Below are 52,697 nucleotides of genomic sequence, written 5' to 3' on the forward strand. Positions count from 1 at the left end.
ATGGATGATGAAACTTTATTACGCCAAAGACCGTATCAGCTCGTTTATTCAGGTGAATTAATAGCAGAACAACCATTGACTCCGGAAAAAATAAAACAAGTAGAAAATGGGAATATGCAACAAATTTTTGATTTAACAAATATCATTCGAAGTCGTCATAAATTACCATTACTAACATGGGATCAGGAAACAGCAGATGTTGCTGTTGGTCACAGTAAAGATATGAAAGACAATAATTATTTTTCTCATGACTCACCTACATTAGGTACGCTAGGAGATCGTTTGCAGCGCGGGAAAGTAGGATTTCAACTTGCTGGTGAGAACATAGCGGCGCAACATAGTGATGGAATTGCGGCAGTGCAAGGGTGGTTAAATAGTGAGGGGCATAGAAAGAATTTATTAAATGAACAATTTACAGGATTAGGTGTTGGTGTATACGATAAATTTTATACACAAAACTTTATTCGAAAATAAAGCGAAACTGTAAGCGGTGGGGTGTTACATCACCAAATTAGTTACTTCGTATTCACTGAATTGTAGGTGGGAATCTGACCGTATGCAAATAGGAGAAAAAAAGGTGCATGAATCGTCTAAAAATAGGCGAACCATGCGCCTTTTTTTTCTTACTATATAGTAGATATACATGGAGAGGTGAGGATTATGCCAACAACAAAAGGACCGTTACATCCATCGGTTCAACAGTTTAAAGAATTTGTAAACCATCACCCTAAAATGGTTCATGAGGTTAGAAGTGGTCACAAAACATGGCAACAATTTTATGAAGAATGGTACTTACTTGGTGAAGAGGACCCAATATGGGCAACGTATAGACCGGATGGAGCGCCTGCGTTTTCTTCGGTAAAAGAAAATAAAAAAGAAAAAGATAATCGAACTGAAGAGGAAAAAACTGCTGATGTGATGGGGCAAATGCTTTCTTTTTTTAAAAAGTTGGACGTGGAACAAATGCAGAACCATTTAGCTAATGTGACGAGTGCAATTGGGAGCGTGCAACAAGTTATTCAGCAATTTCAAGGTAACCGTACGCAGCAAGAGCAAAGTACTTCAGAAAATAACCCGTTTTTCTTTCAAAAGGATTAGGGGGAAAGATGATGAGAGCAGAAATTATGGAGTTTATAAAGGCTGATGAGGATTTATCTCGCTATATTAGAGAACAACCATACTGGTATAGAAAATTAACACGAAATCCTGAAGAAAAAGAGGCTTTTGAGTTAGCGGCGATGCAACATTTCAAAAAAACAATACCAGATAAAGTGGAAAAGTTTCAAAATCAATTGGCCGTTGCTTCGATTATGATTGATATGTTTCAGTATATGAAGCAACAAAATGCAACCTAATTGGAAGTGAAAAATATGTCCGTCATGCAGAACTTTTGTTACAATAGAGATTGATTATTTAAAAAGGAGTTGCAGCATGACGGAAATTTGTTTAGTACGACATGGACAAACTGATTGGAATTTTCAAGAAATTATTCAGGGACGAGAAGATATTCCGCTTAATGAAGTTGGTAAGAAGCAAGCGAGTCAAAGTGCAGCTGCTTTACAAAAAGAAACGTGGGATATCATTATAAGTAGCCCGTTAATTAGAGCGCAAGAAACGGCTAATGAAATTGCAAAGGCAGCTGGATTACAATCGATTTTATTAGATGAGCGATTTGTTGAACGGAATTTTGGGGAAGCTTCAGGGAAGCCGGTTGCGGCTGTTAGAGAGTTGATTGCTGAAGGTAAAGTAGAAGGTATGGAGCGAGATGAAGAGATTGTAGCTCGTTGCTTTGCTGCTTTAGAAGATGTTGCGACAACTCATTTTGGCAAACGTATTATTATTGTTGCTCACTCACACGCGATAAAAGCGATTTTACATGCCATTGAACCAGATGAAATTACATTTAAGACACCATTAAAAAATGCGTGCATTAGTTATGTGAAACAAAATAGTGGAAAATGGGATGTTCTTAAATATAATATAGCGGAACATATTAATGTATAAGTGTGTACGGATATAGTGTAAAAATAGTTTCATTATATCTTTCTTTTGAGTAAGTCACTTCAATTAGTAGTTCTAATCTAAATGTGGTATGATGGATACTCGGAGGTGTCTCTCATGATTGTAGCGACGCTAGAAAGCGTATTAATATTAGATAAGGCAGAGCAGCTTGCAAAAGCGATTATCTGTTCAGATATAGCAGAAGATTATCGTAAGTATTATAGAGAATTACATGAAGATATGGAACTTCAGAAGCTAATTCAGCAATTTACAGCGATGAAAGAACGGTATGAGGAAGTACAGCGTTTTGGAAAATACCATCCTGACTATACTACCGTTTCGATGAAAATGAGAGAATTAAAGCGTTCTGTGGACTTACATGATAAGGTTGCAGCTTTTAAAAGAGCAGAAACTGCTTTGCAGAAGTTATTAGACGAAGTTAGTGTAGCAATCGGTTCGGAAGTGTCTGCTTCCATTAAAGTGCCAACAGGAAATCCATTCTTTGATGCTGGTGGCTGTGGTGGAGGTTGTGGTACTGGCGGAGGTTGTGGTTGTAAAAAAACGGGGTGATGTACCCCGTTTTTTAGAAGTTGGAAGAAAACGTATACAGAGTTTGTCCTGTAATGTTATAAATTTCTGATCGGTTTTCATAGAATATAAAATATATGTTTTTAAAAGGAGAAGATGGAGAAGATTATGTTCGGGCAACGACAAAGTATGATTGTTTATTTACATTCATTGAAACATGCCAAGATTTTAAGGAAATATGGTAACATACATTACATATCAAAACGATTAAAATATGCTGTAGTATATTGTGATATGGAACAAATTGAGCATATGATGCATAAGTTGAACAAACTTCCTTTTGTGAAAAAGATAGAACAGTCGTATCGCCCGTATTTAAAAACGGAATTTGAAAATTCCCGTCCTGATCGAGCAAAAGAATACGATTATAGCTAATAGAAAAAATCCCCTGCTAAATTTAGCGGGGGATTTTTCACTTGAAATAACGTGTTATTTCATCGGAGGAATGAAATTGTTCATTCGTAAAATACCAATTAAATGATTAAAAAATAGTTCTTTTTCTGGGAAAGTTGTAGATGGTTTTACAGTAAAGGTAGCCACTTTTTTCCCAAGTTGTTCTGCCGTTTCTTCAAATAAAATGACACGTTTACTTTTTTTATTTTCAAATACAGGAATGCCTTCACGACATATGTATAATGGTTGGAAATCACCAGTAGTAGTTGGTTTTAATATTACAACAAGCGAACACACTTTTTTATCGTTTTTTATCGTTTCAAATTGTAACATATGTGCTATACGTTCTTGATTTGTTTTGGCAATTTCAAGTAATTCATATAAATCAGAGTAGCCTTCTCCAAGTTCTATAAAGCGTTGAATCATATCTTTTCCTCCTCTTTCTTTTACTGTACCATTTCACTTTTTAAATGAAAAGCACACAAAGAAAAAAAACCCTGCATAGCAGGGCCCTTCTTATACTAGCATGTACTAGTAAGAAGGCAAAGGGAGAGGAGAAACCGGAGGAAGAACTTATGGGGAAACGTAAGTCTTCTCCGCGGTTGGCAACAACATCGAAGGTGATGTTGTTATAATTATTTATGTCCAATCTAAATGAAGATATACATAATGAAATTAAATTTTATGTTGGGCTTTTTATTTTTCTTTTTTTTATTTTGTGATAGGATAAAAAAGATAAAGTGGAACTAATATACATATTGGGTTCATATTAGTGAATGATGAGATGAATATATATAAATAACGAGAGGTTATTTAAGGCCGAGTTTTCCTATAGTTAGGTGAATGTGGTTTGTTAGCGGTTACCGAAGTGGAAATGGCTTTCAATAATCCCTCGATAGATTGAAATAAAGGTAGTGACAACAGATGAGAGTAGTTTCAGGAAAATGTAAAGGACACCCACTTAAAGCGGTTCCTGGTAATACAACACGTCCAACGACAGATAAAGTAAAAGAATCTATTTTTAATATGATAGGTCCTTATTTTGATGGTGGTATCGCCCTTGATTTATTTGGTGGTAGCGGTGGTCTTGGAATTGAAGCTTTGAGCAGAGGGATCGATAAAGCAATTTTTGTTGATCGGGATAGTAAAGCGATAAAAGTAATTCATCAAAATTTAGAAAGTTGTAGAATACAGGAACAAGCTGAAGTATATCGAAATGATGCGGAACGTGCAGTAAAGGCGTTAATAAAACGTGAAATGTCATTCGATCTTATATTAATAGATCCTCCATATAAAGAGCAAAAAATTGTATCTTTAATTAGTGTAATGGATCAACATGGATTGCTGCATAGTGATGGATTAATTATGGCAGAGCATGGTAATGATGTGGTTTTACCTAATTCAATAGGTAGGCTTGTAAAAGTACGAGCTGAGAATTATGGGATTACTGCAATATCGATTTATAAGTATGAAGGTGAGGGGACAGAATGACAAGTATAGCTATTTCTTCAGGAAGTTTTGATCCAATTACCCTTGGGCATCTGGATATTATTAAAAGGGGAGCAAAAGTATTTGATGAAGTGTACGTAGTCGTTTTAAACAATTCATCAAAAAAACCATTCTTCTCAGTTGAAGAGCGATTAGAACTAATTCGAGAAGCGACAAAAGATATCCCGAATGTAAAAGTAGATTCGCATAGTGGGCTATTAGTAGAGTATGCAAAGATGCGTAATGCAAATGCAATATTACGTGGTTTACGAGCAGTTTCTGATTTTGAATATGAGATGCAAATTACTTCTATGAATCGAAAATTAGATGAAAATATTGAAACATTTTTTATTATGACAAACAACCAATATTCATTTTTAAGTTCGAGTATTGTGAAAGAAGTTGCGAGGTATGGAGGAAGTGTAGTAGATCTTGTACCTCCTATTGTAGAGCGTGCTTTAAAAGAAAAGTTTCAAACCCCGTTAAAGTGAACGGGGTTTTTCTTTATACGTGCGCAAAAATAATAAAATTACATATAAGTATAGACAAAATAATGTGAAAATTGGTCCGTAATGTATAAAAGATGTCCAAATTTCATGTAGTATAGAAGGGTGCTTGGATAAAAATACAGGAATATCTTGTGGCATAGGTGAGAAAGAACTCACTTTCTCATAAAACGGTGTCCAAAATACAAATGTAAAAATAGGGGCAAGGATACTTTGAATAATTCGTGCGAAAAAATAGGGTTTAAATCTGATATCTGTTTCAGCTAATATGCTAGCAATTTGTGCCTGAATAGAAAGACCGCTAAATGCTAAAATGAAGCTTGTTACCATAGCTTGTTGTAAGAGCGGTGTTTCATTTATTTGACTAATCATTTGGCTTCCGAGTGTCATTTCGAAAATACCTGATAATATAGGTATACTAAAATCTGTACTTAGTTGGAAGAATGATAAAATATATTGCATAATAAAAGAAAGAGCTGCTGTAATGTGGAATACAGTAATCATTTTATTTAACACAGAGAATAAAATAATAAATCCACCAATCATAAGTAATGTTTGAATAGAAGAAACAATAGCATCCCCAAGTAATTTACCAATTGGTCTTTTTTCTTGTAAGCGCGTCTCGTGGAGAATTAAAAAAGGGTTTTGAAAACGACGTTTTTTTGTAGTGTGTGTATTATTTTTGTAAGCGGTATTATCGCCGTGAAAACGCATAATTAATCCGACAGCAAAGTTACTGAAATAATGGGCAGCGGCTAATATAATTCCTAATTTCGGATTATTAAAAAAACCGATAGAAACAGCACCGAAAATAAAAAGTGGATTAGAAGAATTTGTGAAAGAAACGAGGCGCTCCGCTTCAATCTGAGTTAAAAGATTGCTTTTTCGTAGTCTAGCGCTTAATTTGGCGCCTGCAGGGAAACCAGAAGCCATTCCCATCGCCCAAACAAATCCGCCTATCCCTGGAACGCGAAAAAGTGGGCGCATGAGTGGTTCTAATATAACGCCAATAAATTTTACAACACCGATACTAATTAGAAGTTCCGCAATGATGAAAAACGGTAGTAGTGAAGGGAATACAACTTCCCACCATATATTTAACCCGCGAATAGAAGCTTGCAAAGCGGCTTGGGGGTGGAGTACAAGAGAAAAGGTTAAAAATAGCGTTGATATGGTAAGGAAAGCGGTTTTCCATTTTTCATACATGTAAGTAAATCCCCCTTTGTCCCAAAAAACGTTCATTTCAGTATACGTGGATACGTAGTGAATTTAGACCATAAGTATGAAAAAGGAATGAAAAAAATTAAAGGGTGAGAAAAATGAAAGAACCAAAGATTGGTTTAGCACTTGGGTCTGGAGGAGCGAAAGGGTTTGCTCATATTGGTGTAATAAAGGTTTTAAGGGAAGCGGGTATCCCTATTCACATGATTGCAGGAAGTAGTATGGGGGCGTTAATAGGTACGTTTTATGCGGCGAGTAGTAACGTTGAAAGATTGTATAAATTGGCATCTGTTTTTAAGCGGAAGTATTATTTAGATTTCACGGTACCGAAAATGGGATTTATTGCTGGAAAACGTGTCAAAGATATGATTAAAATGTTTACATATAATAAAAATTTAGAAGAGTTAGATATCCCGACGGCTGTTGTGGCTACTGACATATTGAAGGGGGAAAAAGTGGTTTTTACAAGTGGGCCAGTTGCAGATGCGGTGAGGGCTAGCATATCTGTTCCTGGAGTGTTTGTACCAGAAAAAATAGATGGACGATTATTAGTGGATGGTGGAGTCATTGATCGCATCCCAGTATCGGTTGTGAAAGAGTTAGGGGCCGATATTGTTATCGCTGTTGATGTATCTCCAATTAAGGTGAATGGCGATGTTACGTCCATTTATGACGTAATCATGCAAAGTATTGAAATTATGCAGCATGAGCTTGTAATGAATCGGCAAATTGCATCGGATTTAATGATGCGACCAGCTGTAGAGCAATTTAGTTCACGTGCTTTTACAAACATTGAAGATATTATTCGAGTTGGAGAAGTAGAAGCAGAAAAACATGTTTCAAATATTTATTTATTAATTGAGCAGTGGAAGGAGAAACATAATGTTTAAGCGTTTTCGGTTTATATATGCAATCTTAATAGGGGTTATATTGGCGATGTTACTTGTTTACGTACGTTTACCGTATTATGTAACAAAACCAGGAATGGCTGCCAAATTAGAGCCTTACGTTCAAGTTGAGGGTGGAACGAAAGAATCTGGTGATTTTATGCTTGTTACGGTTTCAATGGGACCAGCAAATGTGGTGAATTTAATAGCGGCACAGTTTAATAAATATACACATATTTCGAAAGCGGAAGAAATATTGCAAAAAGGTGAGAGTGATGAAGAATATCAATTTCGCCAAAATTATGCGATGAAAGATTCACAAAATGCAGCAATTTATAATGCATATAAACGTGCAAATCGCTCAGTATCTTTTGAAAATAAAGGTGTATTAGTTGCTGGTGTGGCAAAAGGAATGCCGTCAGAAGGAAAGCTTAAGCTTGGTGATGTTATTATAGCTGTTGATGGAAAGACATTTGAAAAGACGGAGCAATTTATTGAATATATGACTGGAAAAAAAGAAAGCGATGCTGTAAGTATTGAGTACATGAGAAATGGAAAACAATTGAAAGAGAATTTAAATGTAAAGACGATTCCTAATGGGAATGGACGTGTCGGTATAGGTGTTTCTATCGTTACGGAAAGAGAATTAGTGGTCGATCCGAAAGTGAAAATTAATTCTCATGAAATTGGTGGACCATCTGCAGGTTTAATGTTCACATTAGAAATATATAATCAACTTGTGGAAGAAGACTTAACCAAAGGACATGAAATAGCTGGAACAGGTACAATTAATGAAAAAGGAGAAGTGGGCCCGATTGGTGGTATAAATCAAAAAGTGGTGGCTGCTAGCGATGCCGGGGCTGAAGTGTTCTTTGCGCCAAATGAAAAAGGTGCGGAGAAATCGAACTATAAAGATGCACTTGAGACTGCAAAGGATATTAAAACAAAAATGAAAATTGTACCAGTAGATACGCTGGATGATGCGTTAACATATTTAGAAAAGATGGATAAGGAAAAACCTCTCTGAAATAGAGAGGTTTTTTTATAGGAATTTTGTAGATGTTTCATCATAGCGAATAGGATGGTGTGTTATATCCTGTTTTAATAGTTGCGTGCGTAACGGTTCGTGCATGATGGAGAAATATACAGAGTTTGCTTTTTTCTCTATATCTAAAGCGGCATGGTCAAATGTTTTTGTATGAGTAAGGATTGGAAGTTCGATTTTTTTCTTGTTTTTTGAAAGATAAGTTTGTCCTTTTTGTGACATGCCTAGCAGGCGAATATATGGTGCGTGTTGTTCTATATTTGCGCTACGTATTTCCTCTTTTGTTGTGTTTGTTAAAATGTGTGTACAAGCTCTTTGTAATCTAGTCCATGTATAACGTTTTGTTTTTAATGCTTCCATGAATGAATAGAAGGAGGAACTGTTTTGTATTTTTGATAAAATACGATGCTCTAAACCTTCTTCTATTTCATATATATGTCGTAAGTCCCCTGGAGACATCGTCATGAGTTTATATTTGAAAAATGAAAAGTATTGTTCCCAATTATGTAATATCCCGTAGTTTTGTTTGTAATTTGCTAAAAGCGAAGTGGTTGCCTGTGGGAGAAAAGGTTCAATTGCTGTAAATGATCCTTCTTCGCTAAAGAGTTGTTTTCGGATGCTTGTCGCGCTTGCAATATGTTGGTCACTAAATGTTTCATCATGATAATGAGCGGCAAATCTTTTTATAGTTTGAGCTTGTATAGAGCTATTTTGTGACAGGATTGCTTTCATATATTGGAAGCCTAAAATATTATTTGGTTGTGACATATCTATGTTTTTTTCGGATGTTAAAATGTGTGAGAAAGCATCCGATGTTGCTTTTGCATAACTATTACCAGCGCCCATGAATTGTTTTACAAGGCAGTTAAAAGTCTCTTCTTCGTTTTTTTGTACGGAGATGGTATTATAAAAATTTTCGATTTGTCCATCCTCACTACCGAAACAAATTTCAGAAACACGTAGAGCATTTAAAATGGAAATAGCACCATTTGCGAAGGTTTCAGCCTTTTGTGTTGCAAAGACGTATGGAAGCTCTACAACAAGGTCTACGCCGTTTGCTAAGGCCATTTTAGTGCGATACCATTTGGAAATGAGTGAGGGCTCACCACGCTGTAAAAAAGGACCACTCATAACGGCAATTATTATATCGGATTGTGTTAACTTTTTTGTCTGTTGCACATGATAAAGATGACCGTTATGAAAAGGGTTATATTCAACAACAATACCACCAACTTTTATGGTAATCTCTCCTTTCGATGTAGCATCTTTTTGAAAAACGTGATACTCTATATATTATTTACTATGATGACTTCATTATAGTGTAAAGAAAAAACTTACACTATAAATGCATTATACCACTTGTTATACGGGTTTTAATCCTCTTCATTTTCAACAATGACCACATTTTGACCACTTCGACCACTTTTTAATACATTTCCTAGCATTTCAGTTACTTCAATTTGACGCTCTTCATAAACATCAGTATAAATATTTAAAGTTGTAGAAACATTTGTATGACCAAGCAATTTTGAAACAACCTTTGCATTTGCGCCAGAATCGATTAAAATAGTTGTAAACGTTCTTCGGATATCGTGGAATCTAATATACGGTACGTCAATTGCTTCGCACAAAGCTTTCATTTGGTAGCGTATCGTATATGGATGCACGATTTTTTTATTTCTTGTGCAAATTAATAAGTCGAAAGAATTCTCCTTCTTATGACTTTGATACTCTAACAATTCTCCCATTAATTCTTCTGTCATCGGGATTATACGATTAGATGCTTCAGTTTTTGTCTCACCTAATTCATACTTTCCATCAACAAGCGTTAATGTTCTTTGTACATGAATAGTCTTGTTTTTGAAATTAATATCATCCCACTGTAAAGCTAATACTTCTCCGATCCGCATGCCTGTATGCAACGCTAAAACAAACGCAATATAATAGCTTCCTTGTATTTTTGCATACTCCATAAACTTCATGGCTTGTTCAACTGTCCAGCTAGCTTGCGACTTCTTTTTAACTTTAGGCCGTTTAGCTTTCTTAGCAGGATTAGAGTTAATCATTTCTAGTTCTACGCCTTTATCGAGGATTTGTTTTAACATAACATCAACAGATGAAATGTATTTCGTAGTTAGACCCTCTTTAAGTAGCTTCTGGTGAAAATTATGAACAGTCAATGGTTTTATATCTGATAATCTCTTTTCACCAAATTCAGGCATAACACGTGAGCGTAGAATGCGTTTGTATTGATACAATGTTGATGGTCTACATGATGATTCTTTCTCTTGCATCCAGATTTCTACGAGCTGAGAAAAGCGAATATCACTATTCTCGTAATCCCCATTTGCTAAATCATTTGTTACTCTTGCCACTTCTTCTTGAGCAGCTTTCTTTGTTTTAAAGCCACCTTTAGTGACTTGTTTCCGTTTACCTGTGATAGGGTCTTTGCCGACATCCATGGTAAAAGACCACTTCTCACCACGTTTACGAAAGTATGCCATGATTTTTCACCTCGTCATAATCGTTTTCTAGATACAAGCTGTGATATATGGTAGTGGTATAAGAAATGATAGCATGCAAGCCTAATTTCTGTAAAAGGAAATTTACAGATATAGAAGATGCAAGATATAATTATTATAAGAAGATATAGCGGTATTTGTAATGACACAATGAGTTTAATTAATTCGAGTTAAGTATTTAAACAAGGAGGGGCTTACATGGGAGCTATATGGACTAAAAGAAGCCAGTTGATAGGGAACACGGGTGAAATAGTGGGGTATAAATCAGGATTAGGTTTAACACGTGAGGAATTCGAAGATATAATACCTGAGCAATTTCACAACATTTGGTTTGGAGAAGGTCAAGAAACAATAAGAATTAGAGCAGAATCATATGAAAGCTTGATTAATCATTTACTATATAAGGTTGGAAACATTGAAACTCCAAGTAGTATGCCTGCTACTATTGCACTTTTCAAGAAGTATGAGAATAACCCAGAGTCTTTAGAAATGTATATGGTTTTATATCCATTGTTTATAGAATCTTTAAACAAAGCAATTGCTGTAGCGAAAGTATCGAAGAATAAGACAATTGACCCTAGGCCGTTTGTAGAATTAGCTAGAAAGAAATATGGATTAGCAGGAATAGAAATGGCGGTGGAAATGTTTGAAAGTACAAATTTAGAGTTACATAAAAGTCCATGGGGACTGTTTAGGCAAGTTAATTGGAAAAATACTGCACAGCTAAGAGAATTATTCGAAAGTGAATCTTTAGAAACTTTATACGGGAAATTTATTGACCAGCGATATATTGACTATTTAAGTCATAATTTTGATTCAATTGGTGAAATAAATTGGAGGAAATTTGAAGCTTTGACATGTGAGTTCTTTGAGAAGCAGGGGTATTACGTTGAAATAGGTGAAGGAAGAGATGATGACGGAATAGATGCAAGAGTTTGGTTAAAGGAAAATGATATGTCAGGACCTCCAACTATCCTGATTCAATGTAAGAGACATAAAGCGAAGATTGAAAAAATGGTAGTGAAATCTCTTTGGGCAGATATTGAACATTATGGTGCTGAATCTGGTCTTATTGTAACAACAAGTTCTCTTTCACCTGGTGCTGAAATGACATGTTCAGCTAGAAATTATCCAATTACTCAGGCTAATCGGGAAACATTAAAAGATTGGATTAATGTAATGAGAACTCCATATAAAGGTATTTTTTTAGCAGAATAGTTTCATGTTTTTTTAGAGTTATATTTTATAAATGAAAGGAGGGGAAAATATGGAGGAATTCACAAAGGACCCTGGTGGTCACAGAGTAGCTGATCCTGGCGTAGGTTGGCATAACGAACCAGGCGGTGGCGGTTGGAAATATGACGAAGATCCAGGAACAGGGTGGAAACCAATTTATGATCCGGGGACAGGTGTATAAAAGAAAGGGGAGAGTGAGATTATGAAAAGCTACATAAAAGACCCAGGAGGTTCAAAGGTAATTTCTGATCCAGGAGGAGCAGGTGGAAGTCCATTAGTACTTGATCCAGGTAATGGGGGCGCAGGATTAAAAATAGAACCAGGTGGACATAGAATGAACGAGCCAGGTGGTGGAGGTTTAAAAAATAATACTGATCCAGGAGGATGGTAATTATGTTATTACACTCTAAAGAATCACAGAAACCTGGTACAGGATGGAAGTTATACGATCCGGGGACAGGAGTGGGTATTTTCGATCCAGGTGGTGGATGGCGAAAAGAACCGGGAGGTTTAAGAAAATGAAAAGAGATAACTTTGATCCAGGCGGTTTAGGTGGAAGTCAATTGAAGTATGACCCAAATCCGTGTGGAGGGGATTGGAAAGATCCAGGTGGCGGAATGGGTATGTATGATCCTGGGGCAGGGGGAGGATACATAAAAGATCCAGGCACAGGAATATAAAAAAAGAGAGCTAAGTGCTCTCTTTTTTTGTTGATAAAAATTTGTTAATTTTTACCGTTGCGATTGGAAATGTTTTCTACTACAATCGACTCATAACAGCTCGTTATGAGTTTTAAGGAACTTTGCATATAATACGAGTTGTTTACAGAATTGCTCTCGTTGAGATTCATCCAGGCCTGCGAAAACCGTTTGAATTTCATCGAGAGCATTTGCTATGTTCTTTTCGTGTAGTGTACTCGTTCTACCCATTAACGCATCAACAGAAACACCTAAATATGTTGCAATGCGATCGAGAGTGTCAAGGTCAGGTTGATTATAGTTAATTTCTAAATTGCCAACTTGACTACGACTTAACTGGACTTTTTCACCGAACTCTGATTGAGTAAGGGAACGACTTGCTCTAAACTTTTTTAAATTTTCTCCAAATGTATTCATAGTTTTAGTATAAATACATGAGAATTTTTAGACTATACATGTCACGAAATTTGTCTTTATAATAGTAAATATCACTTAAATTGACATTCGAATGAAAAACATATAGAACAAACGTTCTTTTGGTGGTAAAATATTCTTAATGAAAAATAGAATTTTTTAAAAAAACTTTCTCAACATGATTTGACCATAATCAGAACGAACATTCTAAATCTTATGATAAACTGAATTTAGCGAAAGAAGGAATAAAAAAAGACCCACGGTGTTATAGATGTGAGGCCACACAGCTATAACATTTAACCCTAGCCTAGATAGGGAAAGTTTCCATGAGTCAGTACATAGTATAGCATACTTCATAAGTGTAAAGAAAATTATGATTCATTTTCCTATTGAGAAAAAAGGGATATGTTTTGGGTTCTGATTTGGGAGGGAATTTTAGAATGAAGAGCTTTATCAAGAACTTACAGGAGCATATCAATTATCTTAAGTTGGATGTTGGTACATTAGCTAAAAAAGCAGAGATTGATAGAACTAATCTTAATAGGATTTTAAATGGGAAAATTAAAGAAATGAAGTTGGAGTCATTCTTATTAATTGCTCCCGACTTGTATCCAAATTGGAAGGAACGTAGAAAGAAAATTAGAGAATTTATATTGCTTTGCCAGAGTGATTTAAACATAAAAAAGGCACTGTCTTACTGCCAAACAGTCGGTGAGTATCAATTAATGAAAAAATTAATTAAAAAACATATTAGCAGCGATAAAAAAGGGAAAATAAACAAATATCTACATTTGTATGATTTATACAATCAAAGAAATTTGAACAAATTAGAAGGAGAAGAATTGCAAAGGAAATTAGATGAATTACCATACTCTAAAAATGTAGACTATCAAATAATAGTAGACATGTTACATGGGTTTGCGCTGTATGATAGTAGTAATTTCATGGCTATGGTCCCGTATTCTAAAAAGATCGATCAAAACTTACCATTAGTAGAGAATGCATTTATAAAAAAACATTTGGATTTGCAACATGATGATCGTAAGTCTCATATTAATTTGTTTAGTAATAAAACAAAAGAATGCAGGGACATTTGTAATAGTATAATAAAATCCGCTCCAGAAGATTCAGTTATAAAGGCTAAAGCGTTGAGTTGCTTAGGGGAGTCTTTTATACTTGAAAATCCTTTTCAAGCGGAAACGTACTTTTTAGAAAGCCTAAAATTAATAAAAAGCTTAGGTATTACTACTTATAGTAAAATGTATCGTGCAGTTCATAGCACATTAGCTTTTTTGCGAATTGAGTATGGAATAAATGTAGATAAAATAGATTGGGATTTTGTAGGAGAAGCGGAAAAAGCTTTCTTTGATGCTAAATTCGGTTCAGGAGTTAAAGCTAGAGCGTATTTTGAAGACTTGAAAAAACAAGGAAAAACTTTGTCCGCATTTAAATTATATTATTTATTTTTTGTAGATAGAAATGATATAATGGTTCTCAAAGAGGCTTTAGAAAAATTCGCTAATAATGGGAATGTATTCTATTCAAATTTGGTAACACGTCTTTTAATTAAAGAGGGAGTGAAGTAGGTTGAAAAAAGTTATTCTTACAATGATATGTGTTTTAGGACTACTAGGAGTAGTTGAACAAAACAAAGATACTTCACAAGCACATTCAAGTAAAGTAGAAACTACATATCTAATGGTTGATCCAGGAACTCATTAGAAATTTATAAATTATTTTTCAAGACGCTACTACTAAGTAGCGTCTTGAGTGCTTTTTAAGGGGTATGCATTTTTGAAAAACGTTACAAAAATGCACAGTTTGTTAAAAAAATCACATAGTTATTGGGATGGGGGAGTTCGTATTGTTAATAAGTGGCGAAGAAAAAATAAAATCCATGATTAAATATTTATTAAGGGATAAAGTCTCAGAAAATGACACTCTTCATGCATTGAAAGAAATACATAAACAAGGGTTCATTACTGATAATGAATTAAGTGAAGTCATGCAGCAAATGGAACCAAAAAAAGGACTAGCCTCATGCTAATCCTTTTTTTCTTGTTTTAACATTCTTTGGATAGCTACTTCTAAAAGCGCTTTGACGCTTTCGATTTCCTCAGGAGAAAGCTTTCTTCCATCCCAATGCAATTCATCACTTTCAAATATTTCTTTTATATTATTGCTACTTTTAATGGAATTATCGCTTTTCCCGAATAAGTAATCAATGGGAACATTGAAGAAATCAGCTAATTTTTCAATGTTCTCGCGTGAGGGGATTTTTGTCCCTTTTTCATATTTGGAAATAGTTTGCTTGCTCACACCAATATTTTCGCCTATTTTTTCTTGTGTTAGTTTTCGTTCTTTTCTTAACTCGAATATTCTCTCCCCTATGATATTCATCTATAACATCCTTTCGCGCTACTTGTAAAAAAGTATCTAGTTTAAATGTAACAATGAGTAGCCCTAATGGCAACGTAAAAATAAAAAATAAATTTTCGAAAATAAAAAGTTGCCTTTGGGGCTACTTTTGGTTATACTAAGTTTAGAAGTTGAAGGTGGTGACTTAAAATGCTAAATACACAACGAATTAAATCTCTAAGACAAAAAAATGGTTATTCTTTAGAATACGTTTCAAAGGCTTTAGGTCTGAAATTCAAACGTTCTTATCATAACGTTGAAAAAGGAGAATCAGGATTATCAGTAGAGAAACTAAAAAAACTTTCGGAACTTTATGGTGTATCAATTAGTGATCTAATAAAGTGAGAGAGATTTTTTTTACAATCTCAGTCGCCCTAAGGACTACAATTAAGGGCGACATTATAAGATAGTGTATCCATATTTAGACTTAAAAAAATGATTGGAGTGAAAAAACATGTACCAAATTAAACAACTACCATTTTCACTGAAAGCGGAGGATGTACAGGAATTCTTAAATATTTCTCGATCAGCCGCATACGCACTTATGAAGAGAAAGGACTTCCCAACAATTGTAATTGGAAAAAGCAAACGCGTTAAAGCGGAAGACTTTCTTAAATGGGTAGAAGCACAAAAGGTGGGAACAAATGCTAGTTAAAATAGAATTTCAGGTTTTTAACAAAATTACCGTTTGATAAATAAGGAGGTGATTTAGTGGAAGATACAACATCATTAGTCATATTTGCAATGTTAATCGCATGCGGTTCATGGTTACTTTACATCACTTATGAGCCAATAAAACAATGGGCTTGGAGTGACGTAGAACAAAATAAAAAGACCCATGGCAGTGGGTCCTTTAAGAAAAAACACTTGTTATAAGTATATCACGGAAAGTAGGGAAATAGTACATGCGTTTAACTAAATATCAAGTGCTATTACCTAATAAATTCTGGAACTTAGCAGAGAGCAAGGACGAATTAAAGGAAATGATTGAACAGTATTTCAAAGTTGGTTATCCGCATTATGAAATTCAACGAATAATCAGAAGTGGACAAGCATATGTGGCAGTTTGTATTAGGAGGTAAATATTTATGGCAAACGTAGTAACTGAAATTGGTGGATTAAATTTCAAAGGTAATGTAGTGGATCATGAATGGTTTAATTACATCACTTTTAGTAATGGTAAGCCTCACATTGTAGCAATTATGGTATTGAGTGAAATCGTCTATTGGTATCGTCCTACAGTTATTCGAGATGAATATACTGGCAAGGTTACTTATAAGAAAAAATTCAAATCAGATAAGTTACAAAAGAGTTATCAGCAATTAGCAGAAACATTTGGATTTTCAAAACTACAAGTTAAACGAGCTTGTGACTTATTAGTGGATATGAACTTAATCGTAATCGAATTTAGAACAATTATTGTAAATGAAATCACTTTAAATAATGTAATGTTCGTTGAGCCTAAAGTAAGTGAAATAAAAAGCATATCAAGTATGTATCAACAAGTCGAAGAAGACCCTGTTGACTTTGAAGTAAAGAGGGTAGTTACTTCAAAATCAGGTACCTCTTCACATGAAAGTAATGAAGCTCCTGACTTTAAAGTAAAGACAAATACAGAGATTACTACAAAGAATACTACAGAGAATGTAAGTAGTAGTAGCATCTTCTCTTTCTACGAAAATAATTTCGGTATTTTAAATTCATTCATAGCCGAAAGTATTTCGCAATGGGTAAACGATACAAGCGAAGAACTTGTACAAGCGGCTATGGAGCGTGCTTTGAAACAGCAGAAGAAATGGAATTATGCTGAGGGCATTTTAAAACAGTGGGTAAATAAAAACATTCGTACTTTAGCTGATGTGAATGCAGCAGAAATAGAGTTTAAAAACAAAGGTAAAAAAGGAGAGAAAAACAATGCAAGCGTTAGGAAAAACAGTAGCTTCATCGAAAAATACGATTTTGAGTAAATTTGCTCAAAGTTATGTGTTGTCTCCTAATAGATGTACAAATGTTTTCTTGGTCGGGAAAGACAAAATTAAAGACGTTTGTAATAAACGCTTACTTATAGATACAAAAACAAATGAAGAGTTTTGTCCACAATGTAGATCGGTAGAGCAAGAGGACCAGCAACTTGCAAAAGAAACACTGGCTATTAAGAAGAAAAACGAAATTATTCATTTATACGATTCGTTTTCAGATAACAGCCTTATTAATCCTAAATTGAAAAAAGCAACATTTGATAGTTACACACCACCTACACAGGAACTAGCAAATGCAAAAGAAGTAATGATGGATTTCGCTAGAAATTTTGATCCTAACAAATCAGAAAGCATTGTAATAACAGGTGACTATAGAGTCGGGAAGAGTCATTTATGTGTAGCGGCTACAAAAGAAATTATGAGAAAAGGCTACAGCGCAATGTTTATAGAAATGAACGCACTCTTTACAAAAATAACATCTACTTGGAATAAAAATAGCGAGTTAACAGAGGACAAGCTAATGTCTATTCTAGCAAATGTAGATGTACTTATATTAGATGACTTTGGAGCTGAGTTCACGGAAAAAGATGCTGAGGGAGTTACTTGGAAGAAAACGAAAACAAAAGACATTCTCGAGCGTAGGCTAGGCAGAACAAACTTATTTACAACAAACTTTGGAGTTATGGAGTTAGCTGGCATGTACGGAGAGCGTGAGTTTAGTCGGATTATGGAAGATACACAAGTTTTGAAAATGAAAGGTGAGAACTACAGTTTGCGTAACTTCAAAAAGGAGGAATAAGCATGTGTGTATTATGTCATGATACAGGAATTGTTCGTAAAGAAACTTATCCAGGTGTGATTGAAACAAAAGGTTGTAATTGTGAAGTGGCAATACAGCAGCAAGAAGACAACGATAAGCGTTGGAAAGCATGGTTAATCAAATTTGAATCAATGAAACAAGAGTTGCAACGGAATCAACAACAAAAAGTAAGTTAATAAGGGGGAGCGAAATATGAAAAATACAGGCGTTACAAGAAAAGTGGACGAGCTAGGGCGTGTAGTAATTCCGGTTGAGTTACGCAGGACTTTAGGGATTGCTGAAGGTACAGCATTAGGCTTTCATGTTGAAGGGGAAAACATTGTTTTAAGAAAACACGAAAAGTCATGTTTTGTAACTGGCAAAGTTTCTGAATCAAACATTGAATTGCTGGATGGAAGAATGTTTCTAAGTAAAGAAGGAGCAACTGAATTACTGGACATTCTTGAAAAGAGTGAAATGGCACATGGCTAAACAACTAAATATTTTCGATGTAGAGCCAGCAATTTGTGAGTTTGATGTAATGAAAGCCAATGTTAAGAAAGGAACTGGACGCAATACATATGCTGATGTACGCGTCCAGGTTCCAAAGAATGCAAAGTGTACAGATGAGTTACCACGCACAACTAAACAAGATGATCGCTATGACATCTTTGAACAATATGTAATGGCAATATGGAGATTTCAAAGAGCTGTAGATAAATTTTTTAGTTGGGATACAGCTGAAGAATTGTGTAAGGCAGCAAGGGATAAAAAAGAAATAATTCCGGTACGGGTTTACTTAGGGAGTGGATTTAAACCTGATGTTGTCGAGTACATGCGGTAGTAAAAGGGAGAGGGATATATGAAAAAAATAGAAATTGATGTTAGCAGCAACAAACTTTTAATAGTGAAGGACGGAAATGTTACAGCAGTCAATCCACCAATGAGCGGATTCGGTGAGCAAGTTGCGGTTTGGGTAAACGGTAAAGTTGATCGTGTGGATACTAAGTTTACTGAAAAGATAAAATAATCATTTTTAGAAAGTAGGTTCGCTTATGAGTGTAGCAAGAAATCATGAAGCGATGAAGGAATCACGTTTAAAAATATACATCGCTTTAGAAGAAGCTAACTTCATTTGGGATGAAAGAGATGTAGTACGGTTTCGTGAAATGTGGAGTCAAGGTATGAGCTTACCGAAGATGGCAAAAGCGTTAAGGAGACACCAAGCGGAAGTTGCGCTTCTTGTAATAGATCAAGCGGATAAGTATTTAATTGAAAATCGTCCGATAGGATTAGGAATTTGCTAAATAGGAAGGGGAAATCAAAATGAAAGAAATGAAAAACGGTGTTTTGGAAGTAACTAAATTAATCAGTAAATCAAAGGAAGGACAAGCCTTAATGAACAACAATCAAATTTGTGAATTAGATCAATATCAAGAAGCGGCATTACGTACATGGAATACAAATCAGGATTTTGGTGGACGTGTTTTAAATGCAGCATTAGGACTTTCAGGAGAATCTGGTGAGGTTGCTGATATTGTAAAAAAAGCTATTTTCCATGGCCATGGATTTGATCCGGCTCATTGTTTAGGAGAGGAAAACGGGAATACCCATAAATTAGCTTTAGAGTTGGGGGACATCTTGTACTATCTCTCCATTATGGCCCACGAAATGGGGTATACCTTAGAAGATATTGCTCAAATGAATATCGCAAAATTAGCTAAAAGGTATCCGGATGGTTTTAGTCGAGAAGCAAGTCAAGCACGTGTAGATGTAAAGTAAGACCAAATTTGAATTTTATTAAATAAGGAGAGATGGGAAATGGGAAAAGTAGAAATCACAGTAGAAGAAAGAATTAAAAGGAAAATATCTTATGATTTTATCTTGCCAGAGAATGTATCTGAAAATCAGATGAATATCATAATTGCCCGTGTAGAAAGTCGTTCGGATTGTGCAGATGATGTTGTACATTTGTTGCAAAAAGAAATACCTGGTTTAAAAGTAAGAAAAATAGATGAAACAGATTTGAATTTTGATGATGCTGAAATAATTAGTTATGACATAAAAGATAACTAAACAAAAGCGTTATTTTAATTAAAAGAGCACCTAACATTAAGTTAACTGCTCTGGGATTTCAATTCGTATTCAGAAATGTCTTCAACCGAATAGTGCTCACTAAAATTTACAACAGCATAAACTTTTTGTAGTTCGTTATCAGTGACATGTCCGTATAGGAAGATTTCATGCGTTCTATATTCTTCTGATGGACTAATTTTATCAATTACAATTTCAAGATTTTTTTCTTTTTTAAAGTAACCGATAGTTACTAGTTCAGCTGTTCTTTGAACTTCTGGCCATTCTTTACCGTATTCTTTGGGAATGGATTGAGACGATACCAAATGTAAAAATATCATTGGGATAGTGAGAAAAGCTATACTCAAAATTCCGTAGCGTAATAATTTTCTTTCCATCAAGTGGCACCTTTCATTGATGTTTTGTTTAGTCATTCTGTATGTTAAGCCAAGATTAACCAATTAACTATCTATTTAGGTGACAGTAATATTACAAATTTGTAAGGTTTATAAGGAAAATAGAACAATGAAATTTAATAAAATAGTTATTTTATAACCCAAAATAAAAGAACCCGTTTGTTTATAAACGGATTCTTCCCTTAAGGTGTGCAAGGAATACAAGGTAACTGGCCTAGGGAAACCTGTAGAATTCCTTGTGATTGTAATGTATGCAAAGGAATCAATAAGGTTAATGAGTTTTAAACAAAATCCTTATCTAATAAAAAAATCGCGTACAAAAAATGTACACGATTATATAGAAACTATGTCTTGCGTGCTCATTGCATTCTATGTCTATTGTATGTAAAACGTGATACATCTAAATAAATTAAAAGAGCACTTATAGAAGTGCTCTCTGACCAAGACTCTTATTGTAAAAGAGTACATGATAATATATGTGTTTTTTCTCAGGGTGTGAGTTGTTTAAACAAAATCTTTATTTTGGAAAAGGAGCTAAAAATCATGAAAGAACAAATTAAAAAGAATTTTACTTATCATCCGCCTAAAGAGGGACAAACAGAGAAGTTTGTGGATATTAGAAATGAAGCTTTGCATTTCGCAAATTTGATTGACGGATCATGCCCGAACAGTCGTGAAAAGTCGTTAGCTTTAACAAAACTTGAAGAAGCTGTTTTTTGGGCCAATGCAAGCATTGCAAGGAATTAATTAAAACAAAATCGTTATTTGAAAAAATACCAGCTTAAATACTGCGTACATATATTTAAGCTGGAACAAAGAAATAAAGTTATTGTTTGTGTTTTTCCTCTTTATCAAGGAAAAATACAACGAATATTGCTAGGAGAATAGGCAGCCAAACTTCGTGTGGCATATTAAAACCTCCTTAAAATACGAATCTACTATATTTTACCATATACAAGAGTTTCAATGTAAGGCAATTAAAAAGATGAGTTTATAACCAAAACGCTATTTGGTATCTAAATTGTATATGTAGAAAGGAGCAACTAATTAAAGTGCTCCTCTGGAGGTTGAATATAAATGCCTTTTCATTAACTATTATTATGTTTATTTTATCAAATGGTGAAAAACTTCATTTTGTATTAATTCGGAACATAAAAAGAGCACTTAGTAAAGTGCTCTCGTGACGAGACCCATTTTATAATGACTATTTTATATAGAAAGGAACTCAGAATATTATATGTGAGTCCAGTTAATTGAGTGCTTTTTACAAATAAAAAGCAGCTAGCAAAAGCTAACTGCTTTGTTGTCCAACAAGAGCATCACCACAATGCTTTGTAACTTAGAAGTTACAGTTATAGTATAAACAAAATTGAAAATGTTATGCGGGGAAAGCTTAATAAAAATTTCATTTTGTAGAAAAAAGGAAACTAAAAAAGAGCACCATGCATAAGTGCTCTTTAAGATAGGAGGTAACACTTTGAGCTGAGTCTACGTTAGAAGTATATGGTGTAAAAAAAGAAATAAGAACAAGATTTTATTAACTCAGTACAAAAAGCAGCTAGCAAAAGCTAACTGCCTCTCACAAGCACTGCTAAAAGGGACTACTTTGGGGAAAAAAGTAGCTTGTACTTAGTGTTACCGGAAAATTGGAATTTATTCGAGAAAATGAAAAGTTGAATTACTAAATAAAGTTCATATAAAGAGCAGCTAGCAAAAGCTAACCGCTCTCCAGAAAAGAGTTAAGAAGGAAGTTCAGAACTCAAGTGCATTTATAGTATGGACAAAGCTTATGGAATTATTCAAGGAGGAATGGATAATGTGTACTTATTGGGAAAGCGCAGTTAAAGAATTCTTTAAGAAGCAAGAGCAAGAACGAAATAAAAGAGCAGCCAGCAAAAGCTAACTGCTCGATTCTCCAAGGGGGAACAAGGAGAAAGGAACTTAATGGGTTGTCTACAGTATTGACGGAATATTGAGTTTTATTCAGGGGAGGACAAGAAAATGGCTACATTAAGGTTAAAAGTTATTAATGATAGATTGGTAATCGATTTGAATAAAATGACAGATGATTATATGGAGTCTTACGGATACGATGGGATGCCTAGTAAATACGATACAGGCGAGTTAGCGTGTGCAGAACAGATTGGTTATGTAAGTATTCCAGAAGGTCAATTAAATAAGATTATGGCAGAGTATGAGAACGGTGGAGAATGCGGATGGTGTGGTGAAATTAGAAAAGAATTACGTGGACCACATTTATTGGATTTTGTACCAGGTGAAAAGATGTGTCGTAATTGTTGGGAAACGGATCGTGAAAATTATTTAGGGGCAGTTGGAGAAGATATTGGACCATTCGATAAGGAAGAAAACCAAACAAAATAATCCTTTTAATAGAATGTGAGGTTACAAGATGAAAAGTAAAGAGTGGTTTGGCCTTATAGCAATTGTTGCAATAGTATTGTTTTCAATTGTTTTTGAAGTGATTAATTATACGCATGTAACAACAGTTAAAGGTGAAGTAATCGATAAATATACAAAGAGAAGTAACGATCACGATAAATTTTATATTGTTGTAAAACAAGATGATAGTTCAGAAAAGGTAATTGTAAATAAAGATAGTGTGTTTATGATGAAATTCGATTCAGCAGATGTTCAGGCGAAAGTTAATACTGGAGAGAAATATGAATTTAAACTACGTGGTTATAGGGTACCAGTGTTATCTATGTTTCCGAATGTAGATACAGTCGAAAATAGAAAGTGAGGTTAAGAGAAATGGCTAGTTTAAAGAAAAGAAAAATTAGAAAGGCAATTGCTCGTCGCACAAAAGAAGTGGAGAAGTATCAAGTTAATAAAGCTTGGAGAAACCTCTTTGTACAAGTTGGTATTTTAAAATAAAAAATAATATAGTCCGGCTAGAAAACTAGAGGACACCAATTCATTAAAGCAGCAATTATGACTGTTTTACGAATAGGTGTCCTTTTTATTTTGAAAAGGGAGATGGGGAAATGAAGGGTTTAAAGGATCAGTTACGTGAATGGAAGAAGCAATCGCAACAAGCGAAAAAGAAAAAGAAGAAAAAACGAAAAGAGAAATTTAGCACTCGTGAAATTGAAGATTTAATGGGGATGCATAGACCTTGTTATGAACGAAGACGCGGAGCATTAAGACAAAAGTAATTTAAAAATAAAAAGGAGTGGTCTTACATGACTAAACAATTATCTTTCTTACCAAAAATTGATAGAACAGCAACACAAGAGGAATTAGAAGGTGTGTTGGAAAGCGTACGTATACATAGACAATTTGGGATGATGCGTAAAGAAATGAAAGTCACTCCTTCTTATGAAGTACGTGAGCATGGTCCTACACATACAGTTGGAAAACCATTAGAAGATGTTGCTATGGCAAATATTCAACAAAGTAAACGAGAAGAATGGCTTGAAAGAATGTCAGTACGTATTGATCAGTTTCTAAATCGATTAGGGAACGGACGTGCAGGAAGCATTCAAAGAGATATTATTTATAAACGTTATTTAGAAGAAGAGGACGTATGTGATTACATGGTTTACAACGAAATAGGGATGTCAGAGCGTACTTATCGACGTTGGAAGTCTAAAGCATTTTATAAGCTTGCTTTTGCACTTGGATTAGAAGTTTACGAGACAGAAGAGACTGGAGGTAATGAATAATGAATTTTGTTCAGCCAATACGTGATCCAGAAGAAATACAGCAGCTAAAAGAGTATTTTAAAGAAAAGAGCTTACGTAATTACATTCTCTTCATTATGGGAATCAATACAGGCTTGAGAATATCGGACATTTTGAAATTGAAGGTAGGAGATGTCAAAGGTAGTCATATATCTATGAGAGAAAAGAAAACCGGGAAACAGAAACGAATACAAATTACTGCAGCGCTGAAAAGAGAACTGAAATGGTTTATTGAAGAAAGAGAAGACAATGAGTATTTATTACAAAGTAGACAAGGGAAGAATCGTCCTATTGGGCGTAGTATGGCATATAAGATATTAAGTGGAGCAGCGGCAGAGTTTGGATTAGATGAAATAGGAACACATACACTGAGAAAAACGTACGGGTATCATATGTACATGCAAACGAAAAACATAGCATTACTTATGGAGATATTCAATCACTCGTCAGAGAAGGTCACGTTACGTTATATAGGTGTAAACCAAGATGCAATGGATAAAGCAATGACTAGGTTTAAAATTTAAGCATTACTTATTTCTTTTAAATCTAGAGGTATCGTAGCATTTTGGAAAAAAACACGTTAAAAGTATGCAAGATTTTATACAATTTTTCGGCTAATCCAGTAACAAACAAGAACCCTAAATCCACGCCAGGATAGGGATGTATAAAAAGATGCATAGAGTTATAGAAAAAGAAAAAGGCAAATTTCTTTTGTAAGTAGGGATTCGCCTCTTTCTTGCTACCGGTAATGATGTGTTATGTGAACCTTCCCTGTATAGGATATACAGGATTCCTTATTCAACTAAAGGACAGTTTACTTGAAGTAGAGGGAGGAAAATCCATTGTTCTTTTATGTCACATTTGACTCAAATAGCGAAGTTTAATCCGAAAGTTCGTCTAAAATAATGGTCAGTAAAATCAGTAAAATTCTTATTAATTTATCGTCTGTAACAACTCTTAAAAGTACAGCTAGAACAATTTTAGGGATGAGATCTTTCCCGCTTTTCATAACCACAATTATCTCTAATAAAGAGATAACAGCACTCATAATTTGGTCTTTTTCATAAGTATTCATAGCGACTTTCCCTTCATTTTTTATTAAAATATTTTTAAGACATCTCATAGGTTCCTAATTGAGTGGGTGGGTCTAAAACTTGGAGAATTTTCTTACCATAACAGCTGGGGTTTTATGTATACAGTGCTCTTTAACCTTGGACTTTATTTTATGACTCGGCTATATTACAAAAAGCCGTTATTGACATATGGATTGTCTATCATTACGACTGTAGGGTTATTAGTAATTTTTAAGGTGATAATTGCCAAAATGAAGTAATTATCAAAGAAGAATGCTGATTACTTTGAACTCTGTAAACTTTATAAACTAGAGTTCACTTCCTGTAATTTAAACTAACTGGTACATAGTTGAAAATACTGTATAAGAGAATCAAAAAGCGGTTGTGCTTCAACTAACGGGTGCTTTAATTGAGCAAGAAACTAAAAATTTTTAACTTCCGCTTTCGATAATTATGTAAATAAGCTGTCCACATGGGCAGCTTATTTTATTTTTTTACATAGCGTAGGCTATTTTGAAAAATGCTGGTGGTATCCCTATACAGTTACTCATAAATTTCGTACTGTGTAACTCAAAAGAGAAAGTGAAATGAAATCAATGATATCAAGGGATTCAGCGAAGCGGTCAGTTACACACAATACAAGATATGGGTAACTCATTGGAGAAAGGACAGGGGAGATAAGCGGTTGCCAAAAACCACTGATTTGGGCAAAACAGTTGCAAAGAGTAGGTTAGGATATTGATAAGAAAAATAAGTGGCAGAGTCGTGACCGCTTTTTGGCAGGAAATGTGCCGGTTGTTTTGGGATTTACGTGATATATTTGTATTGTGAGAAGTGGCGGAAAACACGACTCACAAAGATTCCTTTATAAACTATATGTTGTCTAAACGATTTCGTAATGATGGCACATAAAATCCGAAACCAGCAGATGGTAATGATTGAATGATACTGTCATTAGGGAGAGCTTTTGCTCTTCTTCCAGTTACTTAATATTGTTGATGCGCTCAGCGGTTCATCATTAGGTGATTGGAATAAGGATGAAACTTCACGTACCGGAATTAAAGTACAAATTAATAACCCATTTCAAAGCATCCATAAGGGTGCTTTTTATTTTGGAGGAGGATGAAAGATGGATAATCAATATCTTGCGGAAAGAATCGATCAATTAGAAAAAATAGTTAATGGTTTAGATAGTGTGAATCGAGATCAACAAAAAGTAATTAACGACTTATCTATGAGAATCGAAGGTGTAATCAACACGATTGATCACTTAAAAAAGGAATTAAGCACTAAAATGAGCGTTCTTCCTAAAGATGCACAAGAAAAGATAGAGAGATTAAAGAAAGCTGCGGAGGGGATTGTCGATGGCTAATAACAAATTAAGGATTAATATTGATGCTGATACATCAGAAGCGTTAAAACAAATGAAGGAAATTACTGAGGCTGCTAATGAATGTGTGGCTGCATTGGAGAAATTGGAAAAGGTTATGGGTAAGTTTACAGGTAAGAGTGAATTGGATGGAATCACAGTAAAAGTTCCTACTGTTTTAGATGGGAAGACAATTAGTGAAGCTGTTTCTAGAATTCAACCAACAGCAAATAAAATTGTTTCAAGAACATGTTAAGGAAATGTAGGGGGAGATAGCTAATGAAACTAAATAAACAAGAACAAGCGGTTGCAATTGGTACATTCATTTCAATGCTAGGACAAGACCTTGTAAATGAACGTATCAATAAAAAGAAATTAGAAAGTGTACTTCCTATCTTTAATGAAATGCAAGATAATACAACACCAAAGCAAAAGAGAGAAGCAATGATTAGTTTGCTTGGCAAAGCGGTGGATGAATTTTTAGAAAAATAGCCATAAAAAAAGGAAAAGCAACTCGCATTGGGGTGCAAATCACTTTTCCTGATGGCAATGTTAACTTTATTATAACAATTTGTATTTATTTGTAAATGCATAATCGGAATATTCTTTCAAATGAGGTGAGGATAGATGAAAGTCTACTGCTCTAATTGTAATGAAGATTACGACATACAACCACAAGTAGCACAGCTTCCTAATCGTATTGAAAAGTGTTACTTCATATGTCCTCATTGTAGCAAGGAACATGTTGCTGCATACGTGAACGATAAGATTCGCAAGCATCAAGCGGATATTGCAAAGTATCATGAACGGATTAATAAAAAGAATCTGGCCATTGAGGATGAAATGAAACGATTGAGGAAGAGGATAGAAGGTACTAAGTAAAGGAGTGAAGCGAAATGGTAATGAAGAAAGCTGAACTTATTGAGAAGAAGCTTAAAGAAGGTTTGCTAAGTATTAATGAAGCAAGATCATTGCAAGGATTAGATCCTATTGAATTAGATCCATGCAAACAGTTTTTTAAGAAGCTAGAGAGTAAATCAAATCAAGAGCAAGAACAAGAACAAGAACCGTTATTAACAATTACATTAACAGATATAGATGCTATTCCCGTAGTTCATTACAAAGGTAAACAGATTGATAGAAAGTTACGTGTTGCATTTGATTGGGAGTCAAAGTCGGTTGATAAGTTTGATATGACATACATTCATGTTGAACATGTGCCAGTTGATAACAAGCGTTTAAATACTGAGATCATTCAACATAATCATCCTATTATGGAGTGATATGAATGCCAAGTAAACCATTCAAGCCGTGCAAGTCGTTAGGTTGCAACGAACTAACACGGGATAAGTATTGTGCTAAACATATCCAAAAGGAAAAAGAAACCGTAAGATATTACGACAAACATATTCGAAACAAAAGCTCACGTTCATTCTACAACTCAAGATTGTGGAAGGAAATGCGTGAGCTTATTTATCGTAGAGATCATGGCTTATGTGTTCAATGTAGAAGCAAGGACATCATTAAGATAGGTGATGTAGTCGATCATATCATTCCTATCCGTGTTGATTGGTCGAAACGATTAGAACCATCTAATTTACAAACGCTTTGCCATGCTTGCCATAATAAGAAAACAAAAGAAGATGAGAAGAAAAACAAAAAATAATTCGAAAGAAAAAAATCATAATCATCCCCCCACTATGAAAAAGCAAAAGGCGACTTCCTGGAGACCGCCGCCTAGCTTTCCGTGTAAAAAGTTCGTTTTATTCCATAAAAGGGGGTTCAGCTGAGGGAGGTGGTTCGCATAGGAAGGAAAGCGAAGCCGATTCATTTGCATTTATTAGAAGGTAATACAAATCGATTGACAAAAGATGAAATTGAACAACGATTAAAAGCTGAAAAACAGTTACAAGCAAAAAAAGATAAGGTAAAGCCACCAACGTGGTTAGATTCAGTTGCAAAGAAAGAGTTTAGGAGAATTGCTGGTGAATTACTGGAGCTAGACGTTATCACAAACATAGATGTGAATGCATTAGCAACGTATTGCGATGCTTATTCTGACTATGTTGCATGCACCAAAATTATCCGAGAAGAAGGACTTCTTGTTGAATATACCAATAAGGCAGCTGAAACCAATAAAGTTCCACATCCACTACTTACAAAGAAGAAGCAGTTGCATGAACAAATGAAGGCTTTGGCTGTTGAGTTTGGTCTTACGCCAAGTGCAAGAGCGAAAATTGTCATTCCAAATAGTAAACAAGGTCCGAAAACAAATGTAGAGAAGGAGTTTGACGTATAACATGATCAGACAATGGATGTTGGACTACTGTGATGATGTATTAAATGGTGAAGTTGTGGCTTGTCAGAAGCATAAACAAGCTTGTAAACGATTTTTAAAAGATATTGAACGTGAAGGTTCTGAAGATTTTCCATATGTTTTTAAAGAAGAAAAAGCACTTCGTTTCTTAAAGTGGATGTCTCTTTTTAAACATACAAAAGGAAAATTAGCAGGTCAGAGAATTGAACCACATTCCATACAAATTTTCGTATTTAGCAATATTTACGGATGGGTTCATCGTAATACAGGATTAAGGCGATTTAAAAAGGCGTATTGGCAAGTTGGACGTAAAAACGCAAAGTCTCAATCTTTAGCGTGTGTAGGTTCTTATGAAGCGATGGCATTTGGTGAAAATATGTCAGAAGTCTACATTGGTGCTACGAAAACAGAACAAAGTAAAATTGTCTGGAATGAAATTAAAGCACAAATGAATGGATGTGAGGATTTAAAAGGAAAGTTCAATATTGCGTATGGAAAAATTGAACACCTTAAAACGGATTCTTTTATTTCAGCACTATCAAAAGACGCTGGGAAATCTGGTGATGGGCTGAATGTTCAGTGCGGAATTATTGATGAGTATCATGCGCATCCTACTTCTGAAATTTATGATGTTCTGGTGTCAGGTTCGGGTGCTCGTCCGAATCCACTCATGATGATTATAACAACAGCTGGTTTCAATTTGAGTCATCCTTGCTATCGTGTGGAGTATCAATATGTTTCTAAGATTTTGGACCCTAATATTGATATTGAAAACGAAGAATATTTTGTCATGGTTAATGAATTAGATAAAGATGATGAGATTACGAATCCAGAAGTATGGGAGAAAGCAAATCCAATCCTATGTAGTTATGAAGAAGGACGTACTTTCTTAAAGGGAGAGCTTCAATCAGCCCTTGATGTACCTGAGAAAATGCGTAATTATCTCACAAAAAACATGAATAGATGGGTGGATATGAAAGAAAACGGCTACATGGATATGCAAAAATGGAAGGATTGCAAGGAAACGGTGGAATTATCCGAATTAAAAGGGTTGGAATGCACAGTAGGTGTTGATTTATCAGCAAAAATTGACTTAACAAGTATTTCATTTGAGTTTAAAAAGGACGATAAGTATATCGTAATTAGTCATAGCTTTATGCCAGAAGATACGTTAGCTGAAAAGAGAAAAACGGATAAAGTCCCTTATGATCTGTGGGTACAACAAAAATGGATCACAACAACACCTGGTGCAGTAGTTGATTACGAATATATTAAAACACATATTAGAAATATGGAAAAAGATCATAAATTTAAGATTAAAGAAATATGTGCTGATCCATGGAACGCAACGCAATTTATGCAAGACATGGAGGCAGAAGGGTATACCATGATAGAGATACGCCAAGGTATGGCAACTTTATCAGGCCCTACAAAGGATTTTCGTGAACAAGTGTATCAAAAGAAGGTCATCCATAACAACAACCCTGTACTGAACTGGGCAACTAGTAATGCTATAACAAAACAGGATGCTAACGAAAATATCATGTTGGACAAGTCGAAAACAACAGAAAGAATTGATCCGATAGCGGCTGTAATTAACTCGCATGTTCGATGCATGCTTAATTCTGGTGAGATGGACTTAAACTCTTATATTTTAAGTCAAGATTTCTCATTCTAGGAGGAATCACATGCGATTCTTATTATTTTTTATAAGTATTTTAGAAGATATTCTATTGATTTCGGGGTTGTCCATCATTGTAGGGACGACTTTTTTTGTTAATCCGATTTATGGATGGTATCTATTAGGGATTATTCTCACAATGCTGGGGGTGGTAATGATAAGAAGATAGAAAGGAGGTGAAACTTTTGATTTTTCGGCATTTATTTAAAAATCAGGATACGACAGATTTAAAAAATCCTTCTCCTTGGTTTAAAAGTTTATTTGGATATCAAGCAGCAAGCGGTGAAAAGGTAACAGTTGAGTCCTCTTTAGGTGTCCCGACAGTTTATCGCTGTATAAATATCCTTGCAAACAGTGTTGCAATGCTTCCTTTTCAAGTTTTTAGAAAGACATCAAAAGGAAGAGAACGAGATAAGATGCATCAAGTGTCATTTGTTTTGGAAAGAAGACCGAACCCTTATCAAAGCCCATTTAAATTCAAGCATTTAATCGAAACGCACCGAAATACATGGGGAAATGCTTACATCAATATTCATTGGGGTGCGGATGGTAGACCGAAAGAATTATGGGCACTAAATCCGGCTGTAACAACTCCAATCGTGGACCTGAAGACAAATAAATTATGGTATTTTACGAGTTTGCCAGATGGTACACCTATTAAAATAACTGATGATGACATTATTCATCTTACTACGTTGTCTACTGATGGACTGAAGGGTAAACCACCGATTCAGATCGCAAGAGAGTCTATAGGTAGTTCACAAGCGGCACAAAAATTTAAAGGTAAATTCTTTACAAATGGTGCAGCACATAGTGGGATATTGAAAACTCAACAAGCCCTTGGAAAAGAAGCAAAAGATGTACTTCGTGATGCTTGGGAAGAAGCAAATACAGGTTTGAATAATGCTCAAAGGATAGCAATTTTGGATGCTGGTTTAGAATTTGAGAAAGTCGGGATGCCATTAAAGGATGCTCAATTTATTGAAGGTATGAAGTTCGATAAGGCTGAGATTGCAAACATTTTTAATATTCCATTACACATGATTAATGAGTTAGATCGAGCTACATTCTCAAACATTGAGCAACAGGCATTGGATTTTATCCAAAATACATTGAGTCCAATTCTTATCCAGTATGAAGAAGAATTTTCTTATAAAACATTTTCATTTAATGAACAAAAGCGTTATTATTTGAAATTTAATCTAACAAGTTTACTTCGCGCCGATTCTAAATCTAGAGCGGAATTTTACAAGATTATGTTAGATGCTGGTGCTTTCTCAATTAATAAAGTATTAGAGCTTGAAGATATAGATGGAATTGGAGAATATGGTGATAAACATCGTGTCGATCTAAATCATGTATCCATTGAGATTGCGGATGAATATCAATTAGCAAAAGCTAGTGGAGGTTTGTTGCTGAAAGGAGGTGAGGACAATTAAAGACGTATTCACTATTAAAAATCAAACAGAATCGTCAGCAGACCTATTTATCTATGGTGACATCATAAATAATACAGGTTGGAAATGGGATGATTCTGACATTATGCCTGATGATGTGAAAAATATTTTGGGGCAATTGGATGATAAAAGTAACCTTAATATCTATGTAAATAGTGGCGGTGGCTCTGTATTTGCTGGTCTAGCCATTTATAACATGTTAAAGCGGAATAAGGCTCAAAAAACGGTTTATGTTGATGGTGTTGCAGCTTCTATCGCTTCCGTAATCGCCTTGGCTGGTGATCGTGTTGTTGTCCCTTCTAATGCTTTCTTAATGATTCATAAGCCTTGGACATATGCAGCTGGAAATGCAATTGATTTCCGAAAAGCAGCAGAAGACTTGGATAACATCGAGTCTGGGATTATGAATGTATATAAGGAAAACTTAAAAGAAGGCATTGAAATTGAAGAAATTCAACAATTAGTAGATGCTGAGACCTGGTTAAGTGGTGAAGAAGCTGAAAAATATTTCAATATTGAAGTTGTGGAAGCAAAAGAAGTCGCAGCTTGTAGTAGTGATTACTTTGATAAATATCAGAAAACACCTAGTAAAGTAGTAGCAAAATCGCCTTCCCTTCCTAAGAATGACCTTAATGAACAATTAAAAATACAAAACGCACTAGACCTGTTAGAACTATAGGTCTATTTTTCGTGCCAAAACAAGGAGGAAATAATGAATGGATAAACATGAACAAGAATTACGTCAAAGAGTAGCTGATTTAAAAGCGAAAGCTGAGGAATTTAATAACAGCGGTAAATATGAAGATGCAAAGGCGACAATCGAGGAAGCGAAAAACGCGAAAAACGAACTAGATAACTATCTAGCAATGAAACAAATTCAAGTTCCTGAACCTGTAAACTCACAAACAGGAGCGTTACCTCCAGCATCAATCCAAAATGAAGATACATCGTATAAAGAAGTATTTATGAAAGCAATACGTGGTCAAAGTTTAAGCCATGAAGAAGCAAGCGTTATGCAGGAATACAAAGCAGCACTATCTGAGAATACAGGAAAAGATGGCGGTTATATTGTTCCAGAAGATATTACTACAACTATTAACCAATTAAAACAGACGGTTGATAATTTAGAACAATATGTAAATGTACAACCTGTTTCAACAAACAAGGGGGCCCGTACATTAGAAAAGCGTGCGGCATCTACACCTTTTGCGCCATTATCTGAGTATGGAAATCCAAATGCGATGCAAGAAATTGCTTCACCACAATTTGATCGTTTGCCGTATGTTATTGAGGATTATGCAGGATTCCTACCTGTACCAAATGATTTATTAAATGATACGGATCAAGCGCTAGAAGCTTATTTACGTCAGTGGATTGCGAAGAAATCTATTGCAACTCGTAATTATTTAATTTTACAAGAAATCAACAAATTAACAAAAGTTGATTTAAAGGATTATAAAGGCATCAAAACTGCATTAAATGTCACATTAGATCCAGCTTTCTCAGCTGTAGCAAACATTATTACAAACCAAGATGGGTTCAATTACTTAGATCAATTAGAGGATAAGGATGGTCGTCCACTTCTTCAACCAGATCCAACAAATCCAACTCGTAAGTTACTGTCAGGAAAGCCAGTTATTGTTTTATCTAATAAGACAATTGCTACAGATAAAGATGGTAAAGCACCATTTATTGTTGGGGATTTGAAAGAAGCGGTTGTGTTATGGGATAGACAGCAGTTATCCCTTGATATGACGAAAGAGGGAGGAAGTGCTTGGAGAGGCAATACAACAGAATTCCGAGCGATTGAACGTGAAGACGTGACATTGTGGGATACAGAAGCGGTTGTGTATGGACAAATTACAGTTGCACCTAAAACAGGAGCTTAATAAGGTAGGAGGTGTCCTTCTTGGTACTAACATTAGAGGAAGCGAAAAAGTATCTTCGTGTGGATGGTGATGAGGAGGACGACCTCATTACATCTTTCGTAATAGCGGCTGAAATATATATTAAAAATGCCACAAGTAAAAATGTAGATTTAAAAAGCGAGCTTGCTAAATTAGCAGCTCGTATTTTAATTGCTCATTGGCATGAAAACCGTGAAGCGGTTGGAAAAGCTGAACAATTGGCATTTAGTTTGCAGTCAATATTAATTCAATTGCAATATTGTGGTGGTGATTCAAGTGAATCCGGGTAAATTAGATAAACGTCTTACATTTCAAGTGAAAGACGATGAAGCAAAGAGCCCAGACGGTGATCCAATAGAAGGTTATAAGGATTCTTTTACTGTATGTGGCTCTTTTATTTTTTTAAAGGGAAGAAAATACTTTGAAGCAGCATCAGCTAATAGTGAAGTTCAGGGTGAAACGGAAATACGATTTCGCGCAGGTGTGAATGCTGATATGAAGATTAAGTATAAGAACGTAATGTATGACATTATTTCAGTTATTCCAACTGAAAAACACACTTTATCAATCATGTGGAAGCGTGGTGGAATGAATGGCTGATGGTGTTGATTTTTTAGGTTTTGATCGCTTGATATCTGAATTAGAGCAAATGGGTCTACGTGGGGAAAAGATTGAAGATAAAGCTCTTGCAGGAGGTGGTGAGCCTATTCGAAAAGCTATTTCTGAAATAGCCCCAAGAAGTGATAGTCCTAAAAGAGCAACGAAAAGTGAACCGTGGCGTACGGGACAACATTTGGCTGATAATATACGAGTTACAAAAGCTAAAATGGAAGGTGGCATAAAAACTATTAAAATCGGGATAGATAAAGCAGATCGTTCTCCATTCTTTTATGGGAAATTCTTAGAATGGGGAACATCTAAAATGCCAGCTCAACCATTTATAGAACCAGGATTTAATTCTTCAAAAGAAGCGGCAATTCGTGCTATGACAGATATTTTGAAGAATGAAATGAGGTTGAATCTATGATAAATTTACGACCCGAAATTGTGCAAGCTCTTGAAAATAATCAAGGGCTTGTTTCTTTATTAGGTGGAAAACGTGTTTATTATCGTAAAGCCAAAAACGCTGAAGAGTTTCCTCGTATTACGTTTTTTGAATTAGACAATAGGCCAGATAGTTTTGCAGATAACGAGGAAAGTGAAAGTGAAATTACATTCCAAATCGATATTTGGTCGAAAGGCAGTACAACAGCAATCCATCAAAAAGTGAATGAAATCATGAAATGTATTGGTTTCTCACGTTATGCGGTTGCTGATTTATATGAAGATGATACACAAATTTTTCATTATGCGATGCGATTCGCGAAGGGAGTGGAGTTATAGATGGCTGGAGAAGTTATTAAAATTAGTTCGACTGTCGGTGTAGATAGTCTTGTTTATGCGAAATTATTGAAAGATGATGCAACAGGTGTCGATTATGACACAGTAAAGGAAATGGAAGGCGCAGTAAAGATTAAAACTTCTAAAAAGGTAGCTTCCGAAATTATGTGGAGTGATAATAAAAAATCAGAAATTGCTGAGTCTGATGGAGAAGTAGAAGTAGAAATTGAGCTTCGTAGTATTTCATTATCAACAAAAGCAGATATTGAAGGGTATCCAGAAGTTAAGGATGGTGTATTAGACGAAAAACGTGAGGGTGAAAAACCATATTTGGCAATTGGATGGCGTTTCTTAAAGGCTAACGGGAAATATCGATATGTTTGGTTGTTAAAAGGGAAACTTTCACAAGAGGAAGAAGAAGGCGAAACTAAGAAGGATAAGCCTAACTTCCAAACTACAAAACTTAAAGGCTCATTTATTGAACGTGATTTTGATGATAGACCAAAATTTACAGCTGATGCTGATGAGCCTACATTTACAAAAGCCGTTGGTGATAACTGGTTCAAAAAGGTATATGAAAAACCAGTAACGCCGCCAGCAGGAAAGTAAGGGGGAGCAAAAGCTCTCTCTTTTTTATTAACTAAGGAGGAATAAACTATGAAATTAACTTTACGAATCAATAAGGAAAATGAAACTTTTAATTTACCGGAGTTCATTCCAGCTCGTCTAATTCGTCAGGCACCTGAGCTTGCTGAAATACCAAATAATCCTGGTCCAGAGGATATGGATAAAATGGTCAAATTTGTAGTAAAAGTATACGATGGACAATTTACATTAGATCAATATTGGGATGGTGTGGATGCACGTAAATTCTTATCGACTACTTCAGATGTAATTAATGCAATTATTAATGAAACAGTGGAAGCGGCTGGTGGTAATTCTGAATCTGGAGAAGAAGAAAACCCAAACGGGTAGAGGGAGGAGGGTTAACATTCAGTGAGTTTATGGATGAACTCTACCTCTCTTTATTACGCCAAGGATATAAACATCATCACATCGATAATGAAATGGATATTTGGCATTATTTAAGGTTAAATCAGAAATACCGTGAACAAGGTGAATCGAATAGCCAAAATCAGAATTCGAATGAAATTGAAGTTCCAGCAGAAAGCATTATCTAGCAAGGGGGTGAGACATTGGCGAATGAAATGAATAATTTAGTAGTTAGGCTTTCCCTTGATAATGTGAACTTTCGTCAAGGTATTGCGAATTCAGGACGTGCCGTAAGGACTTTACAGAATGAATTGAAATCAATTAGTACTGGTATGGGTGGTTTTGCAAACGCTAGTGAGCAAACACGAGCCAAAACGGATGCACTTAATAGATTGATTGAAGCACAAAAAGAAAAAGTTAGAGCATTACGCCAAGCCTATGATCAAAATAAGGCTAAGTTAGGTGAAAATGATGCAGCAACTCAACGATACGCTTCACAGGTTAATAAGGCGGTCGCTGATTTAAATAGATTCGAAAATGAATTAAAACAAGTAAACCGTCAAGCTGAACAAAAAGGGATGGATAAGTTAAATAATTCTTTGAAATCCTTACAGGCTGAATTTCAGTCTATTACAACAGGCATGGGCGGTTTTTCTAATGCAACAGAGCAAACACGGGCAAAAATTGATGTTCTCACTCGCATGGTGGATAAGCAGAAAGAAAAGATTAGGGAACTTCAACAAGCCTATAATCGTGCAAAAACTGAAGAAGGCGAAGCGAGTCAATCGGCACAACATTATGCTGAACAAATTCATCGCGCTACAGCTGAACTTAATCGATTTGAAACTGGGTTACAGCAGTCAAATCGTGAATTAGAGCAGCAAGGTAATCGTTTATTGAATTTTGGTAATCGTATGGAGACATTAGGTAACCATTTGCAAAATGCAGGAATGCAAATCGGTATGGTGTTTGGCGGAATGACTTATGCGATAGGACGTGGTTTAAAATCCGCGGTTACTGAATCAATGAATTTTGAACAACAAATGGCTAACATTAAAGCAGTATCTGGTTCTACTGGAGAAGAAATGAAAAAGTTAAGCGAATTAGCTATTAACATGGGAGAAACGACAAAGTACTCTAGTGTTCAAGCAGGACAAGGTATAGAGGAATTAATAAAAGCCGGAGTTAGTTTAACAGATATTATAAATGGTGGTTTAGAAGGTGCTCTTAACTTAGCTACAGCAGGAGAGCTAGAATTGGGCGAGGCGGCAGAGATTGCATCCACAGCCTTAAATGCATTTAAAGCAGATCATCTTTCAGTAGCAGATGCAGCTAACATATTATCAGGTGCAGCAAATGCATCAGCTACAGATGTACGTGAACTGAAATATGGTTTAGCGGCATCGTCAGCAGTAGCAGCAGGGGCTGGAATGACGTTTAAAGATACAGCTACGACTCTTGCAGTATTTGCTCAGAATGGGTTAACATATAGCCCCGTTGCGGAGAGATTCGCAGCGTAAAGGACGTGAATTGCTGGGAAGCTAAGGTTATATAACTATGCTAATCAGCAGCCGAGTCATTTAGGAATAAATGAAGGGTTCAGAGACTAGGGTATGGAGTCCAGAACGGACAGTAAAACCCCACGAGCGCGTCCCATCCTAACGCGCAAGGCGAGGATGATGATATAGTCCGATACTCCAGTGAAAATTGGAGAATATGAGATAAAGAGCTCATATATAACGAATGTAAAAGGTTCTGATGCAGGTACTTCACTAAAAACTATGCTTATGCGGTTAAACCCATCTACTAAAGAAGCGTATAACAAAATGAAAGATTTAGGTCTTATCACATATAACGCCCAAGCGGGTTTTGATTTCTTAGTTAAAAACGGTATTCAACCAGCTTCAAGAAATGTAGGAGATATAGAAGTTGCTTTAGAAAAATACGTAATGAAAACCGAAGGGGTTACAAAGTGGAACGATAAATGTGATACAGCATTCCGTGAGTTAGCCACGAGTTCGGCTTTCTTATCATCAAAATTCTATGATCAACAGGGGCATATTCAAAGTCTAGAAAACATTTCAGGAACACTTCATGAGTCTATGAAAGATTTAACAGACCAACAACGAAGTATGGCTTTAGAAACATTATTCGGTTCGGATGCCGTACGTGGTGCAACTATTCTTTTTAAAGAAGGAGCAAAGGGTGTTAATGAGATGTGGGATTCCATGTCAAAGGTTACAGCAGCTGATGTTGCAGCAACTAAAATTGATACCCTACAAGGACGAATTACATTATTAGACTCGGCATTTTCTACAATGAAAAAGACAATTGGTGACGCGCTTGCCCCTGTGGTTAGTGCTTTTGTTGCTGGATTGCAGAAACTTGTGGATGGATTTAACTCATTACCAGGTCCAGTACAAAAGGCCATTGCAATTACAGGTGGTATTATTCTTGCGCTAACAGCGGTAGCAACGGCAATAGGTGTAGTTCTTGCTGCAGTTGGGATGATCATGTCTGGGATTGGGGCATTAGCAACAGCGTTAGGAATTGCTGGTGGTGCAGCAGGTCTGGCAGGTGCTGCGGTTGGTATGTTAGGAAGTGCAATAGGTTTATTATTTGGTCCAGTTGGCTTAATTGCAGCCGCTCTCATTGGAACTGGAGTTGTCGCATATAAAGCATATCAAAAAGCAACAGAGGACAGTATTGCTTCCGTAGATCGGTTTGCTACGAATACAGAGGGGAAAGTAAGCTCATCCACAAAGAAAGTCCTTGGTGAGTATTTCAAGTTGTCTGATAGCATTAGACAAAAGTTAACTGAAATTAGATTGAACCATGAAGTGATAACTGAAGAACAATCACAAAAGCTAATCGGACAGTATGACAAGTTAGCTAATACAATTATAGAAAAAACAAACGCAAGACAACAAAAAGAGATTGAAGGCCTGAAAAAGTTTTTCGCTGATTCATACGTTTTAACAGCAGAAGAAGAAAATAAGCGCATCGAGCAACTTAATCAGCATTACGAACAAGAAAAATTAAAAACTCAAGAAAAAGAAAATAAAATCAAAGAAATTCTTCAAACCGCGGCTAGAGAAAACAGAGAGTTAACAACATCTGAACGAATCTCCTTGCAAGCTTTACAAGATGAAATGGACAGAGTTGCTGTAGAGCATATGTCTAAAAATCAAATGGAGCAAAAAGTTATTCTTGAAAATATGCGCGTACAGGCTAGTGAGATTTCAGCTAGACAGGCAGCGGAAGTTGTAGAAAATAGTGCCAAAGCAAGAGATAAAGTTATTGAAGATGCGAAAAAGACACGCGATGAAAAAATTGCAGAGGCAATTCGTCAGCGTGATGAAAATAAAACAATTAATGCTGATGAAGCGAACGCAATCATTGCTGAGGCAAAACGTCAGTATGATAGTACAGTTTCTACAGCGCGAGACAAACATAGAGAAATTGTTAGTGAAGCAAAAGCACAAGCTGGTGAACATGCAAATCAGGTAGACTGGGAAACTGGCCAAGTGAAATCGAAATATCAAGTTATGAAAGATGATGTTATTCGAAAAATGAAAGAAATGTGGTCAGATGTTACGAACAAATATGAAGATATGAAAAATTCTGCAAGTAACAAGGTAGAGGAAATAAAAAATACAGTTTCGAGAAAATTTGGCGAAAAAGTCCAAGTTGTAAAAGATAAGATGAATGAAGTAAAAAGCAGCATCGAAGATAAATGGAATACAGTTGAAAAATTCTTCAGCACTATAAATCTACGTTCCATTGGTAAATCCATTATAGAAGGTCTTGAAAAAGGATTGGATGATGCGACAGGTGGTTTATATAGTAAGGCGAAAAGCATTGCTGGAGAGATTAAAAAGACTATTTCTGGAGCACTAGAAATTAACAGTCCATCTAAAGTGATGATTCCAGTTGGTAGTGCCGTACCAGAAGGTGTTGGGGTTGGTATGGATAAAGGGAAACGTTTTGTTGTGGATGCAGCAAAAAATGTAGTTGGAACTGTAAAAAAACAAATGAATAATATGCCATCTGTTTTTGATTTTGGATTCCAAACTTCGCATTATAGTATCCCGCATAATGCACTGGGTGATTTCAATGGGTATACGCAACCACAATCACCTTATAACAACGCACCTACAGCAAGAACTATGTTCTCGGATAGATCAGGTAGAGAACAAGAATTAAATTTAACTGTAAATATGACCAACGTTTTAGATGGAAAAGAATTAGCGAACGGAAGTTACGTATATACTACCAAGCTTCAAGATCGTGAACAAAAAAGAAAAGCGGAATTTTAAAGGTGGTGAGCACGTTGGGGAAACTCAGTTTTACTTTTAATAAGATCAGAAAAGATTATATTCAAATGCTAGTTGGAAGAAAACGCCCTTCCTGGGCTCCAGTTAAAAGAAAATTAGTAAGAGTCCCTCATCGCGCAGGGGCTCTTTTTCTTAATACAGAAACAGAGGAACGTCGTATTGATGTTCCTCTTGTAATTAAAGCGAAAAAAGATATGGCTGATTTACAAAAGGTAAAAGAAGATTTAGCGGATTGGCTATATACAGAGCAACCAGCCGAACTTATTTTTGATGATGAATTAGACAGGACATATCTAGCTTTAATTGATGGTTCTGTAGACTTGGATGAGATAGTCAATAGAGGAAGAGGTGTCATTACTTTTGTTTGTCCGATGCCATATAAATTAGGAAAACAAAATACTCATACGTTCTCTCAAAATGGTTCTACTGAAGTGGTAACTTCTTTTACCAATCAAGGGAATATAGAAGCACCTCCAATTATTGAAGTGGAGGCCCAAAAACCAAGTACATTTTTAGATGTGTGGTTTGGTGAGCAGCCGTATAATCGTGATTACTTCAGAATTGGTTATCCTTTGAAAACAGAGCAATTACCCGTAGAAAGAAATCAAAGACTTATATGGGACGAAATGGCTACCACTGTAGGGTGGAGTAAAGTTAGTTCAATGGAGGATGGCAATCCGATTGGTGAAATGAAGTCAGATAAATACCAATTCTTTTGTTCTGATTTTGGTGCCAGTACAGGGAAAGGATGGCATGGTGCAGCTGTTAAAAAGAATATACCTGGGGGTCCAGTACAAGATTTTATTATGCAAGCCTATGTTACATGTAAGAGTAAAAAAATTAATGAAATGGGCCGAGTTGAGATAGCGATACTCGATGAAAATAGCAAGGTTCTTTCCAAAATTGCTATGAACGATCTCTTTTGGCAAGCTGAGCAAAATTTTGGAACGATGGTTATTGGATATGATAACAAGCCAGGGAAAACAGGATTGATTTATGAGAGTGGTGATTATCCGAATACCTGGAATCAGTATTTCGGTCGATTGTGGATAGCTAGAACCGGAAATGTATGGGAAGCATATATTTCAAAATTCTTGCCAGGGACAGAGAAAGATGATTCAGAACGTTTTGCACGGTGGACAGATGAAAATAACTACCATATGGAAAAAGCCGCACAAATTCAGATTAGTATTATGCAATGGCAAGATGTTCCGCCCGTAGAAGCGATGTCGGTTAGTGATTTGAAGTTTTGGAAAGTAAATTTAAATACCAAAAACGATCCGCCTTACATTTTTGACTCAGGAGACAAAATTATTATTGATACGGAAAAAAGTCTTGTAACAATTAACGGTAAGAATGCAATTAATTTAAAAGATATTTTTAGTAATTTTCCAACTGTAATACGTGGCGAGAATTTAATCGAAATAATGCCATCAGATGTTAAAGCGACTGTTAGTTATAAGGAGAGATATAGATGAGAACACCAAGCGGAATTTTGCATGTTGTGGATTTCAAAACAGATCAAATCGTTGCAGCTATTCAGCCACATGACTATTGGGATGATAAAAGGCATTGGGAAATCAAAAACAATGTTGATATGTTGGATTTTACAGTTTTTGATGGAACAACTCATTCGGCTACTTTACAACAACAAAATCTTGTTTTAAAAGAAGTTCGAGACGGAAGAATTGTACCATATGTTATTACAGAAGCTGAGAAGAATTCGGATAAACGATCCATTACCACATATGCTTCAGGAGCTTGGGTTCAAATCGCTAAGTCAGGCATTATAAAACCACAACGAATAGAAGGTAAAACAGTAAACGAATTCATTGATATGGCCCTAGTAGGAATGAAATGGAAACGTGGAAAAACAGATTATGCAGGATTCCACACTATGACTATTGATGAATTTATTGATCCGTTAACGTTTTTAAAGAAAATAGCTTCTTTATTTAAATTAGAAATCCAGTACCGCGTTGAGATTCAAGGTTCACAAATAATTGGATGGTATGTTGATATGATTCAAAGGCGTGGTCGAGACACTGGTAAAGAAATAGAACTGGGGAAAGATTTAATAGGTGTTACACGTATTGAACATTCAAGAGACATTTGTACAGCACTAGTCGGCTTTGTGAAAGGTGAAGGCGATAATGTAATTACTATTGAAGGTATCAATAGGGGACTTCCCTATATTGTTGATAATGATGCATTTCAACGATGGAATGAACGTGGTAAACATAAATTTGGTTTTTATACACCAGAAACAGAAGAATTAGACATGACGCCAAAACGTTTAATGACTTTAATGGAAATAGAATTAAAAAAACGTGTCAATTCTTCCGTTTCTTATGAAGTAGAAGCACAATCGATTGGACGTATTTTCGGACTAGCGCATGAACTAATTAACGAAGGCGATACGATCCGAATCAAAGATACAGGATTCACACCTAAGTTATACCTTGAAGCACGTGTAATTGCTGGTGATGAATCTTTTACGGACCCTACACAAGATAAATATGTGTTTGGTGATTATCGCGAAATTACTGATGCAAACGAAGAATTACGTAAGATATACAATCGTATTCTTAGTTCACTAGGAAGTAAGCAAGAACTGATAGATCAGTTAGATAAATTAGTGAAAGATGCAAATGAAACAGCTAGCGATGCTAAGAAAGAATCCGAAGCGGCGAAAACATTGGCTGAAAAAGTGCAAGAGAATCTTAAAAATAACACGGTAGACATCATTGAAGTTAAGAATCCACCGACAACAGGACTTAAGCCTTATAAAACACTTTGGCGTGATATTAGTAATGGAAAGCCCGGTGTTTTAAAAATATGGACAGGTACAGCTTGGGAATCGGTTGTACCAGATGTTGAATCAGTTAAGAAAGAAACACTTGAGCAGGTTAATAAAGATATTGAGTCCACAAAAACAGAATTAAACCAAAAGGTACAAGAAGCACAGAATCAAGCTACAGGACAATTCAACGAAGTACAGGAAGGGTTACAAGGTGTCAGTCGTACCATTTCTAATATCGAAAATAAACAAGGTGAAATCGATAAAAAAGTAACTCAGTTTGAACAGGATTCTAATGGATTTAAAACTTCTATTGAATCGTTAACGAAAAAAGATAACGATATCAGTAATAAATTACATACAGTCGAACAAACTGTAGAAGGTACAAAAAAGACGATTTCTGATGTACAACAAACAACAAGTGAGCTTAAGAAAACAACAACTGAAATTAAAGAAGAAGCCGGGAAAATCAGTGAGAAGCTAACGAGTGTAGAGACCAAAGTCAATAACACTAAAATAGGTGGAAGAAATGTTGTTCTCGGCACATCAATCCCAGCAAGTTTAATTGGTAATAATACAGCCAACCAAACTTTAAGTATTTATAACTTTGCAGGTGGTGATTCTAGTTCAATTATAGATAAGGAAATTTGTGTTTCCTTTGATTGGAAAGTTGAAGGTACAACGACACCATCGGGTACTATGTATATGCAAGGGAGTAATCCATGGCCTCTTATTGCATCCAAAATTACATTTTCCCCTCAAAACTTAAGCGGAAAATATTTGGGTGTAATCACGATTAGTGGTAGTGCTTTTAAGGCTGTAAATATGAGATTAGATAATTTCACAACTGGAGCAAAAATTACTGTATATAATTTTCAAATTGAAATAGGCAATAAAGCTACCGAATGGACACCAGCACCTGAAGATCAAGTAACAACTGATGAATTCACCAAGAAAACCACTGAAATTACAAAAAGTGTAGACGGTATCAAAGAAACAATAACAAAAGTAGAAAATAATCAAAGTGGATTTGATAAGCGTGTTGCTACTGTAGAAAAAGATGCAACTGCTATTAAACAAAATGTCTCTTTAATACAAAATACGCAGACAGAACAAGGAAGACAATTACAAGAGGCGAAAGCTGGTTGGGAAAATACTGCGAAAGCACTTGAAGGTAAAGTTGAGCTTAAACAAGTAGAAGATTATGTTGCAGGGTTTAAGATCCCTGAATTGAAACAAACAGTTGATAAAAATAAACAAGATTTATTAGGCGAATTAGCTAACAAGCTTGCGACTGATCAATTTAATCAAAAAATGACTTTGATTGATAACCGTTTTACTATCAATGAACAGGGTATCAATGCTTCGGCCAAAAAGACAGAGGTATATACAAAAGAGCAAGCAAATGGGCAATTTGCCACATCATCTTATGTAAGAGATATGGAAACCCGTCTTAAGTTAACTGAAAAGGGTGTTAGTATATCTGTAAAAGAAAATGATGTAATCGCAGCATTCAATATGAGTAAAGAAAACATTACTTTGAATGCAAATAGGATTAACTTAGTAGGTTTTATTACAGCAAATCATATCAAAGGAAAAGTTTTAGAAGGAGTAACACTTAAAACAAGTGGAAACAGATTTGTTGAAATAAATAAACAAGACATGAAGATTTTCGATTTAGATAAGCCACGTGGTTATATAGGATTTATGGAAACAGATGATGGAAGTATTCAACCTTCATTAGTCCTTGGTTCTGATAATAGAAAATACGCTGGTACAGGATCATTTTATATTTATCAAGTCATGCCGCGAATTAATGGAGTCGATCAACCTTCTAAAGCATATGCGAAATTTGGGATTTCTAAAGGAGAAAATGCAGAAGGAACTAATATTTGGTCAAACTATATTCAAATGCATAATGACGGTGGACATCTGAGCGTATATTCGGATGGACAATTTCGTTTTCAAAACTTGAATAATATTATTTTTGAATCTGAAGGATGGGCTCCAGGATATGGTTACTTCTCTGTAACTACAACTGAGCCGCATATTTTTACAAATAACGCGGGGCAGTTTACTTTCAAAAGAAAAGGCAGTGACTATAAAATACATTTCGTAAACGGCGCCACCGATCATGATTTAATTATGGGTAATGCAATGATAAGGTCAAGTTTTGTACAAGGTTATAACAATGGCTTGCAGATTAAAGATATGATGGGTAAGGGATGGAAAGATATAGAATTAAGAACATTACGAGCGCAAGAGAATATTAGCGCTACAGGGCGTATGTGGGCGCAAGAATTTATCCCTAATTCTTCTCGTAAGCTTAAAACGGACATAGAAGACCTTCCATTCTCTGCTTTAGATAAAATCAACTCTGTAAACATCAAACAATATCACTTTATAAGAGATGTTGAACGCTTCGAGTCAGGGGAGTCTATTACACTTCCAATTAATTACGGTATGATTGCGGAGGACTCTGACGATGTATTCACCACACCACAGAAAGACGCTGTAACACTTTATAGCTCGGTTTCAATTTCTATTCAAGCAATACAAGAAGTTGACTTTAAAGTTAAAAATCTTCAATTTGACCACGGTATGTTGAAGCAAGAAGTTGACAATCTTAAAGAACAACTTGAAGCAGAAAAACTTGAGAAAGTTTCAATGAAAGCTGAAATTGATGAATTAAAGGTATTAGTGCAACAATTAATAAACAAATAAAACGAAAAGAGAGTGAATTATTATGGCTAAATTTTTCAAACCGGTATTTGATGAATTAACAATCGATCATGGTTCTGATATCTTATTAGAGGAGAATCATATGATTATCAATATCAATGCTGATAGAGTTCGAGAACAATTAAATTATGATGAATCATTAATGGTTTCTGAATTTCCATTGTTTAAACTTCCGGAAGATTTAATAAACGAGTTAACTACATTAGGAAAACAAGCGATTCCACATACTACACATTCAAATGTGAAAGGATGGTTTAAAATGCGACCGGATTTCGGGAGCGATGTAGCAAATTATGCATTTCAAATGTTATCCGGATATGATGTGTTCGACGGTAAGGAAATGAAGTGGAAGTGTATAGAAAAAGCTTTTGGCGGATTAGAAACGAAACATAAAGTATTACAAAGAGCAACCTATGTAATTGTTTTAAAAGATGTAACGGAAGTGGTCAACTAATATAACGAACTGGCATACTAAAACAAAAGATAAATGAGAAACCAGAGCAGCCATAAGCTGTTTTTTATTTTGCATAAAATACGGCTTTTACAACAAACCAAAGCGTGCATAAGCAGGCTTTTTTAATTTGCCAAAAATACAGTTTTTCTGTCAAGATATTCTTTAACTTCTGCTGTATATTATTATGAAAATGTATGACCCACCCTTTTTCCTACATAATTTTAAATTACATAAAACATACTATCAAATGACGTAATTGAAATTATTTTAAAAGGAGAAAAAGTTTATGGTTAAAACAATTGAAGTTAAATTAAAAGGAATTCACTGTGAGCATGATGGTGGTGATGGAAATGATAATTTAGAAATTTACGGAAGTTTGCATGCGCAAGTATTTCACGTGCCGACAGGTACTGTAAGAGCAAGGCAGGAGATGTTTAGAGTTCCATCTGGATACGTTACAATCCAGAAGGGTAATACATTTCCGGTTAATAAAATAGTTAGATTTGATCTTCATGACGGTGATTGGTTACATATTGGTGGTCACTTAAAAGAGGATGATGATTTTGGGGACGATGACTTAGGTAACAGATGGGAAGAGATATATGGGCCGTCAATTAATACAACCCCTCGTGATTATTATGTAAGGTTCGAAGAAACGGGACAAACTGTTAGGGCTGATTATAGGGTGAAACAAATATAAGACAGAAAAAGAATATAAAAAACTATATATATTATTTAAAATAAAAAAATGATCGAATTTTTCGGTCATTTTTTTTATTGAAAGAGGGAATGACAATGGATCAAAGAGAATACGAACGAATTGCGAAACTAGAGGTTAAACTTGAAACTATGAATGCGACTATAACACGTATCGAAGAAAAGCTTGATAATAATCAAAAAAACTATATCACACGTACTGAAGTGGATAAAATGTTTAAATTTCGGGATCGTGAAATTAAAGAATTAAAGCAAGCACAGGAAAAGAACGATAACAATAAAAAAGCACACATATCGATGTGGATTTCAGGACTGTCATTGGCAGTCCTTATTTTATTTAACATCTTAAATTACATGAAATGAAAGAAGGTGAGAGTATGAAAAAATTAGATACAGCTTCAATTAGTCGCTATGTCGTCTTAGTAATTGCAGTGATTAACAGTGTTTTAAATCTTGTGGGATACCAAACGATTGATGACAAAATCACAAATGATTTAGTGGCCGTCATTACAGGAGCATTCACTTTGTATATGGCGTGGAAGAACAACTATTTGAGCAACAAAGGATTACAACAAAAAGATGTATTAGAAAAAAATAACTTACACTAAAAGGAGATGTTCAGTAATGGGTAAATTTGCGGGCTCAGGTGGTCATAACTATATCGTTCAAGGTGCAAACAGTATTTATGGGAAAGAGCATGTAGAGGATAGAAAGTTCCTTGATGCAGTTGCTGAATATGTACAAGCAGCTGGATGGAATTATGTAAATTGTTCGGATGAAGTTGGTACAACACAAACCGCGGTTTGGAGTAATGCAGCTAATAACCACTTACGGGTCAAAGATAGTGATGTAGACTTACAGTTTCATTTAAATGCTTCTCCAGGTGGTACAGGCTGTGAAGTTTGGTTGCACCCATCATACGGAAATAGAGAATTAGCAGCAAAGATTTCAAAGGCAATGGCCGATGCATTTGGATTGAGAGACCGAGGTATTAAATTAACAACAGATTTAGGGTGGATTAATAAAACAAAGACTGGATTGCTCCCTGAAATTTGCTTTATCGATAATGAAACAGATATGCAAAAATATCGTGCCAACTTTGATAAGGCTGCTAAAGCTGTAGCTGAAGCTATTGTAGGTAAATCAATTCAATCTGGACCATCAGTGTCTACAGGAGGTAATAATATGAAATGGACAATGAAATCAGGCGGATTAGGAGTTGATTTAGCTCAAGAAATTATGGATAAACTCGCTGAATTCAAAGTGAAGGGTAACTTAGTTTATGAAGCAGATGGTATTTTCTATCTGCAATGTGAACCTGTTGATGACCGTAATAAATTAGGTGCTATCACATGGTATTTTAGAGATTATAAAGGATGGTATTGCGAAGTTTATCAAGTATAAATGGAATACAATAAAAGAATAGTTTTATTAATAAAAATAAAAGCCGTCATTATGACGGCTTTTTTTATTGCTCAATTACTGTTGCACTAATTTTAGGCATTCCTGTTTTATCTTTTTCATCGTAAGCGCCATAAATCGTTACTGTTGCACCTTTAGATATTTTCAATCCGCTTTTGAGAGTTATTTCATTTTCGCTTGATTGCACACCACTTTGTGCAATTTGAATAGTGTACATACCTTTTCCATCATTTTCATTTGTGCTTATGACAAATGAAGGTAATGCTGAAGATTTAAGTAATAAATCTACCGTTCCTGTAGCTTTAAGTCTCTTTCCTTTTTCGTATTGATCTCCATTTGCTTTAACAAAACTAACTTCTTCAGCATCTTGCTTGATCTTCTTATTTAATTCATCCTGAGATGTTAAATCTTTTTTAGTTTCTGGTTGAGATTTGACGTGTGTTTTTTCGCTTGATTCATTTGGTTTGGAAGAATCACAAGCTGTTAGACCTAATAATAGGGTACTTCCGACACAAAGACTTATAAGTTTTTTATACATTTGCATTATCCTCCTCTATATCCTCTATCCAAATTTCTTCCATGTGCAATTTTAATTCTTTTGCAATTTTGTAAGCTGTAAGAAAGCTAGGGAGCGTCGTGTTATTAACAAGTGAGCTCATTGTAGTTTGACTAATTCCAATAAGATTTGAAAATTCCTTTTGACGTATTTCTCTTTCAGCAAAAATAACACGTAGTTTACATTTTAATCGCACAATATCACCTCTTTAATTATATACAATTCGCATATGGAAATGTGTCCTCCTTTAATTTAATCAAGGAACATTTAGAAAAGTTTAAATGGACAGGCAATATAACTCTTTCTAAGTCATATACCTATATCAAGACCACCAGGAATACCAAGTGGAACTAAGGACATCAAGAGGGGAGAGGGTTACATGCGTTGGCAGTACAATCATCTGAACACAACTCCATATCTTCATCCGTCAAAGGAATTACGCTCGATGTACAATGAATCCAAATCAAGATCAGAAACGGAATCAATTATGAATCACATGAAAAATCATGAAGTGTTTAATAACAAGGAATATAAAAGATATTTCAGTTTATCCCAGGTTATTGAAGAGGATCTATACGGTGAGGAAGAAGATATTTTAAATTGGGAAACTTTAATGGACTGTTATGATGCAGTCCTTACAAGAAAAGGTATTATATTTCGTGAAAAAGAAGAGGAGGAATAGGCATGACACTCGCAGGAGAAGCGGTAGTTATTTGGACGGCAACAGGTTTGTCAGTAGTTGCAATGAAGGTAGCAGAAAAAATGGGGAAGAACGTTCCACATTGGCTTCCACGTATTACTTTGTACACAACGCTTACAGGCTCGTTTTTATACCTTCTACGTTATGTTCTAGTTATGTTTCTATGAAGGAATAGGATGTGGAAAGCTTATATTCTATATGTCATAAGGGATTTTGCTTGTATGCACGTATTCCTTGAAACAGGGATATATACCCTCTATAAGAGGGATATAGGGAGTGATTTTATGTTGGAGCTATTATCGGTACCGGTCGCAGGATTATTATTCGCCATATTCGGTGATAAACTTAAAAGTAAAGATGATGACCGTAAAAAGATACAAGTATTTTTTGAGGTAAGTGGAATTGCTATCCGGATTGAGGAGAGATTACAGTATCCGGTTTTTCTTGAGCGAAAAAATGATGACCGAAGCACAACTTATGTATATCGATTACCAGTAGGAATGCCAAGTAAAATTATTCAGAAAGTTGAGGATGTTGTTTCTGAAGGATTGAACAAACCTGTTCGAATTGATTACGACAATTACAAATTAAATATTCGTGTGTTTCATAGAGATATACCGAAAAAATGGTCATGGTCAAATGACTTAGTGACACAAGGGAAATGGCGTGTACCAATGGGCCAAGGTTTAGAAAAACTTATCTACCATGATTTTGATAAAACTCCACATATGACATTAGGTGGTCTCACACGAATGGGTAAGACGGTGTTTCTAAAGAATGTAGTTACTTCACTTACTATAGCCCAACCAGAGCATATTCATTTATACATTATTGATTTAAAAGGCGGTTTGGAGTTCGGACCATATAAGAACTTAAAACAAATAGTTTCCATTGCTGAGAAGCCCGTAGAAGCCTTTATGATATTAAAGGACATTCTTGAGAAGATGGAAGAGAAAATGCAATACATGAAAGATAGACATTATACAAACGTTGTAGAAACAAATATCAAAGAGCGGTACTTCATTATAGTAGACGAAGGAGCCGAACTTTGTCCTGATAAAAGTATGAAAAAAGAACAACAAAGACTATTGGGAGCGTGTCAACAAATGCTGTCCCACATAGCTCGTATAGGCGGTGCCTTAGGATTTAGATTAATTTTCTGTACACAGTATCCTACAGGAGATACATTGCCACGCCAAGTGAAACAAAATAGTGATGCGAAATTAGGTTTTAGGCTACCAACTCAAACAGCTTCAAATGTTGTAATAGATGAACCAGGATTAGAATCAATAAAAAGCATTCCTGGTCGTGCAATTTTTAAAACCGATAGACTTACTGAAATACAGGTGCCTTATATTAGCAATGAAGTGATGTGGAATTATTTAAAACAATTTGAGGTGGAGAAACATGAGGATGCAAACGCATATGCAAATCAACCGTCAAATGGCGATTCTTGCGACGATTAGGAAGCTACAGTTTGCGACAAGAAGGCATTTAATGAGTGTGCATGATATGGGCGGGATAAGAAATGCAAATCGAATTATGAAGGATCTCTCTTCTTACACGAGTAAATTAACTCACAATAAAGAATATGTTTATTATTTAAATCAATCAGGGCACAAGCTATTTGGTGAAGGGAAAGTAGTTCATCATAGTAGAGTAGCACATGCTATTTTACGCAATGAAGCTTGGCTACATTTGTTTTGCCCAGATGACTGGCAAATAGAAACAGAAATTAGATATATAAAAGATAATAAAAAGAAGAAGATAATTCCTGATGTGAAATTTCGTGACGAGGACAGAATACTTCATGCTGTAGAAATAGATCGTACCCAAAAGATGGTGGTCAATGATGAAAAATTAAAATGTTATGAGGAGCTTACTAGAATATATAAACAAAAATATAACGGAAAAGTGCCAGTTATTCATTTCTTCACCATAACCAAATATAGAGAAAAGAAATTGGAACAACTGGCAGCAAAATACGATGTGTTTGTAAAAGTATATGTAATTCAAGAAATTTAATTCTGTAGGAGTTAACGGGGATAGTAAATGGGAATATATATATAAGAAGAGAGTGATCGCAAACGACCACTCTCTTTTGACCACGCAGACCACATTGACCACAACTTGTACCACATTTATTATTTACTTTATGTCCATTTTGTCTAAAATAGAAAATATAGCTGGACAAAAACACACGTTTTAACACATAATGGACACAATGCTTCTTTAGAGGTGTAAAGAAAAAACATTGACAAATATAAAATGGCTAGCTATAATTTTGTTTGTTGCCTTGAGGTGATATGATATGAAATGGTCCATCCATCAATTGAATAAATTGAGAAATAAAGGATTGACATTGGATGAGATGGTAGATGTAAGTGAGCTAAAAGAGGTCGAG

Annotated in this window: 78 protein-coding genes and 1 pseudogene (2 of these 79 running past the window's edge); 69 read left to right on the plus strand and 10 right to left on the minus strand. The window is 35.3% G+C overall.

Going from position 1 to position 52,697, the window contains the following annotated elements; genetic code table 11:
* The 6 genes from AC0OM3_RS03990 to AC0OM3_RS04015 form a co-directional block, all read left to right on the plus strand.
* Nucleotides 1-474, plus strand: partial view of a CAP domain-containing protein gene (locus tag AC0OM3_RS03990; RefSeq protein ID WP_000735380.1) — the final stretch only. It extends 561 nt beyond the left edge of the window; only the last 474 of its 1,035 coding nucleotides appear in the window; its start codon lies beyond the left edge, outside the window; its stop codon occupies nt 472-474.
* A 186-nt stretch (nt 475-660) separates the two neighbouring features.
* Complete coding sequence (locus AC0OM3_RS03995) at nt 661-1,098, plus strand: YlbD family protein (RefSeq protein ID WP_001143346.1); 438 nt, start codon at nt 661-663, stop codon at nt 1,096-1,098.
* A gap of 11 nt (nt 1,099-1,109) precedes the next feature.
* Nucleotides 1,110-1,355 carry a YlbE-like family protein gene (locus tag AC0OM3_RS04000; protein WP_001200990.1) on the plus strand — a complete coding sequence of 82 codons (246 nt, stop codon included), beginning with the start codon at nt 1,110-1,112 and terminating at the stop codon, nt 1,353-1,355.
* Between the two features lie 76 nt (nt 1,356-1,431).
* Complete coding sequence (locus AC0OM3_RS04005; protein WP_000134949.1) at nt 1,432-2,004, plus strand: histidine phosphatase family protein; 573 nt, start codon at nt 1,432-1,434, stop codon at nt 2,002-2,004.
* A gap of 114 nt (nt 2,005-2,118) precedes the next feature.
* A complete protein-coding gene (locus AC0OM3_RS04010) occupies nt 2,119-2,571 on the plus strand; it encodes a YlbF/YmcA family competence regulator (protein ID WP_000634363.1) in 453 nt (150 codons plus the stop codon).
* 126 nt (nt 2,572-2,697) lie between these two features.
* On the plus strand, nt 2,698-2,964 hold the full coding sequence (locus AC0OM3_RS04015; protein ID WP_002082261.1) for a YlbG family protein: 267 nt from the start codon (nt 2,698-2,700) through the stop codon (nt 2,962-2,964).
* A gap of 54 nt (nt 2,965-3,018) precedes the next feature.
* On the opposite strand, the gene AC0OM3_RS04020 is transcribed toward AC0OM3_RS04015, so the two are convergent.
* Entirely contained in the window at nt 3,019-3,408 is a 390-nt protein-coding gene (locus tag AC0OM3_RS04020) for a DUF7147 family protein (RefSeq protein WP_000616017.1), read from the minus strand.
* A gap of 498 nt (nt 3,409-3,906) precedes the next feature.
* On the opposite strand from AC0OM3_RS04020, the gene rsmD reads away from it, so the two are divergent.
* Together rsmD and coaD are read left to right on the plus strand one after the other, a co-directional pair.
* Nucleotides 3,907-4,473, plus strand: coding sequence for a 16S rRNA (guanine(966)-N(2))-methyltransferase RsmD (rsmD, locus tag AC0OM3_RS04025; RefSeq protein ID WP_001266977.1), 567 nt, complete (start codon nt 3,907-3,909; stop codon nt 4,471-4,473).
* Entirely contained in the window at nt 4,470-4,961 is a 492-nt protein-coding gene (coaD, locus tag AC0OM3_RS04030; RefSeq protein WP_000200601.1) for a pantetheine-phosphate adenylyltransferase, read from the plus strand. Before rsmD ends, coaD begins: the two co-directional genes overlap by 4 nt.
* Here the strand turns inward: coaD and ylbJ are convergent.
* A complete protein-coding gene (gene ylbJ / locus AC0OM3_RS04035; RefSeq protein ID WP_000273081.1) occupies nt 4,953-6,182 on the minus strand; it encodes a sporulation integral membrane protein YlbJ in 1,230 nt (409 codons plus the stop codon). The two genes, coaD and ylbJ, sit on opposite strands and share 9 nt — an antisense overlap.
* Before the next feature lie 113 nt (nt 6,183-6,295).
* Here ylbJ and AC0OM3_RS04040 point away from each other — a divergent pair, with 113 nt between their 5' ends.
* Both AC0OM3_RS04040 and AC0OM3_RS04045 read left to right on the plus strand, forming a co-directional pair.
* Nucleotides 6,296-7,087: a patatin-like phospholipase family protein gene (locus AC0OM3_RS04040; RefSeq protein WP_000662590.1), complete on the plus strand. Its 792-nt coding sequence runs from the start codon at nt 6,296-6,298 to the stop codon at nt 7,085-7,087.
* Complete coding sequence (locus AC0OM3_RS04045; protein ID WP_000476298.1) at nt 7,080-8,111, plus strand: SepM family pheromone-processing serine protease; 1,032 nt, start codon at nt 7,080-7,082, stop codon at nt 8,109-8,111. Before AC0OM3_RS04040 ends, AC0OM3_RS04045 begins: the two co-directional genes overlap by 8 nt.
* A gap of 15 nt (nt 8,112-8,126) precedes the next feature.
* Here AC0OM3_RS04045 and AC0OM3_RS04050 read toward each other — a convergent pair whose 3' ends face one another.
* Nucleotides 8,127-9,308: a nucleotidyltransferase gene (locus AC0OM3_RS04050; RefSeq protein WP_002164157.1), complete on the minus strand. Its 1,182-nt coding sequence runs from the start codon at nt 9,306-9,308 to the stop codon at nt 8,127-8,129.
* Between the two features lie 194 nt (nt 9,309-9,502).
* Nucleotides 9,503-10,633: a site-specific integrase gene (locus tag AC0OM3_RS04055; RefSeq protein ID WP_100618354.1), complete on the minus strand. Its 1,131-nt coding sequence runs from the start codon at nt 10,631-10,633 to the stop codon at nt 9,503-9,505.
* A gap of 216 nt (nt 10,634-10,849) precedes the next feature.
* Between AC0OM3_RS04055 and AC0OM3_RS04060 the strand changes: the two genes are divergently transcribed.
* From AC0OM3_RS04060 to AC0OM3_RS04080, 5 genes are read left to right on the plus strand one after another with little or no spacing between them, the layout of a single operon-like run.
* On the plus strand, nt 10,850-11,869 hold the full coding sequence (locus AC0OM3_RS04060) for a restriction endonuclease (RefSeq protein ID WP_098582755.1): 1,020 nt from the start codon (nt 10,850-10,852) through the stop codon (nt 11,867-11,869).
* 49 nt (nt 11,870-11,918) lie between these two features.
* Entirely contained in the window at nt 11,919-12,068 is a 150-nt protein-coding gene (locus AC0OM3_RS04065; RefSeq protein ID WP_474211092.1) for a hypothetical protein, read from the plus strand.
* Between the two features lie 21 nt (nt 12,069-12,089).
* Nucleotides 12,090-12,278: a hypothetical protein gene (locus AC0OM3_RS04070; RefSeq protein ID WP_029438037.1), complete on the plus strand. Its 189-nt coding sequence runs from the start codon at nt 12,090-12,092 to the stop codon at nt 12,276-12,278.
* Between the two features lie 2 nt (nt 12,279-12,280).
* Nucleotides 12,281-12,409: a hypothetical protein gene (locus AC0OM3_RS04075; protein ID WP_098582753.1), complete on the plus strand. Its 129-nt coding sequence runs from the start codon at nt 12,281-12,283 to the stop codon at nt 12,407-12,409.
* A complete protein-coding gene (locus AC0OM3_RS04080) occupies nt 12,406-12,567 on the plus strand; it encodes a hypothetical protein (protein ID WP_170962333.1) in 162 nt (53 codons plus the stop codon). The genes AC0OM3_RS04075 and AC0OM3_RS04080 overlap by 4 nt, the downstream gene beginning before the upstream one ends.
* 90 nt (nt 12,568-12,657) lie before the next feature.
* On the opposite strand, the gene AC0OM3_RS04085 is transcribed toward AC0OM3_RS04080, so the two are convergent.
* Entirely contained in the window at nt 12,658-13,002 is a 345-nt protein-coding gene (locus tag AC0OM3_RS04085; RefSeq protein WP_410255599.1) for a helix-turn-helix domain-containing protein, read from the minus strand.
* A gap of 437 nt (nt 13,003-13,439) precedes the next feature.
* Here AC0OM3_RS04085 and AC0OM3_RS04090 point away from each other — a divergent pair, with 437 nt between their 5' ends.
* The 3 genes from AC0OM3_RS04090 (at nt 13,440) to AC0OM3_RS04100 (ending at nt 15,046) form a co-directional block, all read left to right on the plus strand.
* Entirely contained in the window at nt 13,440-14,585 is a 1,146-nt protein-coding gene (locus tag AC0OM3_RS04090) for an AimR family lysis-lysogeny pheromone receptor (RefSeq protein WP_098582751.1), read from the plus strand.
* Nucleotides 14,586-14,607: 22 nt separating this feature from the next.
* Nucleotides 14,608-14,721 (plus strand): ABC transporter ATP-binding protein, encoded by a 114-nt coding sequence (locus tag AC0OM3_RS04095; protein WP_253829521.1) that lies wholly within the window; start codon nt 14,608-14,610, stop codon nt 14,719-14,721.
* 142 nt (nt 14,722-14,863) lie between these two features.
* Nucleotides 14,864-15,046 carry a hypothetical protein gene (locus AC0OM3_RS04100; RefSeq protein ID WP_474211093.1) on the plus strand — a complete coding sequence of 61 codons (183 nt, stop codon included), beginning with the start codon at nt 14,864-14,866 and terminating at the stop codon, nt 15,044-15,046.
* On the opposite strand, the gene AC0OM3_RS04105 is transcribed toward AC0OM3_RS04100, so the two are convergent.
* The gene (locus tag AC0OM3_RS04105; protein ID WP_001021266.1) at nt 15,043-15,399 is read right to left on the minus strand and encodes a helix-turn-helix domain-containing protein; all 357 of its coding nucleotides are present in this window, start codon (nt 15,397-15,399) and stop codon (nt 15,043-15,045) included. The genes AC0OM3_RS04100 and AC0OM3_RS04105 overlap by 4 nt on opposite strands.
* 168 nt (nt 15,400-15,567) lie before the next feature.
* On the opposite strand from AC0OM3_RS04105, the gene AC0OM3_RS04110 reads away from it, so the two are divergent.
* The 12 genes from AC0OM3_RS04110 to AC0OM3_RS04165 all read left to right on the plus strand — a co-directional run bounded on the left by AC0OM3_RS04110 (nt 15,568) and on the right by AC0OM3_RS04165 (nt 20,271).
* The gene (locus tag AC0OM3_RS04110; RefSeq protein WP_000935436.1) at nt 15,568-15,762 is read left to right on the plus strand and encodes a helix-turn-helix domain-containing protein; all 195 of its coding nucleotides are present in this window, start codon (nt 15,568-15,570) and stop codon (nt 15,760-15,762) included.
* A gap of 109 nt (nt 15,763-15,871) precedes the next feature.
* Complete coding sequence (locus AC0OM3_RS04115) at nt 15,872-16,072, plus strand: helix-turn-helix domain-containing protein (protein WP_000284333.1); 201 nt, start codon at nt 15,872-15,874, stop codon at nt 16,070-16,072.
* A gap of 56 nt (nt 16,073-16,128) precedes the next feature.
* Nucleotides 16,129-16,293 (plus strand): hypothetical protein, encoded by a 165-nt coding sequence (locus AC0OM3_RS04120; protein ID WP_000390305.1) that lies wholly within the window; start codon nt 16,129-16,131, stop codon nt 16,291-16,293.
* A gap of 212 nt (nt 16,294-16,505) precedes the next feature.
* Complete coding sequence (locus AC0OM3_RS04125; RefSeq protein ID WP_474211094.1) at nt 16,506-17,384, plus strand: DnaD domain-containing protein; 879 nt, start codon at nt 16,506-16,508, stop codon at nt 17,382-17,384.
* On the plus strand, nt 17,332-18,195 hold the full coding sequence (locus AC0OM3_RS04130) for an ATP-binding protein (RefSeq protein ID WP_474211095.1): 864 nt from the start codon (nt 17,332-17,334) through the stop codon (nt 18,193-18,195). The genes AC0OM3_RS04125 and AC0OM3_RS04130 overlap by 53 nt, the downstream gene beginning before the upstream one ends.
* Nucleotides 18,196-18,197: 2 nt before the next feature.
* Nucleotides 18,198-18,392, plus strand: coding sequence for a hypothetical protein (locus tag AC0OM3_RS04135; RefSeq protein ID WP_474211096.1), 195 nt, complete (start codon nt 18,198-18,200; stop codon nt 18,390-18,392).
* A gap of 16 nt (nt 18,393-18,408) precedes the next feature.
* Nucleotides 18,409-18,687 (plus strand): AbrB/MazE/SpoVT family DNA-binding domain-containing protein, encoded by a 279-nt coding sequence (locus AC0OM3_RS04140; protein ID WP_474211097.1) that lies wholly within the window; start codon nt 18,409-18,411, stop codon nt 18,685-18,687.
* Nucleotides 18,680-19,039 carry a cell division protein SepF gene (locus AC0OM3_RS04145; protein WP_087997019.1) on the plus strand — a complete coding sequence of 120 codons (360 nt, stop codon included), beginning with the start codon at nt 18,680-18,682 and terminating at the stop codon, nt 19,037-19,039. Before AC0OM3_RS04140 ends, AC0OM3_RS04145 begins: the two co-directional genes overlap by 8 nt.
* 18 nt (nt 19,040-19,057) lie before the next feature.
* A complete protein-coding gene (locus tag AC0OM3_RS04150; RefSeq protein WP_000717826.1) occupies nt 19,058-19,225 on the plus strand; it encodes a DUF3954 domain-containing protein in 168 nt (55 codons plus the stop codon).
* 25 nt (nt 19,226-19,250) lie between these two features.
* On the plus strand, nt 19,251-19,502 hold the full coding sequence (locus AC0OM3_RS04155) for a hypothetical protein (RefSeq protein WP_000109490.1): 252 nt from the start codon (nt 19,251-19,253) through the stop codon (nt 19,500-19,502).
* Nucleotides 19,503-19,521: 19 nt separating this feature from the next.
* The gene (locus AC0OM3_RS04160) at nt 19,522-19,977 is read left to right on the plus strand and encodes a nucleoside triphosphate pyrophosphohydrolase family protein (RefSeq protein WP_098330765.1); all 456 of its coding nucleotides are present in this window, start codon (nt 19,522-19,524) and stop codon (nt 19,975-19,977) included.
* Between the two features lie 39 nt (nt 19,978-20,016).
* Entirely contained in the window at nt 20,017-20,271 is a 255-nt protein-coding gene (locus tag AC0OM3_RS04165; protein ID WP_474211098.1) for a hypothetical protein, read from the plus strand.
* A 41-nt stretch (nt 20,272-20,312) separates the two neighbouring features.
* On the opposite strand, the gene AC0OM3_RS04170 is transcribed toward AC0OM3_RS04165, so the two are convergent.
* On the minus strand, nt 20,313-20,666 hold the full coding sequence (locus AC0OM3_RS04170; protein ID WP_474211099.1) for a phosphoglycolate phosphatase: 354 nt from the start codon (nt 20,664-20,666) through the stop codon (nt 20,313-20,315).
* A gap of 561 nt (nt 20,667-21,227) precedes the next feature.
* On the opposite strand from AC0OM3_RS04170, the gene AC0OM3_RS04175 reads away from it, so the two are divergent.
* From AC0OM3_RS04175 to AC0OM3_RS04205, 7 genes are all read left to right on the plus strand, one after another.
* A complete protein-coding gene (locus AC0OM3_RS04175) occupies nt 21,228-21,431 on the plus strand; it encodes an Acb2/Tad1 domain-containing protein (RefSeq protein ID WP_000662953.1) in 204 nt (67 codons plus the stop codon).
* Nucleotides 21,432-22,685: 1,254 nt separating this feature from the next.
* The gene (locus tag AC0OM3_RS04180; RefSeq protein ID WP_474211100.1) at nt 22,686-23,066 is read left to right on the plus strand and encodes a hypothetical protein; all 381 of its coding nucleotides are present in this window, start codon (nt 22,686-22,688) and stop codon (nt 23,064-23,066) included.
* Nucleotides 23,067-23,094: 28 nt separating this feature from the next.
* Nucleotides 23,095-23,445, plus strand: coding sequence for a hypothetical protein (locus AC0OM3_RS04185; RefSeq protein WP_410255588.1), 351 nt, complete (start codon nt 23,095-23,097; stop codon nt 23,443-23,445).
* 11 nt (nt 23,446-23,456) lie between these two features.
* Complete coding sequence (locus AC0OM3_RS04190; protein ID WP_474211101.1) at nt 23,457-23,579, plus strand: DUF3983 domain-containing protein; 123 nt, start codon at nt 23,457-23,459, stop codon at nt 23,577-23,579.
* Nucleotides 23,580-23,689: 110 nt separating this feature from the next.
* Nucleotides 23,690-23,860 carry a hypothetical protein gene (locus AC0OM3_RS04195; protein ID WP_474211102.1) on the plus strand — a complete coding sequence of 57 codons (171 nt, stop codon included), beginning with the start codon at nt 23,690-23,692 and terminating at the stop codon, nt 23,858-23,860.
* A 27-nt stretch (nt 23,861-23,887) separates the two neighbouring features.
* Nucleotides 23,888-24,370, plus strand: coding sequence for an ArpU family phage packaging/lysis transcriptional regulator (locus AC0OM3_RS04200; RefSeq protein ID WP_000166190.1), 483 nt, complete (start codon nt 23,888-23,890; stop codon nt 24,368-24,370).
* Nucleotides 24,370-24,912 carry a site-specific integrase gene (locus tag AC0OM3_RS04205; protein WP_001012113.1) on the plus strand — a complete coding sequence of 181 codons (543 nt, stop codon included), beginning with the start codon at nt 24,370-24,372 and terminating at the stop codon, nt 24,910-24,912. The genes AC0OM3_RS04200 and AC0OM3_RS04205 overlap by 1 nt, the downstream gene beginning before the upstream one ends.
* 356 nt (nt 24,913-25,268) lie before the next feature.
* Here AC0OM3_RS04205 and AC0OM3_RS04210 read toward each other — a convergent pair whose 3' ends face one another.
* Nucleotides 25,269-25,463: a hypothetical protein gene (locus AC0OM3_RS04210; RefSeq protein WP_474211103.1), complete on the minus strand. Its 195-nt coding sequence runs from the start codon at nt 25,461-25,463 to the stop codon at nt 25,269-25,271.
* A gap of 1,127 nt (nt 25,464-26,590) precedes the next feature.
* On the opposite strand from AC0OM3_RS04210, the gene AC0OM3_RS04215 reads away from it, so the two are divergent.
* The 27 genes and pseudogenes from AC0OM3_RS04215 to AC0OM3_RS04345 all read left to right on the plus strand — a co-directional run bounded on the left by AC0OM3_RS04215 (nt 26,591) and on the right by AC0OM3_RS04345 (nt 49,019).
* Complete coding sequence (locus AC0OM3_RS04215; protein ID WP_474211104.1) at nt 26,591-26,833, plus strand: hypothetical protein; 243 nt, start codon at nt 26,591-26,593, stop codon at nt 26,831-26,833.
* Entirely contained in the window at nt 26,826-27,086 is a 261-nt protein-coding gene (locus AC0OM3_RS04220; RefSeq protein WP_474211105.1) for a hypothetical protein, read from the plus strand. The genes AC0OM3_RS04215 and AC0OM3_RS04220 overlap by 8 nt, the downstream gene beginning before the upstream one ends.
* 23 nt (nt 27,087-27,109) lie before the next feature.
* Nucleotides 27,110-27,322, plus strand: coding sequence for a hypothetical protein (locus AC0OM3_RS04225; RefSeq protein WP_474211106.1), 213 nt, complete (start codon nt 27,110-27,112; stop codon nt 27,320-27,322).
* A gap of 135 nt (nt 27,323-27,457) precedes the next feature.
* Nucleotides 27,458-27,712, plus strand: a complete 255-nt coding sequence (locus AC0OM3_RS04230) for a hypothetical protein (protein ID WP_410255236.1) — start codon at nt 27,458-27,460, stop codon at nt 27,710-27,712.
* A gap of 14 nt (nt 27,713-27,726) precedes the next feature.
* Nucleotides 27,727-28,113, plus strand: coding sequence for a hypothetical protein (locus AC0OM3_RS04235; RefSeq protein WP_474211107.1), 387 nt, complete (start codon nt 27,727-27,729; stop codon nt 28,111-28,113).
* Nucleotides 28,114-28,118: 5 nt separating this feature from the next.
* Nucleotides 28,119-28,496: an HNH endonuclease gene (locus tag AC0OM3_RS04240; RefSeq protein ID WP_474211108.1), complete on the plus strand. Its 378-nt coding sequence runs from the start codon at nt 28,119-28,121 to the stop codon at nt 28,494-28,496.
* Between the two features lie 129 nt (nt 28,497-28,625).
* Nucleotides 28,626-29,129 (plus strand): phage terminase small subunit P27 family, encoded by a 504-nt coding sequence (locus AC0OM3_RS04245; protein WP_474211109.1) that lies wholly within the window; start codon nt 28,626-28,628, stop codon nt 29,127-29,129.
* A gap of 1 nt (nt 29,130) precedes the next feature.
* On the plus strand, nt 29,131-30,825 hold the full coding sequence (locus AC0OM3_RS04250; RefSeq protein ID WP_098330779.1) for a terminase large subunit: 1,695 nt from the start codon (nt 29,131-29,133) through the stop codon (nt 30,823-30,825).
* A 188-nt stretch (nt 30,826-31,013) separates the two neighbouring features.
* Nucleotides 31,014-32,267 (plus strand): phage portal protein, encoded by a 1,254-nt coding sequence (locus tag AC0OM3_RS04255; protein ID WP_098330780.1) that lies wholly within the window; start codon nt 31,014-31,016, stop codon nt 32,265-32,267.
* Nucleotides 32,254-32,964 carry a head maturation protease, ClpP-related gene (locus AC0OM3_RS04260; RefSeq protein ID WP_001259165.1) on the plus strand — a complete coding sequence of 237 codons (711 nt, stop codon included), beginning with the start codon at nt 32,254-32,256 and terminating at the stop codon, nt 32,962-32,964. The genes AC0OM3_RS04255 and AC0OM3_RS04260 overlap by 14 nt, the downstream gene beginning before the upstream one ends.
* Before the next feature lie 37 nt (nt 32,965-33,001).
* Complete coding sequence (locus AC0OM3_RS04265) at nt 33,002-34,174, plus strand: phage major capsid protein (RefSeq protein WP_474211110.1); 1,173 nt, start codon at nt 33,002-33,004, stop codon at nt 34,172-34,174.
* Nucleotides 34,175-34,194: 20 nt separating this feature from the next.
* A complete protein-coding gene (locus AC0OM3_RS04270; RefSeq protein WP_098330783.1) occupies nt 34,195-34,482 on the plus strand; it encodes a head-tail connector protein in 288 nt (95 codons plus the stop codon).
* Entirely contained in the window at nt 34,469-34,792 is a 324-nt protein-coding gene (locus AC0OM3_RS04275) for a phage head closure protein (RefSeq protein ID WP_474211111.1), read from the plus strand. The genes AC0OM3_RS04270 and AC0OM3_RS04275 overlap by 14 nt, the downstream gene beginning before the upstream one ends.
* Entirely contained in the window at nt 34,785-35,219 is a 435-nt protein-coding gene (locus AC0OM3_RS04280; protein ID WP_474211112.1) for an HK97-gp10 family putative phage morphogenesis protein, read from the plus strand. The genes AC0OM3_RS04275 and AC0OM3_RS04280 overlap by 8 nt, the downstream gene beginning before the upstream one ends.
* Nucleotides 35,216-35,575: a tail completion protein gp17 gene (gene gp17 / locus AC0OM3_RS04285; RefSeq protein ID WP_098330786.1), complete on the plus strand. Its 360-nt coding sequence runs from the start codon at nt 35,216-35,218 to the stop codon at nt 35,573-35,575. The genes AC0OM3_RS04280 and gp17 overlap by 4 nt, the downstream gene beginning before the upstream one ends.
* Nucleotides 35,576-36,181: a major tail protein gene (locus AC0OM3_RS04290; RefSeq protein ID WP_000896768.1), complete on the plus strand. Its 606-nt coding sequence runs from the start codon at nt 35,576-35,578 to the stop codon at nt 36,179-36,181.
* 48 nt (nt 36,182-36,229) lie between these two features.
* On the plus strand, nt 36,230-36,547 hold the full coding sequence (gpG, locus tag AC0OM3_RS04295; protein WP_098330787.1) for a phage tail assembly chaperone G: 318 nt from the start codon (nt 36,230-36,232) through the stop codon (nt 36,545-36,547).
* 29 nt (nt 36,548-36,576) lie between these two features.
* Nucleotides 36,577-36,753: a hypothetical protein gene (locus AC0OM3_RS04300; protein ID WP_161494413.1), complete on the plus strand. Its 177-nt coding sequence runs from the start codon at nt 36,577-36,579 to the stop codon at nt 36,751-36,753.
* Nucleotides 36,754-36,768: 15 nt separating this feature from the next.
* Nucleotides 36,769-38,049: pseudogene (locus tag AC0OM3_RS04305) on the plus strand (phage tail tape measure protein); the annotation flags it as partial.
* A gap of 216 nt (nt 38,050-38,265) precedes the next feature.
* Nucleotides 38,266-40,884, plus strand: coding sequence for a phage tail tape measure protein (locus AC0OM3_RS04310; protein WP_474211113.1), 2,619 nt, complete (start codon nt 38,266-38,268; stop codon nt 40,882-40,884).
* Between the two features lie 14 nt (nt 40,885-40,898).
* Complete coding sequence (locus AC0OM3_RS04315; protein WP_474211114.1) at nt 40,899-42,380, plus strand: distal tail protein Dit; 1,482 nt, start codon at nt 40,899-40,901, stop codon at nt 42,378-42,380.
* A complete protein-coding gene (locus AC0OM3_RS04320) occupies nt 42,377-46,426 on the plus strand; it encodes a phage tail spike protein (protein WP_474211115.1) in 4,050 nt (1,349 codons plus the stop codon). Before AC0OM3_RS04315 ends, AC0OM3_RS04320 begins: the two co-directional genes overlap by 4 nt.
* Before the next feature lie 22 nt (nt 46,427-46,448).
* On the plus strand, nt 46,449-46,898 hold the full coding sequence (locus tag AC0OM3_RS04325) for a hypothetical protein (protein ID WP_098330791.1): 450 nt from the start codon (nt 46,449-46,451) through the stop codon (nt 46,896-46,898).
* A gap of 286 nt (nt 46,899-47,184) precedes the next feature.
* Nucleotides 47,185-47,598, plus strand: a complete 414-nt coding sequence (locus AC0OM3_RS04330; protein ID WP_474211116.1) for a hypothetical protein — start codon at nt 47,185-47,187, stop codon at nt 47,596-47,598.
* A 95-nt stretch (nt 47,599-47,693) separates the two neighbouring features.
* Nucleotides 47,694-47,978: a hypothetical protein gene (locus AC0OM3_RS04335; protein ID WP_109140862.1), complete on the plus strand. Its 285-nt coding sequence runs from the start codon at nt 47,694-47,696 to the stop codon at nt 47,976-47,978.
* Between the two features lie 14 nt (nt 47,979-47,992).
* Nucleotides 47,993-48,223: a phage holin gene (locus AC0OM3_RS04340; protein ID WP_270607504.1), complete on the plus strand. Its 231-nt coding sequence runs from the start codon at nt 47,993-47,995 to the stop codon at nt 48,221-48,223.
* Between the two features lie 16 nt (nt 48,224-48,239).
* Nucleotides 48,240-49,019, plus strand: coding sequence for an N-acetylmuramoyl-L-alanine amidase (locus tag AC0OM3_RS04345; protein ID WP_474211117.1), 780 nt, complete (start codon nt 48,240-48,242; stop codon nt 49,017-49,019).
* Between the two features lie 64 nt (nt 49,020-49,083).
* On the opposite strand, the gene AC0OM3_RS04350 is transcribed toward AC0OM3_RS04345, so the two are convergent.
* Together AC0OM3_RS04350 and AC0OM3_RS04355 are read right to left on the minus strand one after the other, a co-directional pair.
* Entirely contained in the window at nt 49,084-49,575 is a 492-nt protein-coding gene (locus tag AC0OM3_RS04350; protein ID WP_089148352.1) for a hypothetical protein, read from the minus strand.
* Complete coding sequence (locus AC0OM3_RS04355) at nt 49,568-49,789, minus strand: helix-turn-helix transcriptional regulator (protein ID WP_089148353.1); 222 nt, start codon at nt 49,787-49,789, stop codon at nt 49,568-49,570. Before AC0OM3_RS04355 ends, AC0OM3_RS04350 begins: the two co-directional genes overlap by 8 nt.
* 183 nt (nt 49,790-49,972) lie before the next feature.
* Here AC0OM3_RS04355 and AC0OM3_RS04360 point away from each other — a divergent pair, with 183 nt between their 5' ends.
* From AC0OM3_RS04360 to AC0OM3_RS04380, 5 genes are all read left to right on the plus strand, one after another.
* Nucleotides 49,973-50,275: a hypothetical protein gene (locus AC0OM3_RS04360; protein ID WP_089148354.1), complete on the plus strand. Its 303-nt coding sequence runs from the start codon at nt 49,973-49,975 to the stop codon at nt 50,273-50,275.
* Nucleotides 50,276-50,277: 2 nt separating this feature from the next.
* Nucleotides 50,278-50,460: a hypothetical protein gene (locus tag AC0OM3_RS04365; RefSeq protein ID WP_061132202.1), complete on the plus strand. Its 183-nt coding sequence runs from the start codon at nt 50,278-50,280 to the stop codon at nt 50,458-50,460.
* A 117-nt stretch (nt 50,461-50,577) separates the two neighbouring features.
* Entirely contained in the window at nt 50,578-51,759 is a 1,182-nt protein-coding gene (locus AC0OM3_RS04370; RefSeq protein ID WP_089148404.1) for an FtsK/SpoIIIE domain-containing protein, read from the plus strand.
* The gene (locus tag AC0OM3_RS04375; protein WP_002178874.1) at nt 51,701-52,318 is read left to right on the plus strand and encodes a replication-relaxation family protein; all 618 of its coding nucleotides are present in this window, start codon (nt 51,701-51,703) and stop codon (nt 52,316-52,318) included. The genes AC0OM3_RS04370 and AC0OM3_RS04375 overlap by 59 nt, the downstream gene beginning before the upstream one ends.
* 286 nt (nt 52,319-52,604) lie before the next feature.
* Nucleotides 52,605-52,697: the 5' portion of a YceD family protein gene (locus tag AC0OM3_RS04380; protein ID WP_000872149.1), read on the plus strand. It continues 408 nt past the right edge of the window; the window shows 93 of its 501 coding nt (coding positions 1-93); it begins with the start codon at nt 52,605-52,607; the stop codon falls past the right edge of the window.

This window comes from Bacillus sp. FAU20 (genome assembly GCF_056033865.1).

Bases quoted from the DNA above. Each gene is read 5' to 3' on its own strand.
- AC0OM3_RS04130 (WP_474211095.1), top strand. From the start codon at position 17,332: ATGCAAGCGTTAGGAAAAACAGTAGCTTCATCGAAAAATACGATTTTG.
- coaD (WP_000200601.1), top strand. From the start codon at position 4,470: ATGACAAGTATAGCTATTTCTTCAGGAAGTTTTGATCCAATTACCCTT.
- AC0OM3_RS04150 (WP_000717826.1), top strand. From the start codon at position 19,058: ATGAAAAAAATAGAAATTGATGTTAGCAGCAACAAACTTTTAATAGTG.
- AC0OM3_RS04160 (WP_098330765.1), top strand. From the start codon at position 19,522: ATGAAAGAAATGAAAAACGGTGTTTTGGAAGTAACTAAATTAATCAGT.
- AC0OM3_RS04225 (WP_474211106.1), top strand. From the start codon at position 27,110: ATGAAACTAAATAAACAAGAACAAGCGGTTGCAATTGGTACATTCATT.
- AC0OM3_RS04065 (WP_474211092.1), top strand. From the start codon at position 11,919: ATGGAGGAATTCACAAAGGACCCTGGTGGTCACAGAGTAGCTGATCCT.
- AC0OM3_RS04080 (WP_170962333.1), top strand. From the start codon at position 12,406: ATGAAAAGAGATAACTTTGATCCAGGCGGTTTAGGTGGAAGTCAATTG.
- AC0OM3_RS04280 (WP_474211112.1), top strand. From the start codon at position 34,785: ATGGCTGATGGTGTTGATTTTTTAGGTTTTGATCGCTTGATATCTGAA.
- gp17 (WP_098330786.1), top strand. From the start codon at position 35,216: ATGATAAATTTACGACCCGAAATTGTGCAAGCTCTTGAAAATAATCAA.
- gpG (WP_098330787.1), top strand. From the start codon at position 36,230: ATGAAATTAACTTTACGAATCAATAAGGAAAATGAAACTTTTAATTTA.
- AC0OM3_RS04240 (WP_474211108.1), top strand. From the start codon at position 28,119: ATGCCAAGTAAACCATTCAAGCCGTGCAAGTCGTTAGGTTGCAACGAA.
- AC0OM3_RS04070 (WP_029438037.1), top strand. From the start codon at position 12,090: ATGAAAAGCTACATAAAAGACCCAGGAGGTTCAAAGGTAATTTCTGAT.
- AC0OM3_RS04320 (WP_474211115.1), top strand. From the start codon at position 42,377: ATGAGAACACCAAGCGGAATTTTGCATGTTGTGGATTTCAAAACAGAT.
- AC0OM3_RS04190 (WP_474211101.1), top strand. From the start codon at position 23,457: ATGGCTAGTTTAAAGAAAAGAAAAATTAGAAAGGCAATTGCTCGTCGC.
- AC0OM3_RS04170 (WP_474211099.1), bottom strand. From the start codon at position 20,666: ATGGAAAGAAAATTATTACGCTACGGAATTTTGAGTATAGCTTTTCTC.
- AC0OM3_RS04155 (WP_000109490.1), top strand. From the start codon at position 19,251: ATGAGTGTAGCAAGAAATCATGAAGCGATGAAGGAATCACGTTTAAAA.
- AC0OM3_RS04110 (WP_000935436.1), top strand. From the start codon at position 15,568: ATGCTAAATACACAACGAATTAAATCTCTAAGACAAAAAAATGGTTAT.
- AC0OM3_RS04090 (WP_098582751.1), top strand. From the start codon at position 13,440: ATGAAGAGCTTTATCAAGAACTTACAGGAGCATATCAATTATCTTAAG.
- AC0OM3_RS04360 (WP_089148354.1), top strand. From the start codon at position 49,973: ATGCGTTGGCAGTACAATCATCTGAACACAACTCCATATCTTCATCCG.
- AC0OM3_RS04335 (WP_109140862.1), top strand. From the start codon at position 47,694: ATGGATCAAAGAGAATACGAACGAATTGCGAAACTAGAGGTTAAACTT.
- AC0OM3_RS04220 (WP_474211105.1), top strand. From the start codon at position 26,826: ATGGCTAATAACAAATTAAGGATTAATATTGATGCTGATACATCAGAA.
- AC0OM3_RS04195 (WP_474211102.1), top strand. From the start codon at position 23,690: ATGAAGGGTTTAAAGGATCAGTTACGTGAATGGAAGAAGCAATCGCAA.
- AC0OM3_RS04265 (WP_474211110.1), top strand. From the start codon at position 33,002: ATGGATAAACATGAACAAGAATTACGTCAAAGAGTAGCTGATTTAAAA.
- AC0OM3_RS04005 (WP_000134949.1), top strand. From the start codon at position 1,432: ATGACGGAAATTTGTTTAGTACGACATGGACAAACTGATTGGAATTTT.
- AC0OM3_RS04010 (WP_000634363.1), top strand. From the start codon at position 2,119: ATGATTGTAGCGACGCTAGAAAGCGTATTAATATTAGATAAGGCAGAG.
- AC0OM3_RS04185 (WP_410255588.1), top strand. From the start codon at position 23,095: ATGAAAAGTAAAGAGTGGTTTGGCCTTATAGCAATTGTTGCAATAGTA.
- AC0OM3_RS04055 (WP_100618354.1), bottom strand. From the start codon at position 10,633: ATGGCATACTTTCGTAAACGTGGTGAGAAGTGGTCTTTTACCATGGAT.
- AC0OM3_RS04140 (WP_474211097.1), top strand. From the start codon at position 18,409: ATGAAAAATACAGGCGTTACAAGAAAAGTGGACGAGCTAGGGCGTGTA.
- AC0OM3_RS04340 (WP_270607504.1), top strand. From the start codon at position 47,993: ATGAAAAAATTAGATACAGCTTCAATTAGTCGCTATGTCGTCTTAGTA.
- AC0OM3_RS04125 (WP_474211094.1), top strand. From the start codon at position 16,506: ATGGCAAACGTAGTAACTGAAATTGGTGGATTAAATTTCAAAGGTAAT.
- AC0OM3_RS04175 (WP_000662953.1), top strand. From the start codon at position 21,228: ATGAAAGAACAAATTAAAAAGAATTTTACTTATCATCCGCCTAAAGAG.
- AC0OM3_RS04350 (WP_089148352.1), bottom strand. From the start codon at position 49,575: ATGTATAAAAAACTTATAAGTCTTTGTGTCGGAAGTACCCTATTATTA.
- AC0OM3_RS04215 (WP_474211104.1), top strand. From the start codon at position 26,591: ATGGATAATCAATATCTTGCGGAAAGAATCGATCAATTAGAAAAAATA.
- AC0OM3_RS04145 (WP_087997019.1), top strand. From the start codon at position 18,680: ATGGCTAAACAACTAAATATTTTCGATGTAGAGCCAGCAATTTGTGAG.
- AC0OM3_RS04040 (WP_000662590.1), top strand. From the start codon at position 6,296: ATGAAAGAACCAAAGATTGGTTTAGCACTTGGGTCTGGAGGAGCGAAA.
- AC0OM3_RS04330 (WP_474211116.1), top strand. From the start codon at position 47,185: ATGGTTAAAACAATTGAAGTTAAATTAAAAGGAATTCACTGTGAGCAT.
- AC0OM3_RS04075 (WP_098582753.1), top strand. From the start codon at position 12,281: ATGTTATTACACTCTAAAGAATCACAGAAACCTGGTACAGGATGGAAG.
- AC0OM3_RS04325 (WP_098330791.1), top strand. From the start codon at position 46,449: ATGGCTAAATTTTTCAAACCGGTATTTGATGAATTAACAATCGATCAT.
- AC0OM3_RS04165 (WP_474211098.1), top strand. From the start codon at position 20,017: ATGGGAAAAGTAGAAATCACAGTAGAAGAAAGAATTAAAAGGAAAATA.
- AC0OM3_RS04370 (WP_089148404.1), top strand. From the start codon at position 50,578: ATGTTGGAGCTATTATCGGTACCGGTCGCAGGATTATTATTCGCCATA.
- AC0OM3_RS04235 (WP_474211107.1), top strand. From the start codon at position 27,727: ATGGTAATGAAGAAAGCTGAACTTATTGAGAAGAAGCTTAAAGAAGGT.
- AC0OM3_RS04290 (WP_000896768.1), top strand. From the start codon at position 35,576: ATGGCTGGAGAAGTTATTAAAATTAGTTCGACTGTCGGTGTAGATAGT.
- AC0OM3_RS04210 (WP_474211103.1), bottom strand. From the start codon at position 25,463: ATGAATACTTATGAAAAAGACCAAATTATGAGTGCTGTTATCTCTTTA.
- AC0OM3_RS04205 (WP_001012113.1), top strand. From the start codon at position 24,370: ATGAATTTTGTTCAGCCAATACGTGATCCAGAAGAAATACAGCAGCTA.
- AC0OM3_RS03995 (WP_001143346.1), top strand. From the start codon at position 661: ATGCCAACAACAAAAGGACCGTTACATCCATCGGTTCAACAGTTTAAA.
- AC0OM3_RS04200 (WP_000166190.1), top strand. From the start codon at position 23,888: ATGACTAAACAATTATCTTTCTTACCAAAAATTGATAGAACAGCAACA.
- AC0OM3_RS04365 (WP_061132202.1), top strand. From the start codon at position 50,278: ATGACACTCGCAGGAGAAGCGGTAGTTATTTGGACGGCAACAGGTTTG.
- ylbJ (WP_000273081.1), bottom strand. From the start codon at position 6,182: ATGTATGAAAAATGGAAAACCGCTTTCCTTACCATATCAACGCTATTT.
- AC0OM3_RS04180 (WP_474211100.1), top strand. From the start codon at position 22,686: ATGGCTACATTAAGGTTAAAAGTTATTAATGATAGATTGGTAATCGAT.
- AC0OM3_RS04000 (WP_001200990.1), top strand. From the start codon at position 1,110: ATGAGAGCAGAAATTATGGAGTTTATAAAGGCTGATGAGGATTTATCT.
- AC0OM3_RS04095 (WP_253829521.1), top strand. From the start codon at position 14,608: ATGATATGTGTTTTAGGACTACTAGGAGTAGTTGAACAAAACAAAGAT.
- AC0OM3_RS04375 (WP_002178874.1), top strand. From the start codon at position 51,701: ATGAGGATGCAAACGCATATGCAAATCAACCGTCAAATGGCGATTCTT.
- AC0OM3_RS04300 (WP_161494413.1), top strand. From the start codon at position 36,577: ATGGATGAACTCTACCTCTCTTTATTACGCCAAGGATATAAACATCAT.
- AC0OM3_RS04015 (WP_002082261.1), top strand. From the start codon at position 2,698: ATGTTCGGGCAACGACAAAGTATGATTGTTTATTTACATTCATTGAAA.
- AC0OM3_RS04085 (WP_410255599.1), bottom strand. From the start codon at position 13,002: ATGAATACATTTGGAGAAAATTTAAAAAAGTTTAGAGCAAGTCGTTCC.
- AC0OM3_RS04060 (WP_098582755.1), top strand. From the start codon at position 10,850: ATGGGAGCTATATGGACTAAAAGAAGCCAGTTGATAGGGAACACGGGT.
- AC0OM3_RS04020 (WP_000616017.1), bottom strand. From the start codon at position 3,408: ATGATTCAACGCTTTATAGAACTTGGAGAAGGCTACTCTGATTTATAT.
- AC0OM3_RS04105 (WP_001021266.1), bottom strand. From the start codon at position 15,399: ATGAATATCATAGGGGAGAGAATATTCGAGTTAAGAAAAGAACGAAAA.
- AC0OM3_RS04115 (WP_000284333.1), top strand. From the start codon at position 15,872: ATGTACCAAATTAAACAACTACCATTTTCACTGAAAGCGGAGGATGTA.
- AC0OM3_RS04230 (WP_410255236.1), top strand. From the start codon at position 27,458: ATGAAAGTCTACTGCTCTAATTGTAATGAAGATTACGACATACAACCA.
- rsmD (WP_001266977.1), top strand. From the start codon at position 3,907: ATGAGAGTAGTTTCAGGAAAATGTAAAGGACACCCACTTAAAGCGGTT.
- AC0OM3_RS04045 (WP_000476298.1), top strand. From the start codon at position 7,080: ATGTTTAAGCGTTTTCGGTTTATATATGCAATCTTAATAGGGGTTATA.
- AC0OM3_RS04135 (WP_474211096.1), top strand. From the start codon at position 18,198: ATGTGTGTATTATGTCATGATACAGGAATTGTTCGTAAAGAAACTTAT.
- AC0OM3_RS04345 (WP_474211117.1), top strand. From the start codon at position 48,240: ATGGGTAAATTTGCGGGCTCAGGTGGTCATAACTATATCGTTCAAGGT.
- AC0OM3_RS04250 (WP_098330779.1), top strand. From the start codon at position 29,131: ATGATCAGACAATGGATGTTGGACTACTGTGATGATGTATTAAATGGT.